Consider the following 56,173-nt stretch of genomic DNA (forward strand, 5'->3'; position numbering starts at 1 on the left):
AGGTGATCGGCGTGACGTCGGTGGCGTACGCGGCGCGGACGGCGGCGCGGAACCCCTCCGGGACGTTCCTCAAGGACCACTGCGACCTGGTGCTGGACTCCGGGATCACGGTCGGCGACGCCGAGCTGACCTGGGAGGGCGTGCCCGCGCCGTTCGCGCCGGCGTCCACGGTCGTCACCTCGGCGCTGCTGCAGGCGGTCATGGCCACCGCCGCGGCCACCCTCGCCGACCGCGGCATCGAGCCGCCCCTGCTGCGCTCGGGCAACGTCGACGGCGGCCACGACTGGAACGCCCGCGTGATGTCGGAGTACGGCGACCGGATCTTCTACCAGCACTGAGCCCGGTACGCCGCGGGCCGTCCCGGGCAGCCCTCCCCGACGTCCCGGCCGCGTGCGGGGGCACGCGGCCTACGGCTGGGGCGGTCCTGAGCCGCCGCGTCCCGGCGTCTCGAGAACCGCACCCCGCGCCCCGGTCACCTCAGCAGCCCTTTCGTCCGAGCCACCGCCTCGGGCAGTCCGCGGCGGAGCTGTCGCTGCCGTACGGGGCCGCGCGATCACGGCCGCCGGCTCGCGGACCTCCGCACCGGCGCCCCGCGCGTGATCCGGCGGACGGACCCCCGCGTCAGCGCCCCGCGCGCACCGGCGGGCGGACCCCCGCGTCACCGCGCCCCGGGCACGTCCGTGGCGGCGCGATCACGGCCGCCGGCTCGCACCCCCTCCGCGCCGGCGCCCCGCGCGCATCCCACGGTCCCCGCGTCACCGCGCCCCGGACACATCCATCACCGCGCGACCATGACCACCGGCTCGCACACCCCCCGCGTCAGCACCCCGCGCGCACCGGCGGGCGGACCCCCGCGTCACCGCGCCCCGGGCGGCTCCCCGTGCGCCCGGCCCGCGCCTCACCGTTCCCCGGGCAGCAGCGACGCCAGGTCCAGCGCCGTGGCGATGTGTGCCGCCACGTCCTCCGCGTACACCGCGTCGGCGCGTTCGAAGGCCGTGCGGTGGGACGTGCGCAGAAACGTCACGGCACCGAGGGTGCGACCGCGGCTGCGGAGGACCGTGCACAGGGCGTGGACCGTGTCCTTCGGCCACTGGCGGGCCAGCGCCCACTCCCGTGCCGCGTCCCCCTGGAGCGAGCCCGCGCCGGCCCGTACCGACCCGGCGCGCTCCACGCACTGCAGCGCCGGATGCCCGTCGGCGTAGAGCGCCGGGAGCCCCGCCCTGCCGTCCAGGCGACTGGGGCCCGAACCGCCGGAGGGGGTCTCGGCGATCCGCACCAGCCGTACCCGGTCGGTGTCGGCCCCGCCCTCGGCGACCCGGTCGATCAGGGCGTGGTCGGCGAAGCCGGCGAGCGCGAAGTCCAGGTGGACGGTCGCCGCCTCGGCCGGGTCCTCGCACTCCGCCGCCGCGCGGGCCGCCCGGTGCAGTTGCTGGGCGCGGAACCGCAGCAGCGACGCCTCCTGCTCGCCCTGCCGCGACTCGGTCACGTCCTGGAACAGCCAGCCCACTCCCAGCGGCACCGGCTCCTCCGCGAGCGGCGACGACAGCCGCACGAACCCGTTCCGCCAGCACCTGCGGCGCTCGCCCTCCGGCGTCCGCACGGTCACCCACAGTTCGGCCGGCGCGGGCGGCGCGCCCTCGGCGAGCACATGGGTGAGCGCGCTCTCCAGCTCCTCCACGCCCTGGGCCAGCAGTTCCCCCAGCGGCCGCCCCAGCACCGCCGTGCGCCCCGCGCCGAGCGCCCGCGCGGCGTACGCGTTGGCCACGGCGGGGCGCAGGTCGGCGTCGACGAGGACGACGCCCCAGCTCGCGTCCTCCAGCAGCGCCTCGCTCAGCGCGATGGACCGCTCCAGGTCGATCTGCGCGTGCACCTCGCTGAACGCGCAGTAGACCCCGGCGGGCCTGCCGTCGGGGCCGCGTACGGCGGCGGACTGGGTGCGCACCAGCACGCGGCGGCCGTCCTTGGTCAGCAGCGCGAACTCGTTCACCTGCCGGCCGGGCGCGTCCATGGCCGACATCAGCCGGGCCTCGACCTCCTCGGCGTCCGCGCTGCGCACGGCCCATCCGGCGAACCCGGTCCGGCCCACCGCCTGCTCGGCGGTCCAGCCGAGGATGCGCTCGGCCTCGCGGTTCCAGTGGGTCACCACGCCGTCCGCGTCGAAGGCGCACAGCGCGGCGTCCATGCCGTCGAGCAGCGCCGCGAGCAGGTCGGAGCCGGCCGGCCCCTCCCGCTCGGGCCCGGGCCCCTCCGGCCCGAGCGCGTCGGTGGCCCCACTACGCCGGGATGCACCCACCTGAACCCCCTGCAGGCTGTGTCCGCACGTACGGCACGACGATTCGCTCACCAACAATCATTCAACTTGAACGTGACTCAGCGCACATCAAGTTCCCGACAAGATGAGGGGAATTGTTGTCCGCCCCCCGTCTACCCACGCTTTCACGAGGCAAAAGACCTCGCGCGGCGGCCGGGGCACGACGAGGGGGCGGCCGGCCGGGCAGCGTGCGCCGGCGTGTGCGTGACGCACGGTGGACGCACGGTGGACGCACGGAGGGTGCCGCCGGAGAACCGGCACAAAAAGCGGTTGATCCGGCGGCGGGTGGTTTCTTAGGGTGGTGGTACTTCGGAAAGGAGGTGGTTCGGCAGATGTATGACAACCGGACGGAAGAGGTGGCTGCGGGCTAGTGGCCCGTCGTCGTACTCGGTTCGGCGCCGGACCGGCGTGCACGAGATGCACGCAGCCGGCCTAATCCAACGCAGTCACCCGACCCGCGAGTCGCCGGTAACGTCCGGCCGGCTCCCCCGAGGGGGAACCTGACTCGCGGGTCGCCTGCGTTCCCGGACCGGTCAGCGGGCGAGGGACGTGTAGCCCTCGATCTCCCGCGGGTCGCGCGAGCCCGGGCCCACGTAGCGGGCCGACGGGCGGACCAGTCGGCCCGTGCGCTTCTGCTCCAGGATGTGCGCCGACCAGCCCGCGGTGCGGGCGCAGGTGAACATCGACGTGAACATGTGGGCCGGCACCTCGGCGAAGTCCAGCACGATCGCGGCCCAGAACTCCACGTTCGTGGCCAGCACCCGGTCCGGGCGGCGGGCGTGCAGCTCGGCCAGGGCGGCCTTCTCCAGCGCCTCGGCGACCTCGTAGCGCGGCGCGCCCAGCTCACGGGCGGTGCGACGCAGCACGCGGGCGCGCGGGTCCTCCGCGCGGTAGACGCGGTGGCCGAACCCCATCAGGCGCTCGCCCTTGTCGAGGGTCCGCTTGACGTACGCCTCGGCGTCCCCGGTGCGCTCGATCTCCTCGATCATGTGCAGCACGCGCGAGGGCGCGCCGCCGTGCAGCGGGCCGGACATGGCGCCGACGGCCCCGGAGAGGGCGGCGGCGACGTCCGCGCCGGTGGAGGCGATGACGCGGGCGGTGAACGTGGAGGCGTTCATGCCGTGCTCGGCGGCCGACGTCCAGTACGCGTCGACGGCGGCGACGTGCTTGGGGTCGGGCTCGCCGCGCCAGCGGATCATGAAGCGCTCGACGACCGACTCGGCCTTGTCTATCTCGTTCTGCGGCACCATCGGCAGCCCCTGGCCGCGCGCCGACTGGGCGACGTACGACAGGGCCATGACGGCGGCGCGGGCGAGGTCCTCGCGGGCCTGCTCGGCATCGATGTCGAGGAGCGGTTTCAGGCCCCACACGGGGGCGAGCATGGCGAGCGCGGACTGCACGTCGACGCGTATGTCACCGGAGTGCACGGGGATGGGGAACGGCTCGGCGGGCGGCAGTCCGGGGGCGAACGCCCCGTCGACGAGCAGCCCCCACACGTTGCCGAAGGAGACGTGCCCGACCAGATCCTCGATGTCGACGCCCCGGTAGCGCAGGGCACCGCCCTCCTTGTCCGGTTCGGCGATCTCCGTCTCGAACGCGACGACTCCTTCGAGCCCGGGTACGAAGTCGGACATCAGCGGCTCCTCTGCGATGGGTGACAGACGGTGTGGTGGGGTGGGACGTCCCTGTGTCGTGGCGCGGTCGGCGTGGGTCCGGGGGATCCGCGGTCGGCTCGGGTGGACTCGCGGTCGTGGACGTCACCCCTGTGATGCCCGGCTGGCGGTCACCCAACCGGATCAGTGCCAGCACGATATCCCTGAGTGCCAGTTTTGGGGAGGGCTCGCGGCACTGAGTGCCACCCGTGAACTTGGGCACCGCCCGTCTGTGACGTGGGACACCGGCCCCTCGGGGCCCGGGGGGATGCGGCAGGATGACGGCGTGACCGACCGAGACGCCGTCCCCCTCGATCTCGCCTCGATGCGCAAGCAGTACCGGACCGAGGGGCTCTCCGAGACCGACCTCGCCGCCACCCCCGTCGAGCAGTTCGCGCGCTGGTTCGCGCAGGCCGCGCGGGAGGGCGGGCTGTTCGAGCCGAACGCCATGATCGTGTCGACCGCGGACGCCGCGGGCCGGCCCAGCTCGCGCACGGTGCTGCTGAAGCACTTCGACGCGAGCGGGTTCGTCTTCTACACCAACTACGAGTCCCGCAAGGGCCGCGACCTGGCCGGGAACCCGCACGTCTCGCTGCTGTTCCCGTGGCACCCGGTCGCCCGGCAGGTCATCGTCACCGGCACGGCGCGGCGCACCGGCCGCGCCGAGACGGCCGCGTACTTCCGCACCCGGCCGCACGGCTCCCAGCTGGGCGCGTGGGCCAGCGGGCAGTCGACGGTGATCGCCTCCCGCGAGGAGCTCGACGCGGCCTACGCCGAGCTGGCGGCGCGCTACCCGGAGCCCGAGCGGGTTCCGGTGCCGCCGCACTGGGGCGGGTTCCGGGTGACCCCGGAGACGGTGGAGTTCTGGCAGGGCCGCGAGAACCGCCTCCACGACCGCCTGCGGTACGTCGCCGTGCCCGGCGGGGGCTGGCGGGTGGAACGGCTCGCGCCGTGAGGGGGAGCACTTTGCTTGCAACGGGGACAGGATGCTTGCATGCCCACGATTCACGTACGCGACGTCCCGGACGACACGCTCCGGACACTGAAGACGGGAGCGGCGAAAAGCGGGCAGTCGCTGCAGAACCACGTCCTGCAGTTGCTCACCGGCGAGGCCGCCCTCCTGTCGCTCGAGGAGGCGGCGCGTGAGGCCCGCGCCATCGCGGCACGCGCGAATGTGACGGCGGACGACATCTCGGAAGCCACGCGCGAGATGCGAGGGGCTCGCTGGGGGGCGCGCTCGTTTCCGACACGTCAGCCATCGTGGAGTTCCTCGTCGGCGGTGACGCTCTCGCCGACCGGGTTCGCGACCACACCCGCGGGCGGCGGCCGGCCGCACCCCACGTCGTGGACCTGGGGACCGCCTCGGTACTGCGCGGTCCCGTCCGGGGCAAGAAGCTCCCCGAGGACGAAGCGGAACGCGCCCTCGACGTACTGCGGCGTATGCCGCTGAGACGCTACGACCACACGCCGTTGCTCCCACGTATCCGGGAGCTGCGGCACGCCCTGTGGCCCTACGACGCCTCCTGCGTAGCGCTTGCCGAAGTGCTGGGCGCCGAGCTCGTCACTGTCGATGCCAGATTCGCCGGAGCGCCGCACATCCGCTGCCACGTGACCGATCCCCGGCTGGGCTGAGCCGGGCCCCTTCAGCCCAGGGCGTCGTCCAGCAGGTCCGCCCACTGGGCGACCACCCGGTCGCGGCGGGCGGCGTCGTCGGTGAGGAGGGTGGCGAGGCCCAGGCCGCGGGCCATGTCGAGGAAGCCCTGGACGGTCTCCCGGACGCCGGGGCGGGACTCGTCGGCGCCGAGGAGTTCCACGGCGATGCGGTGCGCGTCGCGCCCGACGCGCAGCTCCAGCTCGGTCACCCGCGGCCGCAGCTGCTCCTCGTTGGACGCGGCCACCCACAGGTGCAGGGCGGCGCGGAACAGGGGGCCGGTGTAGAGGCCGACGAGGGCGGCGACCACCGCCCGGCGGTCGTGGGCGGCGGCGCCGTCGGGGAAGAGGGCGCGCAGGGCCGTGGAGCGTTCCTCGGCGACGTACTCCACGGCGGCCGTGAACAGGTCCTCCCGGGTCGGGAAGTGGTGCTGGGCGGCGCCCCGGGAGACGCCCGCGCGTTCGGCGACGACGGAGACCGTGGAGCCCGCCCAGCCGTGTTCGGCGAGGCAGGCCACGGCGGCCTCCAGCAGCCGCTGCCGGGTGGCCCGGCTGCGGTCCTGCTTGGGGAATCGTCCGGCACGGTCGGCCGTGCTCACACCACCCATTCCGGATCCCGTCGTTCGAGGAACGCCGTCATGCCCTCGCGTGCGGGCGCGGAGGCGAAGAGGCGGGCCGAGAGCGCGGTCAGGGCGTCCGCGTCCCGGTCGAAGGTCTCCAGCACCCTAGCCGTGAGCAGCCGTTTCGTCTCGGCGAGGGCCTCGGGGGCGGACCGGCGCAGCCCGTCGAGGACCGGGGCGAGGGTCTCGTCGGCGTCGTCGCCGGCCGCGGTGAGCAGGCCGATGCGGGCGGCCTCGTCCGCGTCGAAGCGTTCCCCGGTGAGGTAGTAGCGGGCCAGGGCGCGCGGGTCGGTGCGGGGCAGCAGCGGCAGGGAGATCACCGCCGGGGCGACCCCGATGCGCACCTCGGTGAAGGCGAACGTCGACGCGCGGGAGGCGACCGAGACGTCGCAGGCGGCGAGCAGTCCGAGTCCGCCCGCGCGGACGTGTCCGGTGACCCGCGCGACGACGGGTTTGGGCAGGTCGACGATCTGCCGCAGCAGGCCGACCAGGGCGGAGGGGTCGGGCGGGTCCCTGAGGTCCGCGCCCGCGCTGAAGGTGGTGCCGGTGTGGGTGAGGACCACCGCGCGGACGCCGGTGTCCTTCCCGGCGTCCGCGAGCGCGGCGGCGAGGTCGCCGACGAGGGCGGCGGACAGGGCGTTGCGGCGCTCCGGGGCGTCGAGGGACAGGGTCTCGACGCCCCGGGTGCGACGGCGTCCGAGCAGGGTCACGAGGGCTCCTCGTGCGCCGCCCTCAGTTCGCGGCGCAGGATCTTTCCGGAGGCGGCGCGGGGCACGCCGTCGGTGAAGGTGACGCGCCGGACCCGCTTGTACGGGGCGACGCGTTCGGCGACGTACCTCATGACCTCGCCCTCGGTGAGGTCCGGGGCGGAGGGGTGGCGGACGACGAAGGCGTGCGGGACCTCGTTGCCGTCCTCGTCGCGGGCGCCGATGACGGCCGCGTCGGCGACGCCGGGGTGGGTGAGCAGCAGCGCCTCCAGTTCGGCGGGGGCGACCTGGAACCCCTTGTACTTGATCAGCTCCTTCACCCGGTCCACGACGAACAGCCACCCTCCCCCACTCTCGGCTTCGCTCGAGCGGGAGGTGCCCCCACCGTCGACATGGCCGACGTCCCCGGTGTGCAGCCAGCCGTCCTCGTCGATCATTGCGGCGGTGGCGTCGGGGCGGCCGAGGTAGCCCTTCATCACCTGCGGGCCGCGGATGAGGATCTCCCCGGACTCGCCCGGCCCGAGGTCCTTGCCCGGGTCGTCGAGGGAGACGATCCGCATCTCGGTGCCGGCGATGAGCTTGCCGACGGTGCCGGGCGGGGCCTGCTCCATGAGGTCCAGCGGGACGACGTGGGTGCCGGGCGACAGCTCCGTCATGCCGTACGCCTGGCCGACCGGCGGCAGGCCGAGCCGCTGCGCGCAGGCGGCGGCGAGGTGCGCGTCCAGGGGCGCGGCGGCGCTGATGACGTACTTCAGGGAGGAGAGGTCGTACTCGGCGACGAGGGGGTGCTTGGCGAGGGCCAGCACGATCGGCGGGGCGACGTACAGGGCGGTGATGCGGTGGTTCTGGACGGCGGCGAGGAACGTCTCCAGGTCGAAGCGCGGCAGCACGACGACGGTGGCGCCCTGCCGCAGCGGGGCGTTCATCAGCGCGGTGAGACCGTAAATGTGGAAAAACGGTAATACGGCGAGGATGCGGTCGCCGGGACCCGCCGTGATGGACGGCTGGAGCTGGGCGAGGTTGGTGGCGATCTGCCGGTGGGTGAGCATCACGCCCTTGGGGACGCCGGTGGTGCCGGAGGAGTACGGCAGTGCGGCGACGTCCTCGGCCGGGTCGATGTCGACGACCGGCTCGGGGGCCGTGCAGGCGAGCATGTCGATCAGGGAGCGGTGCCCGGGCGCGCTGTCGCAGACGAAGATCTCCTCGACGCCGCCCGCGAGTCGGGCGGCTGCGCGCGCGCTGTCCAGCAGGGGGGAGACGGTGACGATCCAGCGGGCCGCGCAGTCCTTCAGCTGCTTGGCGAACTCCTCGGGGGTGGCCAGGGGGTGCACGGTGGTGACGGAGGCGCCCGCGCGGGTGGCCGCGTAGAAGGCGGTGGGGAAGGCGATCGTGTTGGGGCTGTGCAGGGCGAGCACGTCCCCCTTGCGCACGCCCGCCTCGGCGAGTCCGGCGGCGACCCGCCGGTGGAAGCGGTCGAGCTGTTCGTAGGTGAGGGTGGTGCCGTCGGTGCCGTCGATCAGGGCCGGGATGCTCCCGAACTCGGCGGCGCGCGCGAGCACCGCCTCGTGGATGGGGAGTTCGACCGGTGTGACGTCTGCGTACTCGCTGCGGAACATGGTTCCTCCAAGACGGCCGGGAGGCGTGCCGGTCGCGTGTCTAGTACGACTTGGGCAGGCCGAGGGTCTGGTGGGAGACGTAGTTGAGAATCATCTCCCGGCTCACCGGTGCGATGCGGGACACGCGCGCGGCCGTTGTCAGCGAGGCGAGCCCGAACTCCCGGGTGAGGCCGTTGCCGCCGAGGGTGTGCACGGCCTGGTCGACGGCCCGCACGCACGCCTCGGCCGCCGCGTACTTGGCCATGTTGGCGGCCTCCCCCGCGCCGATGTCGTCGCCGGCGTCGTAGAGGTGGGCGGCCTTCTGCATCATGAGACGGGCGAGTTCGAGGTCGATGTGCGCCTGCGCGAGGGGGTGCGCGATGGCCTGGTGGGAGCCGATGGGCGCCTTCCAGACGGTGCGGTCGCGGGCGTACTCGACGGCGCGGGACAGGGCGAAGCGGCCCATGCCGATCGCGAAGGCGGCCGTCATGACGCGCTCGGGGTTCAGCCCGGCGAACAGCTGGAGCAGCCCGGCGTCCTGGTCCCCGACGAGCGCGTCGGCGGGCAGCCGCACGTCGTCGAGGGTCAGCTCGAACTGCTTCTCGGCGGCGCTGAGTTCCATGTCGATCTTGCGGCGCCCGAAGCCGGGGGCGTCGCGCGGGACGATGAACAGGCAGGGTTTGAGGCGCCCGGTGCGGGTGTCCTCGGTGCGTCCCACGATGAGGGTGGCGTGGGCGATGTCCACGCCGGAGACGAACACCTTGCGGCCGGTGAGCAGCCAGTCGCCGGTGCCGGGGTCCCGCCGGGCGGTGGTGGTGATGCGGTGCGCGTTGGAGCCGGCGTCGGGTTCGGTGATGCCGAAGGCCATGGTGCGGGTGCCGTCGGCGAGGGCGGGCAGCCACTCCCGCTTCTGCTCCTCGGTGCCGAAGCGGGCGATCACCGTGCCGCAGATCGCCGGGGAGACCACCATCAGCAGCAACGGGCAGCCGGCCGCGCCGAGTTCCTCCAGGACGATGGAGAGTTCGGAGATGCCGCCGCCTCCGCCGCCGTACTCCTCCGGGAGGTTGACGCCGAGGTAGCCGAGTTCGGCGGCCGCCGCCCACAGTTCGGTGGCGGGCCTGTCCTCCTCGACGGTGCGGGTGAAGTATGCGCGGCCGTACTTGTGGCCCAGGGCGGACACCGCCGCGCGGAGGGCCTTGTGCTCTTCTGACTCGATCACCGGCATGGAGGCTCCTTGGAGGAGGGGCTGTGAGTCGTCGGGGGTCGTCGGGCGGGGGCGGGTGCGTGGGGGCTGGTCGCGCAGTTCCCCGCGCCCCTAAGGGGCGTTGTGCTCCACCACCGCCAGGAGGGCGCCCACTTCCACCTGTCGGCCCGGTGCCGCGTGGAGGGCGGTCACCGTTCCTGCCGCCGGGGCGGTGATCCTGTGCTGCATCTTCATCGCCTCCAGCCAGAGGAGGGGCTGGCCCGCCTCGACCGCCGCGCCCTCGGTGACGCCCTCGGCGACGCGGACCACCGTGCCGGGCATCGGGGCGAGGAGGGAGCCGGGGGCGTGGCCGGCCTCGGGGTCGGGGAAGCGGGGCAGGGCGGTCAGCGCCGTGCCGCCGGCGTACACGCGGTCACCGTAGCGGCTGACCTCGTAGCGGCGCCGTACGCCCTCGGTCTCCAGGATCACCAGGGCCGCGTCCGCGTGGACGACCGTCACGCCGTCGGCCGCGAGGCCGGTGCGGGTGTGCCGGTAACGGACCTCGTGCTCCTCGCCGTTCACCGCGTACCGCTTGACCTGCGGCTGCGAGGGCACGTTGCGCCAGCCGCCGAAGCGGGAGCGGCCGTGCGCGTCGGCGAGGGCGGCGGCGAGCGGGGCGTACGGGTCGGGGGCGGGCGCGGTGAGGGCGGCCAGGTGGCGGTCGTAGAAGCCGGTGTCCATGCGGGCCCGCGCGAACTCCTCGTGGCGCAGGGAGCGGACGAGGAGGTCCCGGTTGGTGACGGGGCCGTGGATCACCGCGCGTTCCAGGGCCGCGGCGAGCTTGCGGACCGCCTCGGCGCGGGTGGGGGCGTGGGCGACGACCTTGGCGAGCATCGGGTCGTAGTGGACGCCGACGTCGTCGCCGTCGGCGTAGCCCGTGTCGAGGCGGACGGCGCCGGGGACGGCCAGGCGGTGCAGGCGGCCGGTCTGCGGGGCCCAGTCGTGGGCGGGGTCCTCGGCGTAGAGGCGGGCCTCGACGGCGTGGCCGCGCGCGGGCGGCGGCTCGGGGGCCAGGGCGTGGCCCTCGGCGACCCGGATCTGCCCGGCGACCAGGTCGACGCCGAACACCTCCTCCGTCACCGGGTGTTCGACCTGGAGCCGGGTGTTCATCTCCAGGAAGTGCGCCCGGTCGCCGGCGACCAGGAACTCCACGGTGCCGGCGCCGACGTAGCCGACCGCGCGGGCGGCGCGTACGGCGAGGGCGTGGAGTTCCTCCGTGAGCCGGGCGGAGAGGCCGGGCGCCGGGGCCTCCTCGATCACCTTCTGGTGTCTGCGCTGGAGGGAGCAGTCGCGGGTGCCGAGCGTCCACACCGTGCCGTGGGTGTCCGCGAGGACCTGCACCTCGACGTGGCGGCCGTTCTCCAGGTACGGCTCGACGAACACCTCCCCGTCGCCGAAGGCGCTCGCGGCCTCCGCGCGGGCGGCGGCGCGTTCGCCGTCCAGGTCGGCGAGGCGGCGCACCACGCGCATGCCGCGTCCGCCGCCGCCCGCCGCGGCCTTCACCAGCACCGGCAGGTCGGCCTCGGTGACGTCGGTGAGCGGTGCGACGCCCATGAGCCGCTTGGCGCGCGTCTTGGACGCCATCGCCTCGATCGCCTCCGGCGGCGGCCCGATCCACACCAGTCCGGCGTCCTGGACGGCGCGTGCGAAGCCGGCGTTCTCGGAGAGGAAGCCGTAGCCGGGGTGGACGGCGTCCGCGCCGGCCGCGAGGGCGGCCTTCACGATCAGGTCGCCGCGCAGGTAGGTGTCGGCGGGCGCCGCTCCCGGCAGCCGGACGGCGGTGTCGGCGACGCGCGTGTGCAGGGCGTTCCCGTCGGCGTCGGAGTGCACGGCGACGGTCGTGACGCCCAGCTCGCGGCAGGTGCGGACGATGCGGCAGGCGATCTCGCCGCGGTTGGCGACGAGGACGGAATCGATCACTGGTTGCCTCACATCCGGAAGACGCCGAAGCCGCCGCGCACGCCCTCGTAGGGCGCGGTGTGCACGGCGGACAGGCACAGGCCGAGGACGGTGCGGGTGTCGCGCGGGTCGATGACGCCGTCGTCGTACAGCCGCCCGGACAGGAACATCGGCAGGGACTCGGACTCGATCTGCTGCTCCACCATGGCGCGCAGCGCCGCGTCGGCCTCGTCGTCGTAGGGCCGTCCCTTCGCCGCCGCCGACTGCCGGGCGACGATGGACAGCACGCCCGCGAGCTGCTGCGGGCCCATGACGGCGGACTTGGCGCTGGGCCAGGCGAACAGGAAGCGCGGGTCGTAGGCGCGGCCGCACATGCCGTAGTGGCCGGCGCCGTAGGAGGCGCCCATGAGGACGGACAGGTGCGGGACGCGGGAGTTGGAGACCGCGTTGATCATCATCGCGCCGTGCTTGATGATGCCGCCCTGCTCGTACTCCTTGCCGACCATGTAGCCGGTGGTGTTGTGCAGGAACAGCAGCGGGACGTCCCGCTGGTTGGCCAACTGGATGAACTGGGCGGCCTTCTGGGACTCCTCGCTGAAGAGGACGCCCCGCGCGTTGGCGAGGATGCCGACCGGATAGCCGTGCAGGGCCGCCCAGCCGGTGACCAGGCTGGTGCCGTAGAGGGGCTTGAACTCGTCGAAGTCGGAGGCGTCGACGATCCTCGCGATCACCTCGCGCGGATCGAAGGGGATCTTCAGGTCGCCGGGGACGATGCCCAGCAGCTCCTCCGGGTCGTACTTCGGCGGCTCGGCGGGACCCGGGTCGGGGTACGCCTTGCGGTGGTTGAGGCGGGCGACGACCCGGCGGGCCTGGCGCAGCGCGTCCGGCTCGTCCACGGCGAAGTGGTCGGCGAGACCGGAGACGCGGGCGTGCATGTCCGCGCCGCCCAGGGACTCGTCGTCGCTCTCCTCGCCGGTCGCCATCCTCACCAGCGGCGGGCCGCCGAGGAACACCTTCGCCCGCTCCTTGACCATGATCGTGTGGTCGGACATGCCGGGCACGTACGCGCCCCCGGCGGTGGAGTTGCCGAAGACGACGGCGACGGTGGGGACGCCGGCGGCGGACAGCCGGGTCAGGTCCCGGAAGACCGCGCCGCCGGGGATGAAGATCTCCTTCTGCGAGGGCAGGTCGGCACCGCCGGACTCCACCAGGCTGATCACGGGCAGCCGGTTGGCGAAGGCGATCTCGTGGGCGCGCAGCGCCTTCTTCAGCGACCAGGGGTTGCTGGCGCCGCCGCGCACCGTCGGGTCGTTGGCGGTGATCACGCACTCCACGCCCTCGACGACCCCGATGCCGGTCACCAGGGACGCGCCGACGGCGTGGTCGCTGCCCCAGGCGGCCAGCGGGGACAGCTCCAGGAACGGGGTGTCGGGGTCGAGCAGCAGCTCGATGCGTTCGCGGGCGAGCAGCTTGCCGCGTTTCCGGTGCCGCTCGACGTACTTCTCACCGCCGCCCGCGAGGGCCTCGGCGTGCTCGGCGTCGAGCTCGGCCAGCTTGGCGAGCATGGCCTCCCGGTGCTCCCGGTGATCGGGGTCGGACGGGTTCAGGGCGGACGCGAGGACCGTCACAGGAGCACCTCCGGGATGTCGGCGTGGCGGGAGCGCAGCCACTCCCCCAGCGCCTTGGCCTGCGGATCGAAACGGGCCTGCGCGGCGACGCCCTCGCCGAGGATGCCCTCGACGACGAAGTTCAGGGCGCGCAGGTTCGGCAGCGCGTGCCGGGTGACGGGCAGGTCGCGGGCCTCCGGGATCAGCTCCCGGAACCGTGCGACGGTCAGCTCGTGCGCGAGCCACCGCCAGGCGTCGTCGGTCCGCGCCCACACGCCGACGTTGGCGTTGCCGCCCTTGTCGCCGCTGCGGGCGCCGACGACCCGGCCGAGGGGCGCGCGGGCGGCCGGCCCCGGCGGCAGCGGCTGCGGAGGATGGGGCTCCGGCAGGTCGTCGAGGGCGGCGGTGTCCTGGGGCGGGTCCACGGTGATCCGGCGCCCGTCGGGGAGGACGGCCACATGGTCGACCTCACCCTGGGGGACGTACACCTCCTCGAAGACCCCGTAGGGGGAGCCCTTCCCCGGTGGCGCCACCACGTGGAACCCGGGGTAGCTGGCCAGCGCCAGCTCGATGGCGGCCCCGCTGAGCACCCGTCCGGCCTTGTGCTGGTCCGGGTCCCGCACGACGAGCCGCAGCAGCGCGCTCGCGGTCTCCTCCGTGCCCGCGTCGGCCCGGTCGGTGCGCGCGAGGTCCCAGCGGACCTCGGCGGGCGGGGACGCGGCGAGGGCGTCGCTCATCTGCTCCTTCACGAGCGCGGCCTTCGCGCCGACGTCGAGCCCGGTGAGCACGAACACGACCTCGTTGCGGAACCCGCCGAGCCGGTTCAGCCCGACCTTGAGCGTGGGCGGCGGGGCTTCCCCGCGCACCCCCTCGATCCGCACCCGGTCGGGCCCCTCCCGGGTGAGCCGCACGGTGTCCAGCCGCGCGGTGACGTCCGGCCCGGCGTACCGGGCGCCGCCCGTCTCGTACAGCAGCTGCGCGGTGACCGTGCCGACGTCGACGAAGCCGCCGGTGCCGGGGTGCTTGGTGACGACGCACGAGCCGTCGGGGTGGATCTCGGCGAGGGGGAAGCCGGGCCGGCGCAGGTCGCGGGGGTCGCGCTCGGCGAAGAACGCGTAGTTGCCGCCGGTGGCCTGCGCCCCGCACTCCAGCACGTGCCCGGCGACGACCGCGCCCGCCAGCCGGTCGTGGTCCGCCGGCTTCCAGCCGAAGTGCGCGGCGGCGGGCCCGGTGACCAGGGCGGCGTCGGTGACCCGTCCGGTGACGACGAGATCGGCGCCCGCGCGGAGGCACTCGGCGATGCCGAAGCCGCCGAGGTAGGCGTGGGCGGCGAGACTTCCGGGGTGCCGGGCGGTGAGGTCGTCGCCCTCGACGTGGGCGACCCGTACGGGGACGCCGAGCCTGCCTGCCAGCTCCCGTACGGCGTCCGCGAGTCCGGCCGGGTTGAGCCCGCCCGCGTTGGTGACGATCCGGACGCCCTTCTCGTGCGCGAGGCCGAGGGTGTCCTCCAGCTGCCGCAGGAAGGTGCGGGCGTATCCGGCGGACGGGTCCTTCAGGCGGTCCCGGGCCAGGATGAGCATGGTCAGCTCGGCGAGGTAGTCGCCGGTGAGGACGTCCAGCTCCCCGCCCGTCAGCATCTCGCGCAGGGCCCCGGCCCGGTCGCCGTAGAAGCCGGAGAAGTTGCCGACGCGCAGGGGTGCGGCCGTCACGAGGCGTCCCCCTGCGGCGCCCGTCCGCCGCCGGGCGGCCCGGCGAACGCCTGCGCGATGTCCAGCCAGCGGTCGGCGTCGGGGCCGTCGGCGGTCAGGGCGAGGTCGGCGCGGTGGGCACGCCGGGTCACCAGGAGGCAGAAGTCGAGGGCGGGCCCGGTGACGCGCTGGGGGGCGTCCTCGGGGCCGTACGCCCAGACGTCACCGCCCGGTCCGGTGAGTTCGACGCGGAACGGGTCGGCGGGCGGGGTGAGTCCGTGCACCCCGTACGCGAAGTCGCGGGTGCGGACGCCGAGCCGGGCGATGTGCCGCAGCCGGCCGGTGGCCGCGCGCGCCACGCCCAGCGCGTCCGCCACGTCCAGGCCGTGCGCCCAGGTCTCCATCAGGCGGGCGGTGGCCATCGAGGCGGCGGACATCGGCGGCCCGTACCAGGGCAGCCGGGCCCCGGACGGCACGGCCCGCAGCGCCTTGTCGAGCGCGTCCCGCCCCGCCCGCCAGCGCTCCAGCAGCACGTCCGGCGGCACCCGGGCGCCCTCCTCCGCGCCCTCGTCCACGAAGGCGTGCGGGGCGGCGAGGGCGGCCTCGACCAGCTTCCGGAACCCGTCCGCGTCGGTGGCGGCGACGAGCGCCGAGTGGTCGGTCCAGGCGAGGTGCGCGATCTGGTGGGCGACGGTCCAGCCGGGGGCGGGTGTCGCCAGCGTCCACCGCTCGGGGTCGAGACCGGCCACGAGCCGGTCCAGCTCCTCGCTCTCCTCCCGCAGATCGTCGATCACAGGCGTCGGATCGGACACGAGGCGCTCCCCTCGGGGCACGGACACGGCGGCGGTGTGCGGGGCGGACGGGGGGAGCATGGCAGGAGGGCAGGAAACAAGCAAGCGTGCTTGCATGATTTTTTCGGCGGAAGAATCACCGCTGACCATGAGTTCGGGCCGGCGCGAACGCGTGGCGGAACTCCAGGGACCGCGCTCCTTCGAAAACGTGCTGGGGCGACGGCGGTGGACTCCGGGCTCATGCCCCGGGCGTGAAGGCGACGTCGGTGAGGTCGCGTTCCAGGACGACGCCCTGATGGCCGTAGGTGCGGATCGAAGGCACCTTCAGCAGCAGGCAGAAGCGGTCGGTGGAGGCGACCGTGTCCGCTATCCGGCGGTACGACCGGCGGAGGAAGTAGAGGGCGGCGTGGTTGGTGAGGGCGGTCTGCCCGCAGACCAGGATCACGGGACGCCCGCCGCCGGGAGCGGTGAACTTGGCGAGAAGGACGTACTCCTCGCTGCCGCTGATCCGGCGGTGGAGCACCCCGCCCGCCTCGAAGGCCAGTGGGTGCTCGGGGTGGGTGTAGGGGTGGAACGTGACGCCGGGCAGGGTGTGCGCGACGTGACCCGCGCTCCGGACGTTCGACCCGAGCGGGCCTCCGATGCAGAACTCGGGCTTGTTCCCGTTGCTCCCCCGGAAGTCGTCGCTGCGGACGACCTCGACCTCGCACTCCAGGCTGTGGCTGAGGACGGCCGCCTCGATCATCGCCTGGACGTCGTGGTGATGCGTGGTGCCCGGAGCGCCGTACTTGTTGTTCATGACGATCAGGCACGTGTCGCCGGGCCGGGCGCCGACCACGCGCATCCGCAGCCGCAGGTCCCGGTTGTGCCTGCCGCGCTGCCACAGCCACACCGCCAGGCCGCTCAGACAACTGGCGAGCAGCCCCAGCACGAGATCGCCCAACGCCCCCGCCAGCATGCCGCTCCCCCCTGTGCGTGCCCGTACCCTACCCGGGCCCGACCCGGGTGACGCCGCTCCCATGTCAGGAGCCGCTTGCCCCTCGCTTTCGACGACGGCGGCCCGTGACCGGCGCCGGACGGTCAGGGAAGAGGGTCCGGCGTCACCTGCCAGATGGTGACGAGCTCCGACCGCGGCGTCACCTGTACACGAAGAAGCCGCCGGCGACGAACGCGTGCTTCGCCCCTTCGTCCGCTTCCTCGTACGCGGACCCGTGCACGTAGAGGGCCTCAGCCGCCCTGGCCAGTTCCGCCGCCATTTTCTCCACCTCGGCGAGGAAGCCCGCGGGTGCGCCCGCCGCCACCGTCTCCTCGTCGGGCACGTACTCCCAGCGCCGGCTCACTGCGTGCGCACCGCCCGGGCAGCCTCACGGTAGAGGGAGCTGGCCACGGCCAGGTGCTCACGTGCCTCCTCCGGCGCTGTGGCGATCCGGGCGAGGTACTCGGCCCGGTGGTACGCCTTGGCCACGGCGGGGTGGCGTGCGATCTCGATCAGAGCCGCCCAGTGACTGAGGTAGGCGTGCACCAGTTCGAGCGAACCGTGCTCCACGGCCTCGGCCAGAGCCTGGTCCTTCGCCCGGGCGTGGAGCGGCAGAAGCTCCGGGGCGACAACCGCGCAGGCGGCACGCAGCGCACCGGGCGTGCGCTCCGGGCGGGGGATCAGCGGCCGGTTCCCTGCTGTCTCGCCGTGCCGCACGCTCATGTCGCCGTTCCCTTCGTGCCCGCGGAGGAAGGACCGGTCACGCCCCGGACTCCCCGGGCATGTGCCGAACCCAGTGGAAAGGAGACACAGAGCGACTCCGGTCGCGCCCGGCCCCCGTGCGCTCCCGCACCTACAGAGATCAAGTCCTCGGAGCCCCGCCCGCGCCAGGAGCCACGGGACGCCACGGCCCGTCAGTCCTTCCGCCAGACCGTCATGTCCGCCCTGAGGAAGGCCAGGTCCGGCACGGCGGTCGACTTGACCTGGACGACGAGGAGTCCCACGTTTCCGTCGCCGTCCCGGAAGCAGATCTCGGTGCCTGCCGCGGAGGCGGCCAGCGGGTGGGCGCCGGGCTTCTGCTTCGCGGTCAGCATGCGACATGCGTCGTAGGTGCCGTCGCCCTGGTCGCCGTACACCTGGACGAACGTCACGGTGTCACTGTCCAGTTCGCAGCCGGCCATGGAGCAGCCGAACCGGATGTCCTCCTCGCGGGTGTCGTACACCTCGCCGTCGCCGGTGCGCAGGGAGTTCTCGGCGGTCAGCATCAGGCCGCTGTAGGGGTACGCCCGCGGCGCCCCGGCCGCACCCGCCGCCCCGTCGGCCCCCGTGCCCGGGCCGGCCGCCGAAGCGCCGTCCGAGCCGGCCCCCGCCCCGTCGCCGGACTTCTCCGCGTCCGTCGCGGCGCCGCCGGCCCCCGCCGGCCGTTCCGCCGCCGGTCCCGGCGTCGCGGAGGCGGAGGCGGCCGTGTCCCGGCCGCGTCCGTCGTCGCGTCCGTCTCCCCGGCCCGTCGCGTCCATGACCGACCAGGCAGCGGCGATCACCAGCCCGGCCGCGGCGAGGGCGGCCGCCCCGTACAGGGCCGGGCGCCGCCGACGGCTCCGGCGTCCCTCCGGCTCGGGCGACCGTCCCGGCAGCCCCGGTCCCGGGGCGACGACGGGCCCGGAGGGGGGCGTCCACGCCGCCGGGGCGGTCACCGGCAGCGTGTGCGCCGCTGTGGGCGGCACGCCCGGTTCCGGGGACGCGACCGGCGGCGGCGCCGTCACCTCCGGTCCGGCGATCTCCCGCCAGACGGCCGGTCCGGCTCCGGCGTCGGCGTCCCGCCCCAGCTCCTCCCGGCACCAGGCGACGACCTCCGCCGGGGTGGGTCTCCCCTCCGGTGCCTCGGCCAGGCACCGGGCGAGCAACCCGCGCAGCCGGTCGGGCAGTTCGGACAGGTCGGGGGCGGAGTGCACGATCCGGTACAGCACGCTCACCGCCGGCCCGTCCCCGTACAGCGGTCGGCCCAGCGCCGCGAAGGCGGCCGTCTGCCCGAGCGCGAAGACGTCCGTGGCGGCCGACACCTCGCCGCCGGACGCCTGCTCCGGGGCCATGAAGTGGGGCGTGCCGATCGCGGCGCCCGTGGCGGTGTGCGCGGTGGCGTCGGCGGCGCGGGCGATGCCGAAGTCGATGACCCGTGGCCCGTCGGAGGCCAGCAGGACGTTGGACGGCTTGAGGTCCCGGTGCACGATCCCGGCCCCGTGGATGGCCTGCAGCGCCTCGGCGATCCCCGCCGTCAGCCACAGCACCGCCGTCTCGGGCAGCGGCCCGCGCCGGGCGACGGCCTCGGTCAGGGAGGGGCCCGGCACGTACAGCGTGGCCAGCCAGGGCGGTACGTCCTCCGGGTCGGCGTCGATCAGTTCGGCGGTGTACGCGCCCTTCACCGTCCGGGCCGCCCTGACCTCCCGGGTGAAGCGCCGCCGGAAGGTGGGGTCGTCGGCCAGTTCCGGCCGCACGACCTTGAGGGCCACCGGCCGGCCCCCGTGCGTGTGCGCGAGGTACACCCGCCCCATGCCGCCCGCGCCCAGCCGGGCGGCGATCCGGTAGTCCCCCACGGTGCGCGGATCGTCGTCCTGCAGCGGCTGGAACGCCTCGGCCGTGTCCGTCATCGGTTCCCTCCCCGTCGTCCCGATGAGTCGATCAACAGCCTACGAGGCCGTCTCCGGCCGCCCCGCGCCGCCGCCGACACGGGCCCTGTCGCCGCTGGTGTCGGCGCCGGCGGCAGCGATCAGACTTCTCGGGAAGGCTTCCGCCCGTGGCCGGCCGTGTCACGGGTGCGACGGGCTGTCGTCATGCGGCCGGGCAAACAGGGCGCGCGGGGTGGTGGGACAGCGCCCTGAGGGCGCTTCCGGCTCCTGAGGTCCGACGAGGACGACCGTCAGTCCTTGGTGAGGTCCACGCGCGCCCGCACCCGGCGGCGTGGTCCCACCTGCGTCCGCACCGCGCCCATGCTCGCGGCGATGACCAGGGCGATGGCGGCGGCCTCCGTCGCGGCGAGGGCCTGGTCGAGGACGAGGAAGCCGGCGGCGGCCGCGAGGGCCGGTTCCAGGCTCATCAGGATCGCGAAGGTCGACGCGGGCAGCCGCCGCAGCGCGAGGAGTTCGAGGGTGTAGGGCAGGACGGACGACAGCACCGCGACCGCCGCGCCCAGCGCGAGGACCGTCGGGTCGAGGAGCTTGGCGCCGGACTCCAGGACGCCCAGGGGCAGGAACAGCACCGCCGCCACCGCCATGGCCAGGGCCAGCCCGTCCGCCTGCGGGAAGCGGCGCCCGGTACGCGCGCTGAAGACGATGTACGCCGCCCACATCGCCCCGGCGCCCAGCGCGAAGGCGACGCCCAGCGGGTCGAGGCCGCTGAAGCCCCCGCCGCCGAGGAGGAACCCGCCGGCGAGGGCCAGCGCGGCCCACACGAGGTTGACCGCGCGCCGGGAGGCCAGCACGGAGAGGGTGAGCGGCCCCAGGACCTCCAGGGTGACCGCGGGGCCGAGCGGGATGCGGGCGACGGACTGGTAGAAGAGGCCGTTCATCGCGGCCATCGCGACGCCGAAGGCGACCACCGTGCCCCAGTCGGTCCGCGAGTGCCCGCGCAGCCGCGGCCGGCACACCGCCATCAGCACCAGCGCCGCCACCAGCAGCCGCAGGGTGACCACCCCGAGCGCGCCGGCGCGCGGCATCAGCGTCACCGCGAGCGCCCCGCCGAACTGCACCGAGATGCCCCCGGCCAGCACCAGCCCGACCGGCCCCAGGGAGCCCCGGCGGCCGCCCGGGGCGCCGGCCCGCGCGGGGGCGGGACCGTGGCTCTGCCCGGGTGCGGTGGACGGGGTGGCGGCGCTGGGGGTGGTCACGGTGCCTTCCAGGGAGGTAGGAGACGCGAGGGACTCGAGGGTGATGCACGACTGCACCGAGTGTGCATCTTGGTGGACTCACAGGTCCAGCGTATTGGACTACGTCAGTACCGTGAAGCGTTCATATGCCTGACGATGCGACCCGTATCCCGTCCGGGTCAACTCCGTCCACGGTGCGGACGTCCCACCCGGTACGGTTCCCCCTGGTGACACCCCGTCCGCTCCCCCTATCAGCCGAGGCCCCGTGCGACGACTCCTGGTCCGTGTCTGGCGACTCCTGCGCCCGCTGCAGAGCCGCATCATGTGGCTGCTGCACGCCAAGTTCGTGGTCGGCGTGACGGGTGTGGTGCGCGACGACGAGGGGCGGGTGCTGCTGCTGCGGCACCGGATGTGGCCGCCCGGCCGCCAGTGGGGCCTGCCGAGCGGCTTCGCGCGCAAGGGCGAGGACTTCCGGCAGACCGTGGTGCGTGAGGTCAAGGAGGAGACCGGCCTCGACGTGGAGGCCGGCCGCCTGGTCATGCTGAACAGCGGCCTGCGCACCCGCATGGAGGTGGCCTTCGAGGCCCGCCTGCTCGGCGGCGAGCTGCGCCTGGACCCCTTCGAGATCCTCGAGGCCCGCTGGTGCGCACCGGACGCCCTTCCCGAGGGCGTCCAGCCGGTGTGCCACCCCCTCGTCCGGGGCGAGACGACGCCCTGACCCGACGGGGTGCGCCCGAGGTCCTCAGCGGGGTACGCCCAGCGCGTCCAGCCGCTCGTGCGGGGCCTCCGGCGGGAGGCTCGGGTGGCCGGGAAGTCCGGACGGGACAGCAGCACGTCCCGGGCGTTGACGGGACGACTCCAGCCACGCTTCGATGCCCCGCACACCGACTTGACACAGGCCGGCGCCGGTCCGGTCTCCCGTCGAGGGCACGCGCCGAATAATCAGCGGCCGGCCGGCGGCCCCCTTGTTAGGGTGCGCCCCGTGGCAGTGATCAGGCAGGTTCAAGTCACGTTCGACTGCGCGGATCCGGAGCGGCTGGCGCGGTTCTGGTGCGAGGTGCTGGGGTACACCGTGGTGCCACCCCAGGGGTACGGATCCTGGGACGAGTTCAACCGGGAGCGGTTCCCCGACGGGGACGGCGCCTGGTGTGCGGCGAGCGACCCCGCCGGGGCCGGGCCGCGGCTGTTCTTCCAGCGGGTGCCGGAGGGCAAGGTGGTCAAGAACCGCGTCCACCTCGACGTGCGCGTCGGCACCGGGCTGACCGGTGAGGAGAGGCTGGCCGCGCTGGAGGCCGAGTGCGCCCGGCTCGTGCCCCTCGGCGCCACCCGGCAGCGGCTGCTGTACGACGGCACCGACTCGTGCATCGTGATGCAGGACATCGAGGGGAACGAGTTCTGCCTCGACTGAGGCACCCGTTCACGCCTCCTCGTCCAGCGCCGCCGCCAGGATCTCCGCCAGGTGGCGTCCCCTGACGCCTCCCAGCTGCTCCAGCTGCGTCCGGCAGGAGAAGCCGTCCGCCTGGACCACCGCGTCCTGCGGCGCCTCCCGTACAGAGGGGAGCAACCGCTCCTCGGCGCAGGCGCGCGAGACGTCGTAGTGGCCCTTCTCGAAGCCGAAGTTGCCCGCCAGGCCGCAGCAGCCGCCGCTCAGCTCGCCCTGGAGTCCGGCCGCCTCCCGCAGTCTGCGGTCGGGGCCGTCGCCCAGGACCGCGTGCTGGTGGCAGTGGGTCTGGCCGGTGACCGGGCGGTTCACGGCGGGCGGGGTCCAGCCGGGGGCGTGGCGTTCCAGGGTCTCCGCGAACGTCAGGACCCGGGAGGCGAGTCGCGCCGCGCGCGGGTCGTCGTGGAGGAGTTCCGGGGCGTCCGTGCGCAGGGCGGCCGCGCAGCTCGGTTCCAGGACCACCAGGGGCGCGTCCGTGGCGAGGACCGGTTCCAGCAGGTCCAGGGTGCGGCTCAGTACCGTACGGGCACGGTCCAACTGGCCCGTGGAGAGGTACGTCAGGCCGCAGCAGACCCGCCCCCGCCGTGCCGCCAGCAGGGACAGCGCCGAGCGTGACCGGGCGTCGCCCACCCGCCCGCCGGACGGCAGCCGCAGCGTCGGCGGCAGCGCCACCCGCAGTCCCGCCGCCTCCAGCACCCGCACGGCCGCCCTGCCCACCGACGGCGACAGGTGCTCGGTGAAGGTGTCCGGCCACAGCACCACCAGCGTGCCCGCACCCGCAGAAGTGCCCCGCTTCCGCCGCCACCAGCGGGTGAACGGCTCGCCCGCCAGACGCGGGACCTCCCGCTCGTCCGCGATCCCGGCGAGCCGTTTCGCCAGGCGCGCGAGCGGGCCGGCCGAGGCCAGCGCGTTCGCCGCCCCCGCCGTCCGGGTCCGGGCGGCCCAGGACAGCCACACCGGCAGCCACCCCATCGCGTAGTGGGCGGCGGGCCGGCGGCGGCCCGCGTAGTGGTGGTGCAGGAACTCCGCCTTGTACGTGGCCATGTCGACGCCGACCGGGCAGTCGGAGCGGCACCCCTTGCAGGACAGGCACAGGTCGAGCGCGTCCCGGACCTCGGTGGAGCGCCAGCCGTCGGTCACCACCTCGCCCGCGAGCATCTCGTGCAGCAGCCGGGCGCGCCCGCGCGTGGAGTGCGCCTCCTCGCCCGTCGCCCGGAACGACGGACACATCACGGCGGACCCCGACGCGGACGTCGTACGGCACTTGGCGACGCCCACGCAGCGCCGCACCGCGGCCGAGAAGTCGCCGGCGTCGGCGGGGTAGCCGAAGGCGACGTCGACCGGTCCGCGCGGCAGGACGGAGAAGCGGAGGTCCGCGTCGAGGGGGGCGGGGCGGACCAGCATGCCGGGGTTGAGCAGGTCGTCCGGGTCCCACACCCCCTTCACCCGCTCGAAGAGGGCGACCGTCTCCGCGCCGTACATGCGGGGCAGCAGTTCGGCCCGCGCCTGCCCGTCCCCGTGCTCCCCCGACAGCGAACCGCCGTGGGCGACGACCAGATCGGCCAGCTCCTCCGAGAAGCGCCGGAAGCGGGCGACGCCCGGCCCGGTCAGCAGGTCGAAGTCGATGCGCACGTGGATGCAGCCGTCCCCGAAGTGCCCGTACGGGGTGCCGCGCAGGCCGTGGTCGGCGAGCAGCGCCCGGAAGTCCCGCAGGTACGCGCCGAGCCGGGCGGGCGGCACCGCGCAGTCCTCCCAACCGGGCCACGCCTCACCGCCCCCGGGCATCCGGGTCGCCGTGCCGCTGGCGTCCTCCCGGATGCGCCACAGGGTGCGCTGCCGGGCCGGGTCGGTGACCACCAGCGCGTCCACGACGTCCGCCGCCCGCACGATCGCCTCGGCCGCCGCGCGCGCCTCCGCGCCGGTGTCCCCGCCGGCCTCGACGAAGAGCCACGCTCCCCCGCGCGGCAGGTCCGCGGCGGACGGCACCAGGTCGGCCGCCATGCCCTCCACGGTCAGCGGCCGGTACGGCAGCAGCCCCGCCGCCGCCTGCGCGGCCCCGCTCTCGTCCGCGTACGCCAGCACGGCGAGCGCCCGCGCGCGGGGCGCCCGGACGAGGGTCAGCTCGGCCTCGGTGAGCACGGCGAGGGTGCCCTCCGAGCCGCAGAGGGAACGGGCGACGTCGGCGCGGTTCTCGGGCAGCAGGGCGTCCACCGGGTAGCCGGAGATGCGGCGGGGCAGGTCGGGGAAAGCGGTGCGCAGGCGCGTCAGTTCGCCGTCGACGAGGTCGCGCAGGCCCGCCGGGGCGCCCGCCCAGCCGGGTCCCGGGCGCAGCCGTTCGCCGCGCGCGGTGATCACCGACAGGGTGCGCACGTTGTCGGCGGTGGTGCCCCAGGCGACCGAGTGGGAGCCGCAGGAGTTGTTGCCGATCATGCCGCCGAGGGTGCAGCGGCTGTGGGTGGAGGGGTCCGGGCCGAAGCGGAGGCCGTGCGGGGCGGCGGCCTCCTGGAGCCGGTCGAGGACGAGGCCGGGCTGGACGACGGCGGTGCCCGCCTCCGGGTCGAGGGACAGCAGGCGGTTCATGTGGCGTGTGAAGTCGAGCACCACGCCCGTGCCGGTCGCCTGCCCCGCGATGGACGTCCCGCCGCCGCGCGGCACCACGGGCGCCCCGCGCTCCCGGCACACTGCCAGCACCGCCGCGACGTCGTCGGCGTCCCGGGGGGCGACCACGCCGAGCGGAACCCGGCGGTAGTTGGAGGCGTCCATCGTGGTCAACGCCCGCGCGGTGACGCCGAAGTCCACCTCGCCGCCCACCGCCGAACGCAGCGCCGCCGCCAGTTCCCGCTGATCCGTCATGCTCTCAGGATGCCCCCGCGGGGGCGCGGCGCGGGCGGCGCCCTCGCCCCCTCCGGGTGAGCCCCCGCCGGCACCTCTCCTTCGGCCGCGGCCCGCACGTGTGCCCCGGCGCCGCGCCGTCCCGGCCGGAGACGGGCGTCGCCCTCCCGGCCCCGCACGCCCGCTTCCCGGAGCCGGGCCCGGCGGACCCGGCGAGCGAGCCGCGCGACCAGCCGGTCGTCACTCGGAACGGCCTGCACGACCTGCACGACCTGCCGGTGACGCTCGGCGGGCGAGTGCCGCGGGGGCGGACGGACCTCCCCCGGTTCGTCCGCCCCCGTCCCGGTGACGCGTCTCAACGGATCGTCTCAGCGGCTCGTCTCAGCGGACGGACGATGTTTCGCCCGGATTTCCCTCAGCCGCTAGGCTCCGCACGTGGCTGAGATCCGGATTCCTGCTGACATCAAGCCCGCCGACGGTCGTTTCGGTGCGGGTCCCTCCAAGGTGCGGACGGAAGCGCTGGACGCGCTGGCCGCGACCGGCACGTCCCTGCTGGGCACCTCCCACCGCCAGGCCCCGGTGAAGAACCTGGTCGGCGCCGTGCGCGAGGGCATCCGCGAGCTGTTCCAGCTCCCCGAGGGCTACGAGGTGATCCTCGGCAACGGCGGGTCCACCGCGTTCTGGGACATCGCGACCCACGGCCTGATCGAGAACAAGTCGCAGCACCTCAGCTTCGGCGAGTTCAGCTCCAAGTTCGCCAAGGCCGCGGGGCTCGCCCCGTGGCTGGCCGACCCGGACGTCATCTCCTCCGACCCGGGCACCCACCCGGAGGCGGTCGCCGAGGCGGGCGTGGACGTGTACGCCCTCACCCACAACGAGACCTCCACCGGCGTCGCGATGCCGATCAAGCGCGTCGCGGGCGCCGACGAGGGCGCGCTGGTCCTGGTGGACGCCACCTCCGGCGCGGGCGGCCTGCCGGTCGACATCGCCGAGACGGACGTCTACTACTTCGCCCCGCAGAAGTCCTTCGCCTCCGACGGCGGTCTGTGGATCGGCGTGTTCTCCCCGGCCGCGATCGAGCGCGCCGAGCGGATCCACGCGAGCGGCCGGCACGTCCCGGAGTTCTTCTCCCTGCCGACGGCGATCGACAACTCCCGCAAGAACCAGACGTACAACACCCCGGCGCTCGCCACCCTGTTCCTGCTGAACCAGCAGCTGGAGTGGATCAACGGCCAGGGCGGCCTGGACTGGGCGGTCCGCCGCACCGCGACCTCCGCGCGCACCCTGTACGGCTGGGCCGAGGACGTGAAGTTCGCGAACCCGTTCGTCACCGACCCGGCGAAGCGGTCCGCCGTCATCGGCACGATCGACTTCACCGACGAGGTGGACGCGGCCGCCGTCGCCAAGGTGCTGCGCGCCAACGGCGTCGTCGACACCGAGCCGTACCGCAAGCTGGGCCGCAACCAGCTCCGCGTCGCGATGTTCCCGGCGATCGACCCGGCGGACGTCGAGGCCCTGACGAAGTGCGTCGACCACGTCATCGAGCGGCTGTAGTCCACGCCTCCCGCACCCCACGGGAAGGGCGCCCGGCGGACCTCCGCCGGGCGCCCTTCCCGTCGCCTCACCCGCGGTGCGCGGCCCGCCAGGCGTCCACCAGCGCGTCGTACCGCCGCCGCTGCTCCTCCCGCGCGTCCCGCGCCTCCTCGGTGGCGGGGTCGAGGAGGTGGCCCAGGGGCCGGGGACGGCGCCGGAAGCCGAGGGACTCGCCCAGGGCCGTGAGCGTCTCGCCGGCCCGCTCCCACTCCTGCGACGACAGCCGGCGCCCCTCGTCGGTGACCACGGGCGCCCTGATGACGGCGGCCATCGCGCTGCACCCGGCGCCCAGCGTCCACAGCGCCTGGCAGGCGAGCGCGGGGCCGAGGCCGACCCCGCGCCACTCCGGGTCCAGCCGGACGTCCGTCAGGACGAGCAGGTCGCCGTCGGCGGACGTCACGGTGTCCCGGAACTCCTGCGCGTAGCCGCCCCGCCCGAGGTCGTAGCAGCCCATGACCGTGTGGAAGAGAGCCAGGTCGTCCCCTTGCGCGTCAGCGGCGGGGGACGGGCTGAACCGCTCGTCCTGCCGGAGCCGGGAGAAGGCCAGCGAGCCGACGGCCCCGCCGACGGTGCGGTTCCGGAACCGCTCCACCCGTACGGACACGGTCCACTCGTCGATGCCGTCCCGGTCCCCCATGCCGCTCACCGGTTCCCGGAGGTGGTACTCCAGCCACAACCGCCCCGGGTCACCGGGCAGTTCCTCGATCGGACGTCTGTACGGTCCCATGCCGCCGCATGGTAGCCGTGACCCCGCCTCACCTGCTGAGACGCTGGAACCTCCGCACCGCGAGCGGCAGGAAGACCGCCGTCAGGATCACCGGCCACACCCCGGCCATCAGCAGCGCGTGCTGCTCCACCCACGAGTCGCCGCCGCCCACCGGCGTGCCGAACAGCTCGCGGGTCGCCGCGGCCGTGGAGGAGATCGGGTTCCAGGCGGCCACCCAGCCCAGCCAGTCGGGCATGAGCTGCGGGGCGACGAAGATGCTGGAGATCATCGTCAGCGGGAACGCCACCGCGAACAGGCCGCCCGCCGCCTCCGGGTTGGGCACCAGCAGCCCCAGCCAGACCCCGAGCCAGATCAGCGCGAACCGCAGCCACAGCAGCAGCCCGAACGCGGCGAGGAACTCCCAGCCGCCGTCCGGCCGCCAGCCCATGACCAGCGCGGTCAGCATCAGGATGGCCAGCTCGGCGCAGGCGACGATCAGATCGGTCACCCCGCGCCCGGCCACCACCGCCGACGACGCCATCGGCATCGAGCGGAAGCGGTCGATGACGCCCTTGGTGGAGTCGTAGACCACGACGGTCGCGGTGTTGATGAAGCCGAAGGCCATGGTCATCACGAACATGCCCGGCATCAGGAAGTCCTTGTAGTCCCCGCCGCCCGGCACCCGCATCGCGCTGCCGAAGACATAGCCGTACAGCAGCACCGACAGGATGGGGAAGCCGAGCTGCCAGGCGATGTTGACGGGCTGGCGCTGGTAGTGGGTCAGGCCCCGGCGGACGACGTTCCAGCAGTCCGCGAACGCCCAGTACACCCGGCCGCGGCCGGCCGGTCCGGTCAGGTCGAGCGCGCTCATGCCGCCGCCTCCTTCTCCGTGCGGTGTCCGGTCAGGCGCAGGAACACGTCGTCGAGGCTGGGCCTGCGCAGCCCGATGTCCTCGACCCGCACGCCCTCGTCCTGGAGGGTGCGCGCCACGTCCGTGAGCGCGGCCACCCGGTCGGTCACGGGCGCGTGCACCCGCAACTCGGCCTCGTCCGCCTCCGGTTCGCCGTCGGCGACCCGGGCGACCACCTTCACCGCGCGCGGGATGTCCGCGCGTTCGGCCACCACGACCTCGACGCGGTCGCCGCCGACGCGGTTCTTCAGCCCGTCCGGGGTGTCGTCGGCGATGGCCCGCCCCCGGTCGATGACGGTGATCCGGGAGGCCAGCCGGTCGGCCTCCTCCAGGTACTGCGTGGTCAGCAGCACGGTCGTGCCGCCGGCCACCAACGCCCGTACCGAGTCCCAGACTTCGCCCCGGCTGCGGGGATCGAGCCCCGTCGTCGGCTCGTCCAGGAACAGCACGGCCGGCGTGAGGATCATCGACGCCGCCAGGTCCAGCCGGCGCCGCATGCCGCCGCTGTAGTCGCCGACGCCCTTGTCGGCGGCGTCGGTCAGGTCGAACTGCTCCAGCAGCTCCGCCGCCCGCTCCTTGGCGCGCCGGCCGCCGAGGTGGAACAGCCTGCCGAACATCTCCAGGTTCTGCCGCCCGGTGAGCACCTCGTCCACCGCCGCGTACTGCCCGGTGAGCCCGATCCGCGCCCGCACCTCGCGCGCCCGGTGCGCCACGTCGAGCCCGGCCACCCTCGCCCGCCCCCCGTCGAGCCGGACCAGCGTCGACAGGATCCGTACGGCGGTGGTCTTGCCCGCGCCGTTCGGTCCCAGCAGTCCGTGCACCGTGCCCGGCCGCACGGCGAGGTCGAAGCCGTCCAGGGCGCGCTTCTCGCCGTACCGCTTCTCCAGCCCCTCGGCCAGGACCGCGTACCCGTCGTCCTTCATGGGTCCCCCTTCCAGAAACCGGGTACACCGTACCCGATGGTGCGTACGACGTACTCAGTTTTTTCGCGCGGACCTAGACTGCCTGCATGAGCAGCGGCGGAAGCGGTACGGAGACCAGCGGCAGCGGCGACCTCGCGCGCACCCTCGACCTGCTGTGGGGCACCGGACAGCGGCCCAGCCGGGGCCCGAAGCCGGGGCTGACCCTGGAGCGGATCGTGGAGGCGGCGGTCGAGGTCGCCGACCGGGACGGCATCGGCGCGCTGTCGATGCGCCGGATCGCCTCGGAACTGGGCACCGGCACGATGTCCCTCTACCGCTACGTCCCCGGCAAGGCCGAACTGCTCGACCTGATGCTGGAGCGGGTGCAGCACCCGCACGACCCCGGGGACCTGGGCGACGGCGACTGGCGGTCGGCCCTGGAGGCGCTGGGCCGGGCCACCCTCGCCCTCTACCGGCGGCACCCCTGGCTGCTGGAGGTCAACCAGTCCCGCCCGGTCCTCGGCCCGAACGCCCTGGACGGCCTGGAGACGGTGCTCTCCCGGATCAAGCCGATGGGCCTGTCCGACCCCGAACTGATGTCGGCGATCATGATGATCGACGGATACGTGGCCGGGGCCGCCCGCACCCAGCGCTACCAGGAGGAGGCCGAGCGCAGCTCGGGTCTCACGGACGCGCAGTTCTGGGACGCCCAGCACCCCTACCTGGAGCGGGCCATGAACAGCGGGCGCTATCCCGTACTGGCCGGCCTCTCCGACGACACCTTCGGCACCGACTTCGACCACTTCGAGTTCGGCCTCCAGCGCATCCTGGACGGCCTGGAGGAGTTCGTCGCCCGCCGCGCGGCCGGACAGGGGCGCTGAGGCCCCGGGTTCAGCCCTTCCGCCGGCGCCTGCTCAGCCCGAGGAAGGCCGCCACGACGAGGGCGACCACCACGGCGCCCCCGACCTTCACCGAGTCGCCGCTCCCGTCGCCGGAGGCGCTGCCGCCGCCGTCCGCACGGGAGCCGGGGCCGCCGCTCGCCCCGTCCTCGTCCGCGCCGGGCGCGGGACGGCTCACCACCCCGCTCCGCTCCCCCTCGCTGCCGAACAGCAGCCGGGAGCCGTCGGCGGAGAAGGTCACCGACTCGCCCTGAACCTGGAGCGGCACGCTCAGCCGCCCCTTGCGCTCGATCCTCCCGCCGTTCCACGCGTAGTGGACGCCCCCGAAGTAGCCGCGCACGGCGAGGTGCCGCCCGTCCGGGGAGAGGGCCGCGTCGGTGGTCCACAGCTCGACCGGGGCGATCGGCTCGAACACGTTGTCACCGGACGGCGAGAGCTTCTCCGGCCCCTCGTAGAGGTGCCCGCCGTCCTCGTGCTTGTCGATGAGGTAGACCCGCCCCGTCCTCGGGTGCACGACCATCGCCTCGGCGTCGCGCGGACCGTCGGCGTACTTCACGACGTACTGGACGGCCCGCACGGTGGCGTCCTCCAGCCGCTCCGGCTCGGGGAGTTCGTAGATCCACACGTACGGCCAGGTGCCGCCGAGGTTGTCGCCGATGTCGGCGACGAAGAGGCGGTTGCCGGGGCCCACCGCGATCGCCTCCACGTCCCGGGGGCTGCCGATGCCGGTGAGGGTGAGGCGGGCCACCGTGTCGCCGGTGCCGCTGTCGACGGCGTAGAGGTAGGGGCCGTCGTCGCTGTCGTTGTGCGTCCAGTACACGCCGGGGTGCAGGCGGGAGGCGGCGAGCCCGCTGGACTCGGTGACGCGCGGGTCGTTGATGGTGAACCCCTCGCCCCCGCCGTCGCTGTCGGCGGCGGAGGCAGCGGAGGCAGCGGCGGCGGGCACGGCGAGCGCGGCCGTCAGCAGGGCCGCGGCGAGCAGGGCGGAGGGTCGGCGCATGCCCCAAGACTGCCATCAGCCGGAGCCCCCGGGTTGCGGGTGTCGGGGCTCACATCGCGGTGAACGCACCGATCCACCATGATGATCGGGTGCTCAGGTTCATGCCCGTAGGTGACTCGATGACGATCGGGAGCGCGGGTGAACACACCTGGCGCTACCGGCTGTGGCAGCACCTGTGCACCGCGTACGGCGGCCCCTTCACCCTGGTCGGCCCGCGCGAGACGCTGCACGACCCGTCGACGGACGCCCCCACCTCGTACGCGTACGCCGACCCGGACTTCCCCCGGGCCCACCTGGCGGGCTGGGGCGAGGGCTGGTACCACATGGCCCCGCTGATCGGCGACGCCGTGCGCTCCTGCCGCGCGGACGTGCTGCTGGTGTCGCTCGGCCTGATCGACCTGGGCTTCTACACCAACGCCGAGCAGACCGCGGACAACGTCCGCGCCTTCGTCACCGCGGCGCGCGCGGCCCGCCCGAAGGTGCGGACGGCGGTGATGCCGGTGGTCCGCAACATCCGGGTGGAGGCGGACGAGACCTTCGCGGGGCAGGTCGACCGGTTCAACGCCCTGCTGGCCGAGGCGGTCGCCGACCTGGACACACCCCGCTCCCCGGTGCTGCTCGTCCCGCCCCCGGCGACGTACGACTTCCACGTGGACACCTACGACGGCACGCACCCCAACGAGAGCGGCGAGCACAAGATCGCGGGCGCGTTCGCCGAGGCGATGTGGCACGCGTGGTCCCTGGGCGGCCCGTACAAGCCGTCCTGACCCGACGCGCGGGCAGCACTTGCATGGAGCGCACTCCAAGACGTTGGCTTGACGTCCATGAGGTACACGCAGCTCGGACGCACAGGACTCAAGGTCAGCCGGCTCGTCCTCGGGACGATGAACTTCGGTCCGCAGACCGACGAGGCCGACAGTCATGCCATCATGGACGCGGCGCTGGACGCCGGCATCAACTTTTTCGACACGGCCAATGTTTACGGGTGGGGCGAGAACAAGGGCCGCACCGAGGAGATCATCGGCAGCTGGTTCGCCCAGGGCGGCGGCCGCCGGGACAAGGTCGTCCTCGCGACCAAGGTGTACGGCAACATGGGCCCGGACGGGGAGGCGTGGCCCAACCACGACAAGCTCTCCGCGGTGAACATCCGGCGCGCGGTGGACGCCTCGCTGAAGCGGCTGGGGACCGACCACATCGACCTCTACCAGTTCCACCACGTCGACCGGGCCACCCCGTTCGAGGAGATCTGGCAGGCGGTCGACGTCCTGATCCAGCAGGGCAAGATCCTCTACGTCGGTTCCTCCAACTTCCCCGGCTACAAGATCGCCCAGGCCAACGAGATCGCCGCCCGGCGCGGCGGCACCATCGGCCTGGTCAGCGAGCAGTGCCTGTACAACCTCGCCGAGCGGCGCGCCGAGATGGAGGTCGTCCCGGCCGCGCGGGACTACGGGCTCGGGGTCATCCCCTGGTCGCCGCTGCACGGCGGGCTGCTGGGCGGCGTCCTCAAGAAGCAGGCCGAGGGCGGCCGCCGCGCCTCCGGGCGGGCCGCGGAGACCCTGGCCGACCCGGCGGCCCGCAAGCAGATCCAGGCGTACGAGGACCTGCTGGAGAAGCACGGCCTGGAGCCGGGCGAGACGGCGCTGGCCTGGCTGCTCACCCGTCCCGGCGTGACCGGCCCGATCGTCGGCCCCCGTACCCGCGAGCAGCTCGAATCGGCGCTGCGGGCGGTGGAGCTGGAGCTGGGCGAGGAGCTGCTGGCCTCGCTCGACGAGATCTTCCCGGGCCCGGGGCCGTCGCCGGAGGCGTTCGCCTGGTGACGGCGGGCACGCCGTGACGGCCCGGCGGCGGCGCTAGTTTCCGAGCGCCGCCGCCAGGGCCACCACGACGAACATCAGCACGAGCGCACCGGCCATGATCCGGTTCCGGGTCTTCGGGTCCACGCGTCGAGCCTAACGGGCCGCGCCGAGTGCCCGGCGGGCGACCGCCTCGTAACGGGGCTGCTCGCCGGGAACGCCCGACCGGGGCAGGTGGCTGCGCACCAGCACCAGCTCCTCCACGGTCCAGGTGCGGCTGCGGAAGTCCTCCAGCGCCGCGAGGTACGGCCGTACGTCGACGGTGTCCCGGCTGCGGGCCACGGTCAGGTGGGCCCGGTAGCGCCGGTGCTCGTCCATGTCCACGCCCGCCTTGCGCCCGGCCGCCTCGGACCGCTCGGCCAGCAGCCGCATCGTCCGCAGGTCGCCCGCGGCCCCGGCCCACAGCGCGCGCCCCCGGCCGAACTGGCCGCCGCCGCGGAGCGCCAGCCGGAACGGCTCGGTCCGCGCCGCGGCCCGTTCCAGCCGCGCGGTCAGCCCGGGCACGGTCTCCTCGTCCACCTCGCCGTAGAACGCGAGCGTGAAGTGCCACCCGGCCCGCTCGGTCCACCGCATCCGGCCGGCCCCGGGCAGCTCCCGCAGCCCGTCCACCTCGGCGGCCAGCGCCCCGGTCACGTCCTCGGGCGGCAGCACGGCGGCGAAAAGTCTCATGCCCCCCAGTGTCCCGCGTGCCCTGGTCACCGTGCGTATCGTTGTACCGCGCGGCCGTACGCATCGAGCGTCGGCCGGGGAGGAGCGCCACGATGACCGTCCTCGAAGACAGGATCGAGATGGCCGAGAGCGGCGACGAGCTCACGCTCGACATGATGTTCGCGTGGCTGGAGAAGATGCCCGTCCCCGAGGGTTACAAGACGGAGATCGTCGGGGGGCACATCTTCATGACGCCGCAGCGGGACACCCACTGGGACATCATCGCGGACGTCTACGACCAACTGCGCGCGAAGTACCCGCGCAAGCGTCTCAAGTCCGACGTCCGCATCGATTATCCGGGGCATCTCAACGGCTTCGCCTCCGACGTGACCCTGCTGACCGAGAACGCGGCCAGGGACAGCACGGGGCGGTGGCGCTGCGAGGACGTCCTCCTCGTCGCCGAGGTGATCTCGCAGAAGACCGCCGGCAACGACTACGGGCCGAAGAAGGACGCCTACGCCGCCGCCGGTGTGCCGGTGTACCTGATCGTCGACCCGTACACCGGTGAGTGGCACCTGCACACACTGCCGAAGGACGGGAAGTACCACGGCAGTGTGTGCTTCGGCTTCGGCATCGAGATCGACCTGACCGGGACGGTCGTCGGTCTCGTGCTCAGGACCGACGAGTTCCCTCGCGGCTGATCACGGCCCCGGCCCCGCCCGGCGGTCACGCCGCCGGGGTCAGGGCCTCCCGGCGGTCGCGGGGCACGAAGCGGACGTGCGGGCGGCCGTGGTCCCAGCCGACCGCGAGGCGCAGGCCGCCGACGCGGGCCAGGATCAGGCCGATGACGGCCGCCGCGGCCATCGCGACGGCGCCGCCGGCCGCGAAGCCGACGCGGGCGCCGTAGGTGTCGGTGATCCAGCCGACGATCGGCGCGCCGACGGGGGCGCCGCCGAGGAAGACCATCATGTAGAGGGCCATGACCCGGCCCCGCACCGACGGGTCGGTGGACATCTGCAGGCTGGTGTTGGTGGTGACGTTGACCGTCATCGAGACCAGCCCCAGCGGGACCATGATCAGTGCGAACATCCACAGCTCGGGCGAGGCGGCGGCGAGGATCTCCAGTGCGCCGAAGGCCAGCGCGGCCGTGATCAGCAGCCGCAGCCGGGCGGTGCCGCGCCGGGCGGCGAGCAGGGCGCCGGAGACGGAGCCGATCGCCATCAGCGTGTTGAACATGCTGTAGACGCCCGCGCCGCCCTGGAACACGTCGTCGGCGAAGGCCGACAGGTAGACCGGGAAGTTGAAGGCGAACGTGCCCATGAAGCCGACCAGCACGATCGGCCAGAGCAGGTCGGGCCGTCCGGCCACGTAGCGCAGGCCCTCGCGGAGCTGTCCCTTGCCGCGCGGGGCGCGCTCGACGGGGTGCAGCTCGCGGGCGCGCATCAGCATCAGGCCGGTCAGCGGCGCGACGAAGGACAGCCCGTTCAGCAGGAACGCCCATCCGGTGCCGACGCCGGTGATCAGCAGGCCCGCGACGGCGGGGCCGACCAGCCGGGCGGACTGGAAGTTCGCGGAGTTCAGGCTGACCGCGTTCTGCAGCTGTCCGGGGCCGACCAGCTCGGAGACGAAGGACTGGCGGGCCGGGTTGTCGACGACGGTCGCGAGGCCGAGGGCGAGGGCGGCGACGTAGATGTGCCACACCTCGACGGCGCCGGTCAGGGTGAGGGCGGCGAGCGCGAGCGCCGTGAGGGCCATCGCGGACTGGGTGACCAGCAGGGTGGGCCGCTTGCGCAGCCGGTCGACGAGGACTCCTCCGTACAGGCCGAACAGCAGCATCGGCAGGAACTGCAGGGCCGTGGTGATGCCGACGGCGGCCGAGGAGCCGGTGAGGCTGAGCACCAGCCAGTCCTGGGCGATGCGCTGCATCCAGGTGCCGATGTTGGAGACGACCTGGCCGAGGAAGAACAGGCGGTAGTTCCTGATCCTCAGCGAGGAGAACATGGAGTTCTTGCGGGCGGGGGCGTCGGGGGCGGTCTTGGTGTCGTAGGGGTCAGGTGCGGGGGCGGAAGCTGCTCCGGGTCCCGTACTCAAAGGGTTCGCCTCCTGTGGCTGCCGGGGGTCGTTCAGAGGTGCGCCAGTTTCTCCAGCACGGGGGCGGCGGCGCGCAGGGTCGCCCACTCGTCCTCGTCGAGCTCCTCGACCAGCGTGGCGAGGAACGCGTTCCGCTTGCGCCGGCTCTCCTCGAGCATCGCCTCGGCCCGCTCGGTCCGCGTGACGACCTTCTGACGCCGGTCGTCGGGGTGCGGCTCGAGCCTGACCAGTCCTTTGGCCTCCAGCAGCGCCACGATGCGGGTCATCGACGGCGGCTGGACGTGTTCCTTGCGGGCGAGCTCGCCCGGGGTGGCGCTGCCGCAGCGGGCCAGGGTGCCGAGCACCGACATCTCGGTGGGGCTGAGCGACTCGTCGACCCGCTGGTGCTTGAGCCGACGGGACAGCCGCATCACGGCGGAGCGGAGGGCGTTCACGGCGGCTGCGTCGTCGCCATGGCTGAGGTCCGGCATGGTTTTTAGCGTAACTCATTACTTTCACTAAGGAACCCGGAACGGGCGGGTTCCCGGCGTGAGTCCCGCCACTCCCGTCCGGTCACTCCCGCCCCGCCGGTGCGAGCCGTCGGCTCCTCCCCCGCGGGCGCCCGGAATCAAGACAGCCGGGCCCGAGATCACCCATACGAGTGATCGAGGCGCGAAACACCACGCGCCGCACCCGGAGGCGCGGCGACGCTCGTACGCATGGGGACCGACGTGCTCAGCCTGCGGATGGACCACGAACTGCTCGAACGGCTCCGCGGCCATGCCGCCAAACGCGGCATGAGCGTCCAGGACTACGTCGTCCGGACGCTCATGCGCGATGACTTCGACCAGCGGTTCCGCACCGCCGTCGAGGAGACGGAGAAGTTCTACGGGGTCACCTGAGCCCGCGCTCCCCCGGCGCGGATCAGGTCAGGCCCAGCGCCGGCATCAGGTAGTAGAAGGCGAAGACCGCCCCCACCACGTACATCGCCGGCGGGACCTCCCGGCCGCGGCCGGCCGCGAGGCGCAGCGCGACGAAGGTCAGGAAGCCCATGCCGATGCCGTTGGTGATCGAGTAGGTGAACGGCATCATCACCATCGTCACGAAGGCGGGGATGGCGATGGTGTGGTCGGCCCAGTCGATCTCCTTGATCCCGTTGGCCAGGATCAGGAAGCCGACCGCGAGCAGCGCCGGGGTGGCCGCCTGGGACGGGACCATGGTGGCGACCGGGGTGAGGAAGAGCGCCGCGGCGAACAGGCCGCCGGTGACGACGTTGGCGAAGCCGGTCCGCGCGCCCTCGCCGACACCGGCGGTGGACTCCACGAACGCGGTGGTGGCGGAGGCGGAGCTGGCCCCGCCCGCGGCGACCGCGACGCCGTCGATGAACAGCACCTTGTTGATGCCGGGCATCTGGCCCTCGCCGTCGGTGAGCTTGGCCTCGTCCGAGACGCCCATGATCGTGCCCATCGCGTCGAAGAAGCACGACAGCAGCACGGTGAAGACGAACAGGACGCCGGTCAGCACGCCGACCTCGGAGAAGCCGCCGAACAGGCTGACCTCGCCGATCAGGCCGAAGTCGGGGGTGGCGACCGGGTTGCCGGGCCACTCGGGCGAGGTGAGGCCCCAGGACGGCACGTCGGCGACGGCGTTGATGACGACCGCGACGACGGTCATCACGACGATCGAGATGAGGATCGCGCCGGGCACCTTGCGCACGATCAGCGCCAGCGTGAGCAGCGCGCCGAGCACGAACACCAGGACCGGCCAGCCGTTGAGGTGGCCGTCGGCGCCGAGCTGGAGCGGGACGGTGGTCTGGGCGGCGTCCGGCATGCGGGAGACGAAGCCGGAGTCGACCAGCCCGATCAGCATGATGAACAGGCCGATGCCGATGGCGATGGCCTTGCGCAGGCCGTGGGGGACGGCGTTCATCACGCGCTCGCGCAGCCCGGTGGCGACCAGGAGCATCACCACGAAGCCGGCCAGCACCACCATGCCCATGGCGTCGGGCCAGGACATGCGGGGCGCGAGCTGGAGCGCGACCACCGAGTTCACGCCGAGGCCGGCGGCCAGGGCGATCGGGACGTTGCCGATGACGCCCATGAGCAGCGTGGTGAACGCCGCGGTCAGGGCGGTCGCGGTGACCAGCTGGCCGTTGTCCAGCTGGTTGCCGTACATGTCCTTCGCGCTGCCCAGGATGATCGGGTTCAGCACGATGATGTAGGCCATCGCGAAGAAGGTGGCGAAACCGCCGCGGATCTCGCGCGGCAGCGTGCTGCCGCGCTCGGAGATCCGGAAGTAGCGGTCGAGGGCGCCGGACGCGGGACCGGACCCCGGCTGCTCGGGGACGGGCGCCTTGGCGGGGGCCGACGTGGACATGGGCAGGGACCTCATCACCGGCGGGCTCCCCCCGGAGCCTGGCCTTTGGTGTTTTCTACGAAGGAAAGCGGTCAGAAGTAAACGGATTCAGTATGAAGATATAACGTCGCGGACTCCATCTCCGCGCGTAGACCTCCGACGGCCGGTGTGATTCCCGCTCCATCTCCGGGCCGCCCGGTGCGGGGCGCCGCCCCGCCGGCGCTCCTCGTAAGCTGTCCGCATGGCGAAGTGGACCCCCAAGCACGAGGCGCCGGAGCCCCTGGAGGGCCCCGTGGTCGCCACCATCACCGGCGGCACCGTCCTCTGGTTCGTCCTCTTCCTGGCGCAGCTCCCGTTCTACGGCTGGTTCGACGAGCACGGACACACCTGGTGGGTGTGGACCTGCCTGGCCGGCGGCGGCCTCGGCCTCATCGGCATCTGGTACGTCCGCAGGCGCGACGCCGCGCTCAAGCGGGCGCGGGCCGGGGAGTCCGGCGCCGAGCCCGGCCGCGGCCCGGCCGCGCACACCGGCTGATTCCGGCCGGCCAGCCCCTCCGACACGGAGCTGACGCGGCCACCCCGGCAGTGGGCCCCCGGTACGACGGCCGTCCTCCCCCGGTCGGATCTCCCCCACCCCGGTGGGTACGGCACATGATCCGCACGTACTGTCGATGGCATGACGCATCTCGACGCGGGCGACCGGACCGATGCCGTCCGGCCCGCCGCGGCCACGTCGCCGGTGACCGGACTGACCTCCGCGGAAGTGGCCGAGCGGGTGGCGCGCGGACAGGTCAACGACGTGCCCGTGCGCAGCAGCCGGTCGATCACGGAGATCGTCCGCGCGAACGTCTTCACCCGGTTCAACGCGATCATCGGCGTGCTCTGGGTGATCATGCTGATCGTCGCGCCGTTCCAGGACAGCCTGTTCGGCTATGTGATCCTCGCCAACACCGGCATCGGGATCGTCCAGGAGTGGCGGGCGAAGAAGACGCTGGACTCGCTCGCGCTGATCGGCGAGGTGCGGCCGACCGTGCGCCGGGACGGGGTGGCCGCCGAGATCGGCACCTCCGAGATCGTGCTGGACGACCTCATCGAGACCGGGCCGGGGGACAAGGTCGTCGTCGACGGGGTGGTCGTCGAGGCGGACGGCCTGGAGGTCGACGAGTCGCTGCTCACCGGTGAGGCCGACCCGGTGGTGAAGCGGCCCGGGGACCGGGTGATGTCCGGCAGCTTCGTCGTCGCGGGCGGCGGTTCCTTCCAGGCGACCCGGGTGGGCCGCGAGGCCTACGCGGCGCAGCTCGCCGAGGAGGCGTCCCGCTTCACCCTGGTCCACTCCGAGCTGCGCAGCGGCATCTCCACCATCCTCAAGTACGTCACGTGGATGATGGTGCCGACCGCGATCGGCCTGGTCATCAGCCAGCTCGTGGTCAAGGACAACGAGCTGAAGAACTCCGTCGCCCGCACGGTCGGCGGGATCGTGCCGATGGTGCCCGAGGGGCTGGTGCTGCTCACCTCCGTCGCCTTCGCGATCGGGGTGATCCGGCTGGGCCGCAAGCAGTGCCTGGTGCAGGAGCTGCCCGCGATCGAGGGCCTGGCCCGCGTGGACACCGTGTGCCTGGACAAGACCGGCACGCTCACCGAGGGCGGCATGGACGTCACCGAGCTGCGGGTGCTGGGCGACGCCGACGAGGCGTACGTACGGAAGGTGCTCGGCGAGCTGGGCTCGGCGGACCCCCGTCCGAACGCCTCCCTGCGGGCGATCATCGAGGCGTACCCGGACGCCACCGACTGGCGGCTCACCGACACCCTGCCCTTCTCCTCGGCCCGCAAGTACAGCGGTGCGACCCTCGACGAGGGCGACGGCCGGCCCGTCACCTGGCTGCTCGGGGCGCCGGACGTGCTGCTCGGCCACGACGACCCGGCGCTGGCGGAGACCGGGCGGATGAACCGCGCGGGCCTGCGGGTGCTGCTGCTGGCCCGCGCCCGGGACGGCGTGGACGTCGACGAGCTGGCCGACCCGGCCGCCGTGGACGGCGTGCGGGCGGTGGCGCTGGTGGTGCTGGAGCAGCGGCTGCGGTCCGACGCCGCCGACACCCTGCGCTACTTCGCGGAGCAGGACGTCCGGGCCAAGGTGATCTCCGGCGACAACGCGGTGTCGGTCGGGGCGGTCGCCGCCAAGCTGGGCCTGTCCGGCACGGCGGTGGACGCGCGCCGGCTGCCCGCCGAGCCGGAGGCCATGGCCGGCGAGCTGGAGGCGGGCACGGTCTTCGGGCGGGTCACCCCCCAGCAGAAGCGGACCGTGGTGGGCGCGCTCCAGTCGAAGGGCCACACGGTCGCGATGACCGGCGACGGCGTGAACGACGTGCTGGCGCTGAAGGACGCGGACATCGGCGTGGCGATGGGCTCCGGCTCGGAGGCCACCCGGGCGGTGGCGCAGATCGTGCTGCTGAACAACAGCTTCGCCACGCTGCCGTCGGTGGTGGCCGAGGGCCGGCGGGTGATCGGCAACATCACGCGGGTCGCCACGCTGTTCCTGGTGAAGACGGTGTACTCGGTGCTGCTGGCGGTGCTGGTGGTGCTGTCGCAGGTGGAGTACCCGTTCCTGCCGCGCCATCTGACCCTGCTGTCCACGCTGACCATCGGCGTCCCCGCCTTCTTCCTCGCCCTCGCCCCCAACAAGGAGCGGGCCCGGCCGCACTTCGTCCGGCGGGTCATGCGGTACGCGATCCCGGGCGGGGTGCTGGCCGCGCTGGCCACCTTCGCCACGTACCTGCTGGCCCGCGCCCACTACAGCGGCTCGGGCGCGCTGGGCGCGGAGACCAGCGCGGCGACGCTGACGCTGTTCCTGATCTCCCTCTGGGTCCTGGCGATCATCGCCCGCCCCTACACCTGGTGGCGGATCGTCCTGGTCGCCACGATGGCCGGCGGCTTCCTCCTGGTCCTCGCGGTCCCCTGGCTGCAGGACTTCTTCGCCCTGCGCCTGGTCGGCATGGCGATGCCGTGGACCGCGGTCGCCGTCGCGGCGGTCACGGCGGCGTTCCTGGAGGTCCTGTGGCGGTGGGTGGACCGCCGGTTCCCCGTCTGAACCGGACCGGGCGGTCCCGGGAGGACCGGGGGACGGGATACGCCACTCGTGTGAAGAGTGAGGGGGAACGCGGAGAAAGGAGGGAAGTGCGGCTCGGGTGACCGGGCGGTATGCCCGGGATGTGGGTGACCATGGAGTCTGCCGCCGCAGGTGATCGGAGACGGAAGACCTCATGAAACTGCCCGGGAAGAAATCCGCGGAAGCGCAGTCCCGGTCGCGCAGGGGCGAGCTGGCGGCCCAGCTGGCCGCTCCGGTGCGCTCCTTCCTGGCGACCGAGGCGGGCAGCTCCGGTCTGCTGCTGATCGCGGTCGCGGTGGCCCTCGTCTGGGCGAACTCCCCCTGGTCGGAGTCCTACTTCTCGCTCTGGAACACCGAGGCGTCCGTCGCGGTGGGCGACGCGCGGCTGTCGATGGACCTGGCGCACTGGGTCAACGACGGGCTGATGGCCCTGTTCTTCTTCGTCATCGGCCTGGAGGTCCGCTACGAGCTCTCCGTCGGCGCGCTGAACAGCCGCGAGCGGATCATGATCCCGGGCCTCGCCGGCCTCGGCGGCATGGTCGTGCCCGTTCTGTTCTACCTGGCGATCACGCAGGGGGGCGAGGCGGCCGGCGGCTGGGGCATCGTCATCGGCACCGACACGGCCTTCATGCTGGGGGCGCTGGCCGTGGTGGGCCCCCGGTTCGCCACCAGCCTGCGGATCTTCCTGCTGGCCATCGTGGTCATCGACGACATCGTCGCGGTCACCGTGATCGGGGTGGTGTACTCCGGGTCCATCCAGGTGCCGGAGCTGATCGCCGCCTTCGTGCTCGGCGTGATCCTGTCGTCGCTGTCCCGCTTCGACGTGTGGCGGGCCTTCCCGTACGTCCTGGTCGTCCTCGTCATGTGGCTGGCCACCCTGAACGCCGGGCTGCACGCCTCCATCGCCGGCATGCTCGGCGGCCTCCTCATCCCCGCCCGGGACCCGTCCCGCGAGGGGGTCGAGCAGGCCGCGCGGCTCTTCCGCGCCTTCCGCCAGTCGCCCCGCGCGGACGTGGGCAGGACGGCCCGCCGGGGGCTGCAGAAGGCCGTCTCGGTCAACGAGCGGCTCCAGATGTTCCTGCACCCCTGGTCGAGCTACCTCATCGTCCCGGTCTTCGCGCTGGCCAACGCGGGCGTCGACCTGCGGGACGGGGTCCTCACCGACGCGCTGGGCTCGGCCCTCACCTGGGCCGTGGTGGTCGGGCTCGTCGGCGGCAAGCTCGTCGGCATCTGGGGCGGGGCCACGCTCGGCGCCCGGTTCGGGCTCGGCCGGCTGCCCACCGGGGTGGGGCACGGCCATGTGCTGGGCGGGGCCGCCCTGTCCGGCATCGGGTTCACCGTGTCCCTGCTGATCGCCGGCCTCGCCTTCGAGGACGAGCCGGAACTCCTCGCCCGGGCGACCGTCGGCGTGCTGCTCGCGGCGCTGGTCGCCGGTCTGACCGGCTGGCTGGCGTTCCGGCTCTCCACCGTCCTCGGCGGGCAGGCGGACGCGGACCTGCCCCGCTACCTGGACCGCCTGGTCGACCCGAAGACCGACCACATCCTCGGTCCCGTCGACGCGCCCCTGACCCTGGTGGAGTACGGCGACTTCGAGTGCCCCTTCTGCGCCCGCGCCACGGGCGTCACCAAGGAGCTGCGGAACCGCTTCGGCGACCGGTTCCGCTACGTGTTCCGGCACCTGCCGCTGCCCGACGTGCACCCGCACGCCGAACTGGCCGCGCGGGCGGCCGTGGCCGCCGACGCCCAGGGCCGCTTCTGGGAGATGCACGACCTGCTCTACCGGCACCAGGACGAGATGGAGTACGAGGACACCGTCGTCTACGCCATCGAGCTCGGCCTCGACATGGAGAGGTTCCTGGAGGACCTCGACTCCGACTGGGCCGCCGAGCGGGTCCGCCGGGACGCCGCCAGCGCCGAGGCCAGCGGCGTCCAGGGCGCCCCGACGTTCTTCATCGGCAACCGCCGCCACACGGGCCCGTACGACGCGGAGACCCTCGCGCGCGAGCTGGAGCAACTGGAGCACGAGGGCTCGGGCGCGACGCCGGCGGAGTCGTGACGTACGCCTGTCCCGGGCTCTTCACGGCCCGGAGACACGAAGGAGCCGGTCGCCGTGAGGACACGTCGACCGGGACGTGACGGGGCCGACGGGGCCCGGCCCGGCTCCGGGAACCCCGCTCGACGTGCCCGTCCGGGACTCCAAGGCGCCGGACGGGCGGCGGCCTTCTCGGCGGGCGGGCGGGCCGCGTTCGTGTCCTCCCTCGAGGGAGGACACCCTCACCGAAAGGCGTGAACACTTCGGCTCCCGCTGTTCATGTATCGCTCGTCTGAGCGGCCGAACGACATTCCGGCGTCCACTGTTCACGCCTTTCGGCACAGTCCTGAGCCGGCCCGCGCCGGACTCGGCCGGCCCGCGCCGGACTCGGCCGGTTCAGCCGGTTCAGCCGGTTCGGCCGGTTCACGCCACAGCGGAACCCCTCAGTCGAACCAGCGGTCCCGGGCCAGTTCCCCCGTGCGGGACGGGTCCTCCAGCAGCGCCGCCACCTCGAAGCGGCGCGGCCACTGGCCCGCCGCCCAGGCGAGGCCCGCGGCGACGCCCTCCAGGGTCGCCGCGTGCGGCACCCCGTCGTCGGTGAGCCGCCAGTCGATCTCCACGCCGTCCACGACGAGTTCCCCGTGCTCCACGTAGACGGCCGGCGTGCGCGGCCCCAGCAGCACCCGCACCGCCTCCGGCACCTCGTGCTCCGTCCCCTCGGAGTCCACCCGCCCGGTGACGGACTCGCTCAGCCGCCGCACCTGGAACAGCTCCGCCAGCTCGGCGGCCCGCGCCGGCCGGACCGGCAGCAGCGGCACCCCGGAGGTGAACGGCAGCAGGTCGGGCGAGTCGACGACGACCGCCTCGGAGGCGTCCACCACCTCCACCCGCCCGTCGACCACCGCGCGCACCTCGTCCGGCAGGGTCACCTGCTCGGGGTCCAGCTCCGCCAGCGCCCCGTACAGGCCGTGCAACTGGTCCGCCGTGACCGGACGGCCGGGGTCGGCGAGGCGTTCCAGCAGCTCCGCCGCGCCGCCCGGCTCGTCCAGCAGCGCGGCGACCGACGTGCGCACACCGAGCGCGCGCAGCACCTGCTCGTCGTCGAAGCCGGTCGCGTCGGCCTCGTCGTACAGCCCGCGCAGCAGCGGGTCGCCGCCCGCGGCGCGCAGTCCGGCCGGGCGGCGTCCGCCGAGCACGGGGTGGCCGCGCAGCCACCACGCGGTGTACGGCCGCACGAGCTCGTGGGTGCCGTCGTGCAGCAGGATCCGCACCGGCTGGACCAGCGCGTCCCGCAGCGGCGGCCGGGACAGCAGGGCGAGCGCCCGCGGCCAGCGGTCGTCGTCCACCAGGTCCAGGTCGCGCACGGCGACGATCTCCGTGGCGACGGGCGGGACGGGCGCGTCGGGGAAGCGGTCGAGGACGTCCTCGCTCCACACGTCGACGGCGTCCAGCAGCCCGGGGTCGTCCGGCTCGGCGTAGTCGCTCTCGCGCGGCTCCAGTTCGTCCGGGTCGAGGACGACGTCGGTGGCCCGCACCAGCGCGAAGTCCACCAGCACCCCGCACGCGGCCAGCGGCTGCTCGCCCCACCGCCCGGCCAGTTCCGCGTCCACGGCGGCCAGTTCGCCCTCCCGCATGACCTGCGCGAACGGCCCGCCGGGGAAGACGAGTTCGCAGGCCGGGGAGAGTTCGCCGTCCTCGTCGGGCAGGGCGAGCGCGCCAAGCCAGGGCTCGTCGCCCGGCTCCAGTCCGGCGTCGCGGACCAGGCCGAGCACGGTGTCGGCGAGTTCGTCGGCGTCCGGGGCGTCCTCCTCCCAGTTCACCCCGCCCTCGTCGTCGAGGGAGGCGGCGACGGCGGCCCGCACCTGCGGGGTGGTGAGCACGGCGCGCGGGGTCGCGGGCAGCGCGCCCAGCTTCTCCAGCAGCGGGTGCGCGGCGTCCGGGTGGGCGATCTTCAGGCCGAGACGGGCCAGCGGCCCGGCGTCCAGGCCCGCGCCCGGCGTGGGCAGCAGCACCTGCCGGGGGCCGATGGTGGTGCGTCCTCCCCCGGCGCCGGGGGCCCGGGAGGCGTCCCCGGCCAGCGGCACGGGCAGCCCGGTGAGCCGGTCGGGATCGACCCCGGCGAGGCTGTCGTAGAGCCGCCGCCACCAGTCGGGGGCCTTCTCCAGTCCGGCCAGCCGGTCGATCGCGTCGGTCAGCGGCACCCGCGCGACCCCGAGGGTGCGCAGCTCGGCGCGCCGTTCGAGACCGGCGGGCAGCAGCGTGGGCAGCACCTCGGCCAGCACCCGTACGGTGTCGGCGCCCGCGCCCTCGACGATCTCGGCGTCGCGCGGGCGCAGCGCCTCGGGCAGCCCGTCGCCCAGCCCGTCGTCGTCGGCGGGCTCGGCGGCGGGCGGCAGGAAGGCGGTGCGCGGCAGCCGCTCCAGGATCGCCGCGCGCAGGGCGCCGTCCAGTTCGCCCTTGCCGAGCGGGCCGGGCACCAGGTCGAGGGCGCCGGTGGTCACCGGACGCCAGTCGGCGAGGAGTCCGGCGTAGGCGTCGGCGGCGCGCTGCACGAGGAAGTCGGTGAGCGGTCCGGGGGCCGCGTGCCGGCGGGTGGAGTCCAGCGGCAGGGAGGCGATGAGCAGGGCGGGCACGCCGAGCGGCTCGTCGCTGGGGGTGGGCGCGTGCACGACGGCGGCGGTGCGGGGCCGGGCGGGTCCGCCGTCGGCGCCGACGGGGACGGCCCAGGTGACCGACCAGTGGGGCCGCAGCCGCTCCTCGACGGGCCGGCCGGCGAGCAGGTCGGGGGTGAGCGGGCCGTGCGCGGCGGCGGTGCGCCAGCGGGTGACGCCGTCACGGGAGTCGGTGACCACGGTCAGGTCGCCGTCGGTGCGGCGGCTCACCGTGCGGGGCGCGTCGCCGCCGGTGTCGACGACGACCTCCTCCAGACCGGGCAGGGCGAGCAGCAGGGCGTCGTCGACGGCGTGCAGCAGCCGCTCCGCGAGGTCGGCGGCGGCGGTGTCGCGCAGCGGCAGGATGACGGCCGTGTCGTAGGGGTCGGGGGCGGTGCCCTCGGCGGCGAACGGCAGCCGCAGCAGCGGTACGTGACCGTCGCGGCGGCGGATCTCGTCGCCGAGGCCGGGGCTGTGCCGGGCGGTGTCCCGCGCGAGGTCCCGCGCCTCGGCCAGCGACCAGCGCACCCCGCCGTGCCGGCCGACCACGGCGGGCTCGTCGGTGACGGCGAGCACGGCCGCGAAGCCGACGCCGAACCGTCCGACGGACCGGTCGGGCGCGTCCCGCTTGGCGGAGGCCCGCAGCGTGGACAGCGACTCGACGCCGGCCGCGTCCAGCGGGGCCCCCGTGTTCGCGGCGACCAGCACCCCGTCCCGGAGGGTGAGCCGCAGGCGGCCGGGCACGCCGGCGCGGGCGGCGGCGTCGGCGGCGTTCTGCGCGAGCTCGACGACGAGCCGGTCCCGGTAGCCGCCGAGGACGAGGTCCTCCTCGGCGTTGGCGTCCTCGCGGAAACGGGCGGGACTGGTGGCCCAGGCGTCCAGGACCCCGCGCCGCAGACGCGCCGTGCCGAACGGGTCGGCACCTTCGGTGGCGGGCCGCACGAACTTGCTCACGTTGACTCTCCTCATCGGGCCCTGATCTGCGTGAGGTCGAAGGTACCGCTCCGCGACACCACCGGGACGCGGTGTCCGGGGCGCACCCCACCGTGTGGATGATCAGCACTGTGCTGCTCGAAACGCTGTCCGTCGCCGCGCTGGCCGTGGTGCTGGTGTGTGCCGTCGTCCGTCCCTTCCGCTGGCCGGAGGCGGCGTTCGCGGTGCCCGCCGCCGGGGTCGTGGTCGCGACGGGCGCGATCACCACGGACGCGGTGCGGGAGGAGGCCGAGCGGCTCGGCCCGGTGATCGGTTTCCTCGCCGCCGTCCTGGTGCTCGCCAAGCTGTGCGACGAGGAGGGCCTCTTCCGTGCCTGCGGGAGCTGGATGGCCCGCTGGTCGCGGCGCCGGCCGCGCAGACTCCTCGGCGCGGTCTTCGCGCTCGCCTCGCTGATCACGGCGGCGCTCAGCCTGGACGCGACGGTGGTGCTGCTGACGCCGGTGGTGTTCGCGACCGCGACCCGCATGGGCGCGCGCCCCGCCCCGCACGTGTACGCGACCGCGCACCTGTCGAACACGGCGTCCCTGCTGCTGCCGGTGTCGAACCTGACGAACCTGCTCGCCTTCACCGCCACCGGCCTGACCTTCACCCGTTTCGCGCTGCTGATGCTGCTGCCGTGGCTGGCGGCCATCGCCGTGGAGTACGTGGTCTTCCGCCGCTTCTTCGCCGCCGACCTCGCGGCGGGGCCGGCCGCGCCGGGCACGGCGGACGAGCCGGTGGAGGTGCCGCTCTTCGCACTGGTCACGGTGGCGGCCACGCTCGCCGGGTTCGCCGTGGCCTCGGCGGTGGGCGTCGACCCGGCGTGGGCGGCGGCGGCCGGGGCGGCCGTGCTGGCGGTACGGGCCCTGACCCGCCGCCGCACCAGCGTCGTACGGCTGCTGCGCGCCGTCGACCTGCCGTTCCTGGCGTTCGTGCTGGCCCTGGGCGTGGTCGTCCGGGCGGTGCTGGACCAGGGCCTCGGCGACGCGCTCGACGCGCTGCTGCCGGACGGCACGGGCCTGCTCCCCCTGCTGGCGCTCGCCGGTCTCGCGGCCCTGCTGGCCAACCTGATCAACAACCTGCCCGCCGTGCTCGCCCTGGTCCCGCTGGCCGCGCCGTCCGGCCCCGGCGCGGTCCTCGCGGTCCTGCTCGGCGTGAACATCGGCCCCAACCTCACCTACGCGGGCTCCCTCGCCACCCTGCTGTGGCGCCGGATCGCGCACCACCACGACCACGAGGTGAGCCTGGTGCGCTTCACCCTCCTCGGACTGGCCACGGTCCCGGCGGCGCTCGTGGCGTCGACGGCGGCCCTGTGGCTGTCGCTGGAGCTGCTCGGCACCTGAGACCCGGGGGGATTTCCGGAGACCCACGCCACATTCGCGGGGGGCGTCCGGTGACATGCTCCACAGGGCCCACTGGCTGTACTACGCGGAATAGTGAAGAAATGCCCGATTTGAAATCGGACATTTGCCGCACATGACTGATCGATCAGCTTGAAATGGGGGGTTTCACCCCGTACAGGGCGCTCCGTCAAGAGACGTGCATCTCATCCCTTCTCTACGAGTTTCCGTCGTAGGTCACACCTTTGCGGCTTTTGCGCTGTGGCGGTTACCAAGGAACAGCCAGCGCGGCACGGACCCGTTCCGCCGACGGCATCCCCCCGCCCCCTCCCCCATGAGGTTTCGATGTTCGAGCGCGTCATCTCCCGCTTCCCCCGTACGACCGCCACCCGCACCCGCGCCGCCGTCCTGGCCGCCGGTCTGGGTTCCACGGCCGTCCTGGGAGCCGGGGTCGCGGTCGCCGCCTCCGGCACCTCCGCCGCGTCCGCCGCCGCCCCCGCGGCCCAGACGCAGGCCGCCGCACCGGCCGAGGCCGCGAAGACGCAGGCCGTGAAGGCCTCCACGGTGAAGAAGGCGACCGAGGCCGCCAAGAAGTCCACCGCGTCCTGGGTCTCCCCGGTCAAGAACTACAAGCTGTCCGCGAGCTTCGCGCAGAACGGCGGCATGTGGGCCTCCAAGCACTCCGGCCAGGACTACGCCGTCCCGACCGGCACCCCGGTCGTCGCCGCCCACGGCGGCACGGTCGTGAAGGCCGGCGGCAACGGCGCCGGCGACGGCCCCGCGTACGGCAACGCCGTCGTGATCAAGCACGGCAACAAGACGTACTCCCAGTACGCCCACCTGTCCTCGGTGAACGTGAAGGTCGGCCAGGTCGTCAAGACCGGCCAGAAGATCGCCCTGTCCGGCAACACCGGCAACTCCAGCGGCCCCCACCTGCACTTCGAGATCCGCACCACCCCGAACTACGGCTCCGCCGTCAACCCGGCGACCTTCCTGCGCGCCCACGGCGTCACCCTCTGACGCAGGCCCGCAGCCTCACACGCGCGACCCCCGAGCCCGGCCCCAGGCCGCCTCGGGGGTCGTCGTGCGTTCAGCGGAGGGGACGGCGTGCCGGCACAGTGCAGGATCAGGCCGCGCGTCCCTCGAACCGGAACTCGGGACTGCTGCGAGGGTCGATACGGGCTCCGGCTTCCAGGGCCGTGGCCAGTCGTTCGATCAGTTCCAGTGTGGGCTCGACACCACTCTCCTCGATGGCCTCGACGTCCTCCTCGGAGAGCTCGGCACGCCGAGCGAGCTCCGCGGTGGACCAGCCGAGAACGGAGCGCCGCTCGTAGACGGCCTGGGCGAAGTCCATACGCCGGCCCGCAGCTCGGTACGCCGGATCCTCACGGTGTTCCGACGGCACTTTCCAGCTCGTGTGGTATCCGCTGCTCATCGCGCCTCCTCGTCCCTACCGTAGACGGCGTGCTCACCGGCCGGAGAGTGCTCCGCCTCGCACAGTTTCCTCGCTCGCTGCGCTCTCAGCACTTCGTCCCTCTCCCGCATTCTGGTCTTACGGAAGACAGTGAGGAGGACGGCTCGTCGACCGGGGGCGAACCAGTAGGTGACGCGCACCGGCCCGATCCGCAGCTCTCTGAGCCCGTCACCGAGGTGACTGGCCAGCGGGAACGGCAGCGCGGGACCATCAGTGGCCAGCCGGTCCGCGAACCGTTCTGCGGTTCGGTAATCCGGGAGCGGAAGAGTCTCCAGCCACGCCCGGACCTCCGGCTCGATTTCGATGATGTAGAGATCCTGTTCCGGCGATGCCGACATGGCCGTTCCGTTCGGGGAGCAGGGCGGTTGGACGATGCGTACGGCATCCACACAACCGGCCGGTCGGCCGCCCCGGGTCGGAACGTACCCGAGTTCACGCCATCGGGTGCAGACCGGAATCGACGGACGCATCACCCCGGCAGGCCAGGACGCGTGACACCCGCGCGCTTCGGTCCTCCGGTGCCCGGCATGCCCGCGTTGTCGGTGGCCTGCGGCACAATGGCCGCTGTTTCCGGTTCACCGCGTCACCGTTTCGGCGCCCGCGGTTTCGTCAAGGGGGAGTGGATGACCACAGCGCCGCAGACCAGCCTGGACAAAGTGCTGGCCCGGCTCGCCGACCGCAAGGCCACACGCACGGAGGCGAACCTCCAATCGGACGTCCGGCAGTTTCTGCTGGAGGGATGGCTCGACCTCGACGAGAACAATCTGAGCGTCGAGCTGGAGGCCCAGGTGGGGGCGGCTGCCGCATCGACGTCGAGATCGGTCTCACCGCCATCGAATGCAAGCGGGACCTGCGCGGCACAAAGATCCTCAAGGACGCCGAAAAACAGCTCGAAAGGTATGTCCGCACCCGCGCCGATCAAGTCGGCCAGCGTTACGTCGGCATCCTCACCGACGGTGTCGACTGGCGTGCCTACGCCCTGTCCGGCAAGGCGTTCGTCCAGGTCGGCCGCTTCGAGGTAAAGCCGCGCCGTACCACCACCCGAGAGCTGCTCACCTGGCTCGAAGACGTCATGGCGACCGGCGAGGGCGTCAAGCCGACCCCTGACGTGATCAAGGGACGGCTGGGCGCGGGCAGTATCGCCCACAGCATCGACTACGCCACGCTGTCCGGGCTTTACGCGGAGCACAAGCACCTCCCCACCGTGCAGCTCAAGCGGGAACTGTGGGCCCGGCTGCTGCGCAGTGCGCTGGGCGCGCAGTTCGAGGACAGCGACGAACTGTTCATCGAGCACACCCTCCTGGTCAACACCGCCACGATCATCGCGCACTCGGTCCTCGGCTACGACGTCCGACAGATCCCCCCGGCCTCTCTCGTCCTCGGCCAGCTCTTCGAGCAGGCGGACATCCACGGTGTCGTCGAGTCCGACTTCTTCGGCTGGGTGATAGAGGAGGAGGTCGAGGGTGGCAGCGAATTCGTCCGTGCCACCGCCCGTCGTCTGGGCCGCTACGACTGGGCGAGCGTCGAGCACGACGTGCTCAAGGTTCTCTACGAGTCGGTGATCGCGCCCGAGACGCGCAAGAAGCAGGGCGAGTACTACACGCCGGACTGGCTCGCCGAGAAGATGGTCGCCGATGTCCTGACCAACCCGCTGGAGCAGCGCGCCCTGGACCCGTCCTGCGGCTCCGGCACGTTCCTGTTCCACGCCGTGCGCCGCTACTTGGCGGCCGCCGAGGCCGACGGTCGCCCGCTGACGAGAGCCCTCAACGAGCTGAGCGACCACGTGGCGGGCATCGACCTTCACCCGGTCGCCGTCGCACTGGCCCGCGTCACCTACCTGCTGGCCATCGGCCGCGACCGTCTCATCTCCGAGGAACGCGGCGAGATAAGGGTCCCCGTCCACCTCGGTGACAGCGTGCAGTGGCAGCAGCGGACCGACCTCATCGACCAGGGTTACCTCGTGATCCGCACGGAGACCGGAGGCATGCTCGACTACCAGAACGAGCTGCGGTTCTCCGAGCGCCTCCTCGCGGACGCCGGACGCTTCGACCGGCTCGTCAACGCGCTCGCCGACCGTGCGGCCGGCGACAGCCGGAAGAAAGGCACCAGGCCGTCACTGACCACGCTGTTCAAGCTCCTGGCCATCCACGACCCGGACGACCAGGACGAGATCACGACGGCCTTCCGAATCCTGTGCGAGCTGGTCGACGAGGGCCGCAACCACATCTGGGCGTACTACGTGCGCAACCTCGCCCGGCCCATGTGGCTCTCCATGACGGACCACCGCGTGGACGTGCTGATCGGCAATCCGCCATGGCTGTCCTACCGGCACATGCCGCAGGACATGCAGAAGCGGTTCAAGGAGATGTGCCAGTCCCGCGAACTGTGGCGGGGCGACGAGGTGGCGACCCACCAGGACCTCTCCGGCCTGTTCATCGCCAGGGCGGTGCAGCAGTACCTTGCGGATGACGGCGTCTTCGCCTTCGTCGTGCCCAACCCGGTCCTGGACCGGCCGTACTGGTCCGGCTTCCGGGCCGGCGACTACCCGGACCCCAACGAGCCCGTACGCGTCGAGTTCACCGGCTCCTGGGACCTGCGGCGGTTGCGCCCGCACTTCTTCCCGCGCGGCAGTGCGGTGGTCTTCGGGCGCCGAATGGCCTCGGGCGTGGGCGATGCGGCACGGGGCAACAACCCGGTTCCGCTGCCGAAGACCACGCAGCGGTGGACCGGGAAGATTCCGGTGACGGCTCATGACTGGGCGGATGTTCAAGGGTGGGTCACGCGGGAGGCGGCGGAGCTGAAATACCTAGGGGAGGGACTGATCTCGTCGTCCTACAGGTCGCAATTCGACAACGGAGCCACGATCTACCCGCGCAACCTGTTCCTTGCCACGCAACAGGACTCCGGCCCCCTTGGCCTCGGCAGCGGTCGCATGCGGGTCAGGTCAGAGCCTAGTTTCCATAAGCCGTGGAGAGACCTCCCCCTATGGACGGCGTGATTGAGAAGCAGTTTGTTCGCCGAGTACTTCTGGGAGAAAGCGTACTGCCATATCGGCTCCTCAACCCACGTCAGGCTGTGCTACCCATTGAAGGCGCCAACACACTACTAAACGGTGATCACGACCACATCGACCGATACCCGGACCTCGCAAGTTGGTGGCGTAGGGCTGAAAATTTGTGGCTGGAGCACCGAACCAGTGACCGCTTGACGCTCCTCGAACGTCTTGACTTCCGTCGCGGCCTGTCCATACAGCTTCCTGGAACACCACTGCGGGTGGTGTACGGCAAGTGAGGACAGCACGTAACAGCGACCCTAGTAGAAGATGCAAATCTCGTCATCGAGAACTCTTTGTATTGGGGCACCGTGGAAAGCCGCGAGGAGGGAATGTATTTGTGCGCCATCCTCAATACACCTGCCCTCACTGAAGTAGTGCGCCCTCTAATGTCCTATGGAAAAGATGAGCGACACATTGACAAGGTCGTATGGGAGCTCCCTATCCCGCGCTTCGACCCCGCAAACGCCAACCATCAACGACTCGCAGAACTCGGCTCCGCAGAGGCTTACCGAATCGCTGCCCTTGAGCTAGATGAAACGAAAAATTTCGTCAAGCTACGTCAAGTAGTGCGCTCAGTCATCGCGAACTCCCCGGATGCCGAGGAACTCGATCAACTGGTCCGCCTGCTCGTGGAGTAGCAGGCGGACCCGGAGAAGTCTTCAACCCTCGGACGCGTACGGAACGAAACGCGCCCACGTGTCCGGGGCGAAGGCGAGGCGGGGGCCCGCAATGTCCTTGGAGTCGCGGACGTGGACGGTGCCGGGGGTAAGGGCGAGTTCAACGCAGGACTCACCGTTGGTTCCACTGCTGTAGCTGCTCTTGAACCACACCAGTTCGGAGACGTCCCTGATGGATGCCTTGCGGATCATTTTTCTCCCAGCAGATGCTCGAGGAAGGCCAGTGACTCCCGGGGGGTGAGAGCCTGTGCCCGGATGGCGCTGAACTGCAGCTCGAGAATCCGTAGCTGCCGGGGATCGGAGACGGGACGACCGTTGAACGTGCCATCGCTACGTCCTACGGCTGTACCGTCTGCGAACTTCAGCAGTTCGATCCTGCCATCCAGTCCCGGGTGGGCGTCACTCTTGATCGGCATCACCTGAAGCGTGACGTTCCACAACCGCCCTAGCTCCAGCAGGCGTTCGAGCTGTCGGTGCCACACCATTGTGCCCCCGATCTCGCGCCGAAGCGCTGCTTCTTCCAGTACGAAGTGGATCGCGGGTGCTGGGTCTCGCTCGAAGACAGACTGCCGCGCCATGCGAGCGGTCACCATGCGTTCCACGTCGTCCGGCGAATACGGTGGCTGCCAGGCCTCGAACAGAGCTCGCGCATGCTCCGGCGTCTGCAACAGGCCATGGATACTGTTGCACTCGTACAACCCGATCTCGACGGCCTTGCCCTCCAGCTTCCCCAGCTCCCGCACCCGCTTCGGGTACCGGACCTTCTTCACGTCCTCCCAGGCCGCCGCGATGAGGCCGCCCGCGTTCAGGACCTCGTCCGCCTTGTCCAGGAACTCCTGGCGGGGGATCCGCTTGCCACCCTCGATCTTGTACACCATGTCCTCGCCGTACCCGACGATCCGGCCGAACTCGGCGGCCCGCATCCCCGCCGCCTCGCGCCGCAGCTTCAGCTGCCGTCCGACCGTCGTGATGACCGCGACGCCCCACTCGTCGTCCGGGTCCACCTCCCAACCGGGCTCGTCCGCCTCTTCCTTGAGCCGACCCGCCTCCGCCTCGACCGCCGTCATGCCGCACCTTTCCCTCGGAACCGTCCGTGACGCATCCCGCGCCCTACCCGTACCAACCGTCGGAACAGCCACGACAGCACCGGACAACCACCGGACAGTGACCGTACGCACGCGCTGAGTGACCCTTCACGGTAAGCGGATCCAGCCACGCTGAGTGACGTGAATCAGCGAACTGCCAAATCCACCGCTCCCGTCGGAAACTTCAGCGTGCTGCTGTCCGCCACCCCACGCGGTGCCCGCCTCGCCCGTCTCCTCCTGGACGCCCACCTCCGCGACCGGGGATACGACTCGGAGGCCGCACGCCACGTCGTGGCCGAACTGGCCGCCAACGCCGTCACCCACGGCCGCGTGCCGGGCCGGGACTTCCGTCTTCGGTTCCACGTGGTGGACCACACGCTCCGCATCGAGGTCACCGACGCCCGGGGCGACCACCTGCCCCAGCGCCAACCGGACTCCCCCGACGCCGAGTCGGGCCGTGGCCTGCTCCTCGTCGACGCGCTCGCGGACCGCTGGGGCGTGTCCGAGGACCGCTTCCCGCGCAAGACCGTCTGGGCCGAACTGCGCCTCACGCCACCGGAACCCGTGGAGAAGAAGCCCCACCGAGCCCCACCTCTCCCGCCCGAGGCACGCGATCACTCGGGCGGGTGAACATCACCGGCTCAGTTGGATTTTCGAACCCCGGACACCTCTACGCTCAGCGCACACGGCCGAAAAGTCTCCGGCACTCACCGGAACGGCGATCCCCGTGCGAGGGCCTGACCGCCGGCGGCGTCATCCACCAGAAGCACACGCGCCACGCCCTCCGCACCCGCGACGACGGCGACCGCGCCTTCGGCTCCCCGGCGGCGGAAACCCCCTGCCGCGACTGCCGAACGATCGCGGCCCAGCCCTGAAACCCATAGGAACCACATGGTCAGCCCGCCCCACGAGGCAATGCACCGCATCTTCCAGCACGACCCAGGACTCTTCAGTCGCGTCTCCCGCTTCCTGGGGGTCGACATCCCTCGGCCGACGAGGGCGACTGTTCTACCGACCGACCTCACGGAGACGAGGCCGGTCGAACGCCGGGTCGACACGCTCCTTCGCTTCGAGACCGCGGAGGAGGGTCCCTTCCTCCTGGCCATCGAGTCCCAGGGCAAGCGGGACGTGGAGAAACCGGCGAGCTGGGCGTACTACACCGCGTACCTGTGGACGAAGTACCGGCTGCCGACCGCGCTCCTGGTCGTCTGCCAGGACCACGCCACGGCCGCATGGGCCCAGCGCGCGGTCTCCAGCGGACCGCCCCAGCTCCCCACACTCACCCTGCGCCCCGTGGTCGCCGGCCCGCACAACATGCCGGTGATCACCGATCCGGACGAGGCCCGCGCCGACCTCGTCCTGGCCAGTCTGGCGGCCATCACACACGCCGCCGAACCGGGTGTCGATGCGATACTGAAGGCCCTGTCCACCGCACTGCGGGACGCGCCCGAAGACGTCGCGGACCCCATCGTCGAATTCACCGCACAGGGCCTGGGCAAGCACCCGGCCAAGCACCTCTGGAGGAATCTGGTGGCCGTGGACCTCTCCTTCTACAAGTCCTACCTCGTCGAAGAGATCAGGGAAGAAGCCCGCGCGGAAGGCCGTGCCGAAGACCTGCTGCTCGTCCTCGAACAGCGCGGCCTCGACATCTCCGACGCCGTCCGCAGTCGCATCACGGAGTGCGGCGACCCCGAGGTTCTCCGCCGCTGGCTCGCCCGGGCCGTCACCGCTCCGAAGGCCGAGGAGATCTTCGAGGACGAGTGAGCAAGGTGCCTGGGAGAGGCGGCCCGCCTCCGCAGCGTGCCGCCCTCCCCTGGCGCTACGAGTGCCCCAGCTCCGCCGACGACGCGTCCTCCGTGGCCGGGACCGACCCGGAGTCCGGGGACGGGCGGAGGGGGAAGGGGTCGACGCGGGTCTCGTCGACGACCGGCGGGGCCGGCTGCAGGGGCTTCGGCATGACCGCGGCCTCCGAGTGGC

At 72.9% G+C, this 56,173-nt stretch carries 50 protein-coding genes and 1 pseudogene (2 of these 51 cut by a window edge); 21 read left to right on the forward strand and 30 right to left on the reverse strand.

The window, feature by feature from the left end; genetic code table 11:
• A protein-coding gene (locus tag ACWH4W_RS04050) for an SIS domain-containing protein (RefSeq protein ID WP_473074456.1) crosses the window boundary here: on the forward strand, positions 1–338 show its final stretch. 418 nt of this gene lie to the left of the window's left edge; the window shows 338 of its 756 coding nt (coding positions 419–756); the start codon falls outside the window, past its left edge; its stop codon occupies positions 336–338.
• Positions 339–898: 560 nt separating this feature from the next.
• Here the strand turns inward: ACWH4W_RS04050 and ACWH4W_RS04055 are convergent.
• The gene (locus ACWH4W_RS04055) at positions 899–2,293 is read right to left on the reverse strand and encodes a PAS domain-containing protein (protein WP_473074457.1); all 1,395 of its coding nucleotides are present in this window, start codon (positions 2,291–2,293) and stop codon (positions 899–901) included.
• A 551-nt stretch (positions 2,294–2,844) separates the two neighbouring features.
• Positions 2,845–3,945, reverse strand: a complete 1,101-nt coding sequence (locus ACWH4W_RS04060; protein ID WP_473074458.1) for a citrate synthase 2 — start codon at positions 3,943–3,945, stop codon at positions 2,845–2,847.
• 286 nt (positions 3,946–4,231) lie between these two features.
• On the opposite strand from ACWH4W_RS04060, the gene pdxH reads away from it, so the two are divergent.
• The 3 genes and pseudogenes from pdxH to ACWH4W_RS04075 all read left to right on the forward strand — a co-directional run bounded on the left by pdxH (position 4,232) and on the right by ACWH4W_RS04075 (position 5,595).
• Positions 4,232–4,918: a pyridoxamine 5'-phosphate oxidase gene (pdxH, locus tag ACWH4W_RS04065; RefSeq protein WP_473074459.1), complete on the forward strand. Its 687-nt coding sequence runs from the start codon at positions 4,232–4,234 to the stop codon at positions 4,916–4,918.
• 39 nt (positions 4,919–4,957) lie between these two features.
• A pseudogene (locus tag ACWH4W_RS04070) lies at positions 4,958–5,056 on the forward strand (FitA-like ribbon-helix-helix domain-containing protein); the annotation flags it as partial.
• 131 nt (positions 5,057–5,187) lie between these two features.
• Positions 5,188–5,595 (forward strand): type II toxin-antitoxin system VapC family toxin, encoded by a 408-nt coding sequence (locus ACWH4W_RS04075; RefSeq protein ID WP_473077412.1) that lies wholly within the window; start codon positions 5,188–5,190, stop codon positions 5,593–5,595.
• A gap of 11 nt (positions 5,596–5,606) precedes the next feature.
• On the opposite strand, the gene ACWH4W_RS04080 is transcribed toward ACWH4W_RS04075, so the two are convergent.
• From ACWH4W_RS04080 to ACWH4W_RS04140, 13 genes are all read right to left on the reverse strand, one after another.
• Entirely contained in the window at positions 5,607–6,221 is a 615-nt protein-coding gene (locus ACWH4W_RS04080) for a TetR/AcrR family transcriptional regulator (protein WP_106413722.1), read from the reverse strand.
• Positions 6,209–6,943, reverse strand: coding sequence for an enoyl-CoA hydratase family protein (locus ACWH4W_RS04085; protein WP_473074460.1), 735 nt, complete (start codon positions 6,941–6,943; stop codon positions 6,209–6,211). Before ACWH4W_RS04085 ends, ACWH4W_RS04080 begins: the two co-directional genes overlap by 13 nt.
• Entirely contained in the window at positions 6,940–8,556 is a 1,617-nt protein-coding gene (locus ACWH4W_RS04090; protein ID WP_473074461.1) for a 4-coumarate--CoA ligase family protein, read from the reverse strand. The genes ACWH4W_RS04085 and ACWH4W_RS04090 overlap by 4 nt, the downstream gene beginning before the upstream one ends.
• 40 nt (positions 8,557–8,596) lie before the next feature.
• On the reverse strand, positions 8,597–9,760 hold the full coding sequence (locus ACWH4W_RS04095; RefSeq protein WP_473074462.1) for an acyl-CoA dehydrogenase family protein: 1,164 nt from the start codon (positions 9,758–9,760) through the stop codon (positions 8,597–8,599).
• 90 nt (positions 9,761–9,850) lie between these two features.
• Positions 9,851–11,698 (reverse strand): acetyl/propionyl/methylcrotonyl-CoA carboxylase subunit alpha, encoded by a 1,848-nt coding sequence (locus tag ACWH4W_RS04100; RefSeq protein ID WP_473074463.1) that lies wholly within the window; start codon positions 11,696–11,698, stop codon positions 9,851–9,853.
• A gap of 8 nt (positions 11,699–11,706) precedes the next feature.
• A complete protein-coding gene (locus tag ACWH4W_RS04105) occupies positions 11,707–13,305 on the reverse strand; it encodes an acyl-CoA carboxylase subunit beta (RefSeq protein ID WP_473074464.1) in 1,599 nt (532 codons plus the stop codon).
• Positions 13,302–14,993 (reverse strand): acyclic terpene utilization AtuA family protein, encoded by a 1,692-nt coding sequence (locus tag ACWH4W_RS04110; protein WP_473074465.1) that lies wholly within the window; start codon positions 14,991–14,993, stop codon positions 13,302–13,304. The genes ACWH4W_RS04105 and ACWH4W_RS04110 overlap by 4 nt, the downstream gene beginning before the upstream one ends.
• Entirely contained in the window at positions 14,990–15,784 is a 795-nt protein-coding gene (locus ACWH4W_RS04115) for a TIGR03084 family metal-binding protein (protein ID WP_473074466.1), read from the reverse strand. Before ACWH4W_RS04115 ends, ACWH4W_RS04110 begins: the two co-directional genes overlap by 4 nt.
• Positions 15,785–16,001: 217 nt before the next feature.
• Positions 16,002–16,706: a hypothetical protein gene (locus ACWH4W_RS04120; RefSeq protein ID WP_473074467.1), complete on the reverse strand. Its 705-nt coding sequence runs from the start codon at positions 16,704–16,706 to the stop codon at positions 16,002–16,004.
• 193 nt (positions 16,707–16,899) lie between these two features.
• Complete coding sequence (locus ACWH4W_RS04125) at positions 16,900–17,103, reverse strand: hypothetical protein (protein ID WP_473074468.1); 204 nt, start codon at positions 17,101–17,103, stop codon at positions 16,900–16,902.
• On the reverse strand, positions 17,100–17,462 hold the full coding sequence (locus tag ACWH4W_RS04130; RefSeq protein ID WP_473074469.1) for a hypothetical protein: 363 nt from the start codon (positions 17,460–17,462) through the stop codon (positions 17,100–17,102). Before ACWH4W_RS04130 ends, ACWH4W_RS04125 begins: the two co-directional genes overlap by 4 nt.
• A gap of 191 nt (positions 17,463–17,653) precedes the next feature.
• Complete coding sequence (locus tag ACWH4W_RS04135; RefSeq protein ID WP_473074470.1) at positions 17,654–19,384, reverse strand: serine/threonine-protein kinase; 1,731 nt, start codon at positions 19,382–19,384, stop codon at positions 17,654–17,656.
• A 269-nt stretch (positions 19,385–19,653) separates the two neighbouring features.
• On the reverse strand, positions 19,654–20,619 hold the full coding sequence (locus ACWH4W_RS04140) for an EamA family transporter (protein WP_473074471.1): 966 nt from the start codon (positions 20,617–20,619) through the stop codon (positions 19,654–19,656).
• 244 nt (positions 20,620–20,863) lie between these two features.
• Here ACWH4W_RS04140 and ACWH4W_RS04145 point away from each other — a divergent pair, with 244 nt between their 5' ends.
• Both ACWH4W_RS04145 and ACWH4W_RS04150 read left to right on the forward strand, forming a co-directional pair.
• Positions 20,864–21,316, forward strand: a complete 453-nt coding sequence (locus tag ACWH4W_RS04145; RefSeq protein WP_473074472.1) for an NUDIX hydrolase — start codon at positions 20,864–20,866, stop codon at positions 21,314–21,316.
• A gap of 264 nt (positions 21,317–21,580) precedes the next feature.
• Positions 21,581–22,006 (forward strand): VOC family protein, encoded by a 426-nt coding sequence (locus tag ACWH4W_RS04150; protein ID WP_473074473.1) that lies wholly within the window; start codon positions 21,581–21,583, stop codon positions 22,004–22,006.
• A gap of 9 nt (positions 22,007–22,015) precedes the next feature.
• On the opposite strand, the gene ACWH4W_RS04155 is transcribed toward ACWH4W_RS04150, so the two are convergent.
• Entirely contained in the window at positions 22,016–24,892 is a 2,877-nt protein-coding gene (locus ACWH4W_RS04155) for an FAD-binding and (Fe-S)-binding domain-containing protein (protein WP_473074474.1), read from the reverse strand.
• A 414-nt stretch (positions 24,893–25,306) separates the two neighbouring features.
• On the opposite strand from ACWH4W_RS04155, the gene serC reads away from it, so the two are divergent.
• Positions 25,307–26,425 carry a phosphoserine transaminase gene (serC, locus tag ACWH4W_RS04160; protein ID WP_473074475.1) on the forward strand — a complete coding sequence of 373 codons (1,119 nt, stop codon included), beginning with the start codon at positions 25,307–25,309 and terminating at the stop codon, positions 26,423–26,425.
• 67 nt (positions 26,426–26,492) lie between these two features.
• Here serC and ACWH4W_RS04165 read toward each other — a convergent pair whose 3' ends face one another.
• Genes ACWH4W_RS04165 through ACWH4W_RS04175 form a run of 3 tightly spaced genes read right to left on the reverse strand, consistent with a single transcriptional unit; the run spans position 26,493 to position 29,003 of the window.
• Complete coding sequence (locus ACWH4W_RS04165) at positions 26,493–27,191, reverse strand: hypothetical protein (protein WP_473074476.1); 699 nt, start codon at positions 27,189–27,191, stop codon at positions 26,493–26,495.
• A gap of 28 nt (positions 27,192–27,219) precedes the next feature.
• Entirely contained in the window at positions 27,220–28,041 is an 822-nt protein-coding gene (locus ACWH4W_RS04170) for an ABC transporter permease (protein WP_473074477.1), read from the reverse strand.
• Positions 28,038–29,003, reverse strand: a complete 966-nt coding sequence (locus ACWH4W_RS04175) for an ATP-binding cassette domain-containing protein (RefSeq protein WP_473074478.1) — start codon at positions 29,001–29,003, stop codon at positions 28,038–28,040. Before ACWH4W_RS04175 ends, ACWH4W_RS04170 begins: the two co-directional genes overlap by 4 nt.
• Positions 29,004–29,089: 86 nt before the next feature.
• Between ACWH4W_RS04175 and ACWH4W_RS04180 the strand changes: the two genes are divergently transcribed.
• Positions 29,090–29,863, forward strand: coding sequence for a TetR/AcrR family transcriptional regulator (locus ACWH4W_RS04180; RefSeq protein ID WP_473074479.1), 774 nt, complete (start codon positions 29,090–29,092; stop codon positions 29,861–29,863).
• 10 nt (positions 29,864–29,873) lie between these two features.
• On the opposite strand, the gene ACWH4W_RS04185 is transcribed toward ACWH4W_RS04180, so the two are convergent.
• A complete protein-coding gene (locus tag ACWH4W_RS04185) occupies positions 29,874–30,881 on the reverse strand; it encodes a WD40 repeat domain-containing protein (protein WP_473074480.1) in 1,008 nt (335 codons plus the stop codon).
• Between the two features lie 119 nt (positions 30,882–31,000).
• On the opposite strand from ACWH4W_RS04185, the gene ACWH4W_RS04190 reads away from it, so the two are divergent.
• Together ACWH4W_RS04190 and ACWH4W_RS04195 are read left to right on the forward strand one after the other, a co-directional pair.
• On the forward strand, positions 31,001–31,648 hold the full coding sequence (locus tag ACWH4W_RS04190) for a GDSL-type esterase/lipase family protein (protein ID WP_473074481.1): 648 nt from the start codon (positions 31,001–31,003) through the stop codon (positions 31,646–31,648).
• A gap of 57 nt (positions 31,649–31,705) precedes the next feature.
• Positions 31,706–32,698: an aldo/keto reductase gene (locus ACWH4W_RS04195; RefSeq protein ID WP_473074482.1), complete on the forward strand. Its 993-nt coding sequence runs from the start codon at positions 31,706–31,708 to the stop codon at positions 32,696–32,698.
• A gap of 132 nt (positions 32,699–32,830) precedes the next feature.
• On the opposite strand, the gene thpR is transcribed toward ACWH4W_RS04195, so the two are convergent.
• The gene (gene thpR, locus ACWH4W_RS04200) at positions 32,831–33,403 is read right to left on the reverse strand and encodes an RNA 2',3'-cyclic phosphodiesterase (RefSeq protein ID WP_473074483.1); all 573 of its coding nucleotides are present in this window, start codon (positions 33,401–33,403) and stop codon (positions 32,831–32,833) included.
• 92 nt (positions 33,404–33,495) lie between these two features.
• Between thpR and ACWH4W_RS04205 the strand changes: the two genes are divergently transcribed.
• Positions 33,496–34,083 (forward strand): Uma2 family endonuclease, encoded by a 588-nt coding sequence (locus tag ACWH4W_RS04205; RefSeq protein ID WP_473074484.1) that lies wholly within the window; start codon positions 33,496–33,498, stop codon positions 34,081–34,083.
• A gap of 25 nt (positions 34,084–34,108) precedes the next feature.
• Here the strand turns inward: ACWH4W_RS04205 and ACWH4W_RS04210 are convergent, their stop codons facing one another.
• Together ACWH4W_RS04210 and ACWH4W_RS04215 are read right to left on the reverse strand one after the other, a co-directional pair.
• Positions 34,109–35,473, reverse strand: a complete 1,365-nt coding sequence (locus tag ACWH4W_RS04210) for an MFS transporter (RefSeq protein ID WP_473074485.1) — start codon at positions 35,471–35,473, stop codon at positions 34,109–34,111.
• A 32-nt stretch (positions 35,474–35,505) separates the two neighbouring features.
• Positions 35,506–35,943 carry a MarR family winged helix-turn-helix transcriptional regulator gene (locus ACWH4W_RS04215; RefSeq protein ID WP_473074486.1) on the reverse strand — a complete coding sequence of 146 codons (438 nt, stop codon included), beginning with the start codon at positions 35,941–35,943 and terminating at the stop codon, positions 35,506–35,508.
• Between the two features lie 228 nt (positions 35,944–36,171).
• Between ACWH4W_RS04215 and ACWH4W_RS04220 the strand changes: the two genes are divergently transcribed.
• A complete protein-coding gene (locus ACWH4W_RS04220) occupies positions 36,172–36,354 on the forward strand; it encodes a ribbon-helix-helix protein, CopG family (protein WP_106413692.1) in 183 nt (60 codons plus the stop codon).
• A 22-nt stretch (positions 36,355–36,376) separates the two neighbouring features.
• On the opposite strand, the gene ACWH4W_RS04225 is transcribed toward ACWH4W_RS04220, so the two are convergent.
• Positions 36,377–37,828, reverse strand: a complete 1,452-nt coding sequence (locus tag ACWH4W_RS04225; protein ID WP_473074487.1) for an NCS2 family permease — start codon at positions 37,826–37,828, stop codon at positions 36,377–36,379.
• Positions 37,829–38,048: 220 nt separating this feature from the next.
• Here ACWH4W_RS04225 and ACWH4W_RS04230 point away from each other — a divergent pair, with 220 nt between their 5' ends.
• The 3 genes from ACWH4W_RS04230 to nhaA all read left to right on the forward strand — a co-directional run bounded on the left by ACWH4W_RS04230 (position 38,049) and on the right by nhaA (position 42,966).
• Positions 38,049–38,342: a DUF2530 domain-containing protein gene (locus ACWH4W_RS04230; RefSeq protein ID WP_473074488.1), complete on the forward strand. Its 294-nt coding sequence runs from the start codon at positions 38,049–38,051 to the stop codon at positions 38,340–38,342.
• A 141-nt stretch (positions 38,343–38,483) separates the two neighbouring features.
• Complete coding sequence (locus tag ACWH4W_RS04235) at positions 38,484–40,892, forward strand: HAD-IC family P-type ATPase (protein ID WP_473074489.1); 2,409 nt, start codon at positions 38,484–38,486, stop codon at positions 40,890–40,892.
• A gap of 172 nt (positions 40,893–41,064) precedes the next feature.
• Entirely contained in the window at positions 41,065–42,966 is a 1,902-nt protein-coding gene (gene nhaA / locus ACWH4W_RS04240; protein ID WP_473074490.1) for a Na+/H+ antiporter NhaA, read from the forward strand.
• A 419-nt stretch (positions 42,967–43,385) separates the two neighbouring features.
• On the opposite strand, the gene ACWH4W_RS04245 is transcribed toward nhaA, so the two are convergent.
• Positions 43,386–46,547, reverse strand: coding sequence for a sacsin N-terminal ATP-binding-like domain-containing protein (locus ACWH4W_RS04245; protein ID WP_473074491.1), 3,162 nt, complete (start codon positions 46,545–46,547; stop codon positions 43,386–43,388).
• A gap of 98 nt (positions 46,548–46,645) precedes the next feature.
• Here ACWH4W_RS04245 and ACWH4W_RS04250 point away from each other — a divergent pair, with 98 nt between their 5' ends.
• Both ACWH4W_RS04250 and ACWH4W_RS04255 read left to right on the forward strand, forming a co-directional pair.
• A complete protein-coding gene (locus ACWH4W_RS04250) occupies positions 46,646–47,908 on the forward strand; it encodes an SLC13 family permease (protein ID WP_473074492.1) in 1,263 nt (420 codons plus the stop codon).
• A gap of 342 nt (positions 47,909–48,250) precedes the next feature.
• Positions 48,251–48,925, forward strand: coding sequence for a M23 family metallopeptidase (locus tag ACWH4W_RS04255; RefSeq protein WP_473074493.1), 675 nt, complete (start codon positions 48,251–48,253; stop codon positions 48,923–48,925).
• A 106-nt stretch (positions 48,926–49,031) separates the two neighbouring features.
• Here ACWH4W_RS04255 and ACWH4W_RS04260 read toward each other — a convergent pair whose 3' ends face one another.
• Positions 49,032–49,340, reverse strand: a complete 309-nt coding sequence (locus ACWH4W_RS04260; protein ID WP_473074494.1) for a helix-turn-helix domain-containing protein — start codon at positions 49,338–49,340, stop codon at positions 49,032–49,034.
• Entirely contained in the window at positions 49,337–49,717 is a 381-nt protein-coding gene (locus ACWH4W_RS04265) for a type II toxin-antitoxin system RelE/ParE family toxin (RefSeq protein ID WP_473074495.1), read from the reverse strand. The genes ACWH4W_RS04260 and ACWH4W_RS04265 overlap by 4 nt, the downstream gene beginning before the upstream one ends.
• Before the next feature lie 401 nt (positions 49,718–50,118).
• Here ACWH4W_RS04265 and ACWH4W_RS04270 point away from each other — a divergent pair, with 401 nt between their 5' ends.
• Together ACWH4W_RS04270 and ACWH4W_RS04275 are read left to right on the forward strand one after the other, a co-directional pair.
• A complete protein-coding gene (locus ACWH4W_RS04270) occupies positions 50,119–52,377 on the forward strand; it encodes an N-6 DNA methylase (protein WP_473074496.1) in 2,259 nt (752 codons plus the stop codon).
• A gap of 365 nt (positions 52,378–52,742) precedes the next feature.
• On the forward strand, positions 52,743–53,072 hold the full coding sequence (locus ACWH4W_RS04275) for a hypothetical protein (RefSeq protein WP_473074497.1): 330 nt from the start codon (positions 52,743–52,745) through the stop codon (positions 53,070–53,072).
• 21 nt (positions 53,073–53,093) lie between these two features.
• On the opposite strand, the gene ACWH4W_RS04280 is transcribed toward ACWH4W_RS04275, so the two are convergent.
• Together ACWH4W_RS04280 and ACWH4W_RS04285 are read right to left on the reverse strand one after the other, a co-directional pair.
• The gene (locus tag ACWH4W_RS04280) at positions 53,094–53,303 is read right to left on the reverse strand and encodes a DUF397 domain-containing protein (RefSeq protein ID WP_473074498.1); all 210 of its coding nucleotides are present in this window, start codon (positions 53,301–53,303) and stop codon (positions 53,094–53,096) included.
• The gene (locus ACWH4W_RS04285) at positions 53,300–54,178 is read right to left on the reverse strand and encodes a helix-turn-helix domain-containing protein (protein WP_473074499.1); all 879 of its coding nucleotides are present in this window, start codon (positions 54,176–54,178) and stop codon (positions 53,300–53,302) included. Before ACWH4W_RS04285 ends, ACWH4W_RS04280 begins: the two co-directional genes overlap by 4 nt.
• A gap of 159 nt (positions 54,179–54,337) precedes the next feature.
• On the opposite strand from ACWH4W_RS04285, the gene ACWH4W_RS04290 reads away from it, so the two are divergent.
• Both ACWH4W_RS04290 and ACWH4W_RS04295 read left to right on the forward strand, forming a co-directional pair.
• A complete protein-coding gene (locus ACWH4W_RS04290) occupies positions 54,338–54,826 on the forward strand; it encodes an ATP-binding protein (RefSeq protein WP_473074500.1) in 489 nt (162 codons plus the stop codon).
• 261 nt (positions 54,827–55,087) lie between these two features.
• Complete coding sequence (locus tag ACWH4W_RS04295) at positions 55,088–55,960, forward strand: hypothetical protein (protein WP_473074501.1); 873 nt, start codon at positions 55,088–55,090, stop codon at positions 55,958–55,960.
• Positions 55,961–56,015: 55 nt separating this feature from the next.
• On the opposite strand, the gene ACWH4W_RS04300 is transcribed toward ACWH4W_RS04295, so the two are convergent.
• On the reverse strand, positions 56,016–56,173 hold the end of the coding sequence (locus ACWH4W_RS04300; protein WP_473074502.1) for a DUF3027 domain-containing protein. The gene runs 769 nt beyond the window's last position; the window shows 158 of its 927 coding nt (coding positions 770–927); the start codon falls outside the window, past its right edge; its stop codon occupies positions 56,016–56,018.

This window comes from Streptomyces sp. DSM 120436 (genome assembly GCF_055778765.1).

What these genes read in the sequence shown, in the direction of transcription:
- ACWH4W_RS04170 (WP_473074477.1), bottom strand. Translation starts at nt 28,041, where the DNA reads ATGAGCGCGCTCGACCTGACCGGACCGGCCGGCCGCGGCCGGGTGTAC.
- ACWH4W_RS04255 (WP_473074493.1), top strand. Translation starts at nt 48,251, where the DNA reads ATGTTCGAGCGCGTCATCTCCCGCTTCCCCCGTACGACCGCCACCCGC.
- ACWH4W_RS04165 (WP_473074476.1), bottom strand. Translation starts at nt 27,191, where the DNA reads ATGGGACCGTACAGACGTCCGATCGAGGAACTGCCCGGTGACCCGGGG.
- ACWH4W_RS04130 (WP_473074469.1), bottom strand. Translation starts at nt 17,462, where the DNA reads ATGAGCGTGCGGCACGGCGAGACAGCAGGGAACCGGCCGCTGATCCCC.
- ACWH4W_RS04285 (WP_473074499.1), bottom strand. Translation starts at nt 54,178, where the DNA reads ATGACGGCGGTCGAGGCGGAGGCGGGTCGGCTCAAGGAAGAGGCGGAC.
- ACWH4W_RS04235 (WP_473074489.1), top strand. Translation starts at nt 38,484, where the DNA reads ATGACGCATCTCGACGCGGGCGACCGGACCGATGCCGTCCGGCCCGCC.
- ACWH4W_RS04190 (WP_473074481.1), top strand. Translation starts at nt 31,001, where the DNA reads ATGACGATCGGGAGCGCGGGTGAACACACCTGGCGCTACCGGCTGTGG.
- ACWH4W_RS04090 (WP_473074461.1), bottom strand. Translation starts at nt 8,556, where the DNA reads ATGTTCCGCAGCGAGTACGCAGACGTCACACCGGTCGAACTCCCCATC.
- ACWH4W_RS04295 (WP_473074501.1), top strand. Translation starts at nt 55,088, where the DNA reads ATGGTCAGCCCGCCCCACGAGGCAATGCACCGCATCTTCCAGCACGAC.
- ACWH4W_RS04175 (WP_473074478.1), bottom strand. Translation starts at nt 29,003, where the DNA reads ATGAAGGACGACGGGTACGCGGTCCTGGCCGAGGGGCTGGAGAAGCGG.
- thpR (WP_473074483.1), bottom strand. Translation starts at nt 33,403, where the DNA reads ATGAGACTTTTCGCCGCCGTGCTGCCGCCCGAGGACGTGACCGGGGCG.
- ACWH4W_RS04270 (WP_473074496.1), top strand. Translation starts at nt 50,119, where the DNA reads ATGGCTCGACCTCGACGAGAACAATCTGAGCGTCGAGCTGGAGGCCCA.
- ACWH4W_RS04260 (WP_473074494.1), bottom strand. Translation starts at nt 49,340, where the DNA reads ATGAGCAGCGGATACCACACGAGCTGGAAAGTGCCGTCGGAACACCGT.
- ACWH4W_RS04250 (WP_473074492.1), top strand. Translation starts at nt 46,646, where the DNA reads ATGATCAGCACTGTGCTGCTCGAAACGCTGTCCGTCGCCGCGCTGGCC.
- ACWH4W_RS04205 (WP_473074484.1), top strand. Translation starts at nt 33,496, where the DNA reads ATGACCGTCCTCGAAGACAGGATCGAGATGGCCGAGAGCGGCGACGAG.
- ACWH4W_RS04180 (WP_473074479.1), top strand. Translation starts at nt 29,090, where the DNA reads ATGAGCAGCGGCGGAAGCGGTACGGAGACCAGCGGCAGCGGCGACCTC.
- ACWH4W_RS04280 (WP_473074498.1), bottom strand. Translation starts at nt 53,303, where the DNA reads ATGATCCGCAAGGCATCCATCAGGGACGTCTCCGAACTGGTGTGGTTC.
- ACWH4W_RS04095 (WP_473074462.1), bottom strand. Translation starts at nt 9,760, where the DNA reads ATGCCGGTGATCGAGTCAGAAGAGCACAAGGCCCTCCGCGCGGCGGTG.
- ACWH4W_RS04080 (WP_106413722.1), bottom strand. Translation starts at nt 6,221, where the DNA reads ATGGGTGGTGTGAGCACGGCCGACCGTGCCGGACGATTCCCCAAGCAG.
- ACWH4W_RS04220 (WP_106413692.1), top strand. Translation starts at nt 36,172, where the DNA reads ATGGGGACCGACGTGCTCAGCCTGCGGATGGACCACGAACTGCTCGAA.
- ACWH4W_RS04265 (WP_473074495.1), bottom strand. Translation starts at nt 49,717, where the DNA reads ATGTCGGCATCGCCGGAACAGGATCTCTACATCATCGAAATCGAGCCG.
- ACWH4W_RS04195 (WP_473074482.1), top strand. Translation starts at nt 31,706, where the DNA reads ATGAGGTACACGCAGCTCGGACGCACAGGACTCAAGGTCAGCCGGCTC.
- ACWH4W_RS04225 (WP_473074487.1), bottom strand. Translation starts at nt 37,828, where the DNA reads ATGTCCACGTCGGCCCCCGCCAAGGCGCCCGTCCCCGAGCAGCCGGGG.
- nhaA (WP_473074490.1), top strand. Translation starts at nt 41,065, where the DNA reads ATGAAACTGCCCGGGAAGAAATCCGCGGAAGCGCAGTCCCGGTCGCGC.
- ACWH4W_RS04185 (WP_473074480.1), bottom strand. Translation starts at nt 30,881, where the DNA reads ATGCGCCGACCCTCCGCCCTGCTCGCCGCGGCCCTGCTGACGGCCGCG.
- ACWH4W_RS04215 (WP_473074486.1), bottom strand. Translation starts at nt 35,943, where the DNA reads ATGCCGGACCTCAGCCATGGCGACGACGCAGCCGCCGTGAACGCCCTC.
- ACWH4W_RS04155 (WP_473074474.1), bottom strand. Translation starts at nt 24,892, where the DNA reads ATGACGGATCAGCGGGAACTGGCGGCGGCGCTGCGTTCGGCGGTGGGC.
- ACWH4W_RS04230 (WP_473074488.1), top strand. Translation starts at nt 38,049, where the DNA reads ATGGCGAAGTGGACCCCCAAGCACGAGGCGCCGGAGCCCCTGGAGGGC.
- ACWH4W_RS04060 (WP_473074458.1), bottom strand. Translation starts at nt 3,945, where the DNA reads ATGTCCGACTTCGTACCCGGGCTCGAAGGAGTCGTCGCGTTCGAGACG.
- pdxH (WP_473074459.1), top strand. Translation starts at nt 4,232, where the DNA reads ATGCGGCAGGATGACGGCGTGACCGACCGAGACGCCGTCCCCCTCGAT.
- ACWH4W_RS04135 (WP_473074470.1), bottom strand. Translation starts at nt 19,384, where the DNA reads ATGACGGACACGGCCGAGGCGTTCCAGCCGCTGCAGGACGACGATCCG.